The sequence below is a fragment of the Faecalibacterium sp. Marseille-Q4164 genome (assembly GCF_017377545.1).
GTDB lineage: Bacteria > Bacillota > Clostridia > Oscillospirales > Ruminococcaceae > Faecalibacterium > Faecalibacterium duncaniae.
Genome location: NZ_JAFREJ010000004.1, coordinates 112,817 through 169,683, shown reverse-complemented (window position 1 = coordinate 169,683; position 56,867 = coordinate 112,817). Strand labels below are relative to the sequence as shown.

Sequence of the window (56,867 nt, the reverse complement as noted above, 5' to 3'; positions counted from 1 at the left end):
AACAGGAGGACAAAAAACTATGACACAGAAAACAGGAGCTTTGGTATTTAACGAACATACCGACCGTTACGACATTCGTTTTGATGTAGCCGACTATTACGGCGGCCTGCATTGTGGGGAGTGCTTGGAGGTATTCACAGGCGGCAAATGGAAACCGACCCGCATTGAGTACGGGGATAATTGGTATCTTGTGGGTATTCGCGCCGAGGACTTGAACGGCTTGCGCGTTCGTATTTGACGGGTGCTGCCCCAAACAACACTACCGGGAAAGGAGGACGGTAAACAATGCAGGACGAAATCAACGAAAAAGTGGTTGCGCTCTCTATCAAGGGCGGCAAGCTGACCGCCGCCACGCTTCAAAAAGCTGTCAAGGCTATGCTTGCACAGATGAAGAAACAGCACGAAAAACAGCCACAGGGCAAGCAGACCCTAAAACAGCTTGCGAAACAGAACGCCGGATTATCCAACATTGAGATTACCGAGGGCAATATCAAGGCTTTTGAACATACGGCGAAAAAATACGGCATTGACTTTGCCTTAAAAAAGGACGCCACCGAGCAGCCGCCCCGTTACCTTGTCTTTTTCAAAGGGCGGGACGCCGACGCGCTGACCGCAGCTTTCAGGGAATTTTCCGCAAAGAAGCTGACACAGGAACAAAAGCCCTCTATCCGCAAAGTTTTAGTTGCGTTCAAAGAAAAAGCAAAGGAACTTAACGCTAACCGTCAACAGACAAAACACAAAGGCAGGGGGATTGACAGATGAAGCCCGAAATCAAAAAAATGCTTATCCTGAACGCCCCGTATCTTATCTTTGTGTATGCCTTTGATAAAATCGGGCAGGCGTTCAGACTTGCGCCGGGGGCTGACCTCACGGGCAAGCTCTTATCTATCGGGGACGGATTTTCAGCCGCCTTTTCAAATGCACTGCCGAGCTTTGACCCTATGGACTTGTTGATTGGTATTGCAGGCGCGGCAATCATAAGACTTGCGGTGTATATGAAAGGCAAGAACGCAAAGAAATACCGCAAGGGCATTGAGTACGGCTCTGCCCGTTGGGGAAATGCCGAGGACATAAAGCCGTATATCGACCCCGTATTTGAAAACAACGTGCTTTTGACCCAGACCGAAAGGCTGATGATGTCAAGCCGCCCGAAGCACCCGAAATATGCACGAAATAAAAATGTGCTTGTAATCGGAGGAAGCGGAAGCGGCAAGACAAGGTTTTTCGTCAAGCCTAACCTTATGCAAATGCACTCAAGCTATGTTGTAACCGACCCGAAAGGCACCGTCTTAATCGAGTGCGGGAAACTCTTGCAGCGCGGCGGGTACAAAATCAAAGTGCTAAACACAATCAATTTCAAAAAGTCAATGCGGTACAATCCCTTTGCCTATATCCGCAGCGAAAAGGACATTTTGAAACTTGTAAATACCATAATCGCAAACACCAAAGGCGACGGAGAAAAAAGCGGCGAGGATTTTTGGGTAAAGTCCGAACGGCTTTTTTACTGCGCCCTTATCGGCTATATCCATTACGAAGCCCCGGAGAATGAAAAGAACTTTACGACCCTGCTTGAAATGATAAACGCAAGCGAAGCCCGCGAGGACGACCCGGAATTTCAATCCCCCGTTGACCTTATGTTTGAACGGCTGGAGGAAAAAGACCCGGAACATTTTGCGGTGCGTCAATACAAAAAGTTTTTGCTATCGGCAGGAAAAACAAGAAGCTCTATCCTCATTTCCTGCGGCGCCCGTCTTGCCCCTTTTGACATTCGGGAACTGCGGGAGCTTATGGAAACAGACGAAATGGAGCTTGACACATTGGGCGACCGAAAGACCGCACTTTTCGTTATCATCTCCGATACGGACGACACCTTTAACTTTGTTGTGAGTATTCTTTACACACAGCTTTTCAATCTGCTTTGCGACAAGGCAGATGATGTGTACGGCGGCAGGCTGCCCGTTCACGTTCGCTGCCTGCTTGATGAATTTGCGAATATCGGGCAGATACCGAAATTTGAAAAACTGATTGCCACCATACGAAGCCGTGAAATATCGGCTTCTATTATTTTGCAATCACAATCACAGCTTAAAGCCATTTACAAGGATAACGCCGATACGATTGTCGGCAACTGCGACACGACCTTGTTTTTGGGCGGCAAGGAAAAAACCACCCTCAAAGAAATATCGGAAATCTTGGGAAAGGAAACCATAGACAGCTTCAACACTTCCGAGAACAGAGGGCGGGAGCTTTCCCACGGGCTGAACTATCAGAAGTTAGGCAAGGAGCTTATGAGCCAAGATGAAATTGCCGTTATGGACGGCGGCAAATGTATCTTGCAGTTACGAGGGGTACGCCCCTTTTTCTCCGAGAAATACGATATTACCAAACACCCCAACTACAAATACCTGTCGGACTATGACAAAAAGAATACGTTTGATATGGAAAAGCATTTAAGACGCCGCCCCGCAATCGTCAAGCCCGACGAAGTATTTGACTATTACGAAGTAGACGCCGCCGAACTTGAATAGGCGGCGCGGAAAGGAGGCTTTTATCAGGAACAGAAAACCCCGCTTTTATTGGGTGCGCGCCCCTACTGATGAAGCGCATAACCCCGAACAATCCACACCGACGGGACACGGTGCGGAGGCTGCCGCCGTATTTCTACGGCGGTTTTTTTGTACCCAAAACCAAACAACAATTATTTTGACAGCCGCAAAGCGGCAGAAAGTGAGGAAAATATATGGCATTTTTTAATTCAGCAGTAGGCGTATTACAGACACTCGTTATCGCTCTTGGTGCAGGCTTGGGCATCTGGGGAGTAATCAATCTTATGGAGGGTTACGGAAATGATAACCCCGGCGCAAAATCACAGGGTATGAAACAGCTTATGGCCGGCGGCGGTGTTGCCCTTATCGGTATGACCCTTGTACCTTTGCTTTCCGGGCTTTTCGGTTAAGCGCGGGTAACGGCTTATGCAGAGCATACTTGACGCGATTAACGAATGGATAAAGGAAATCCTTATCGGAGCCATAAACGGTAATCTGTCAACTATGTTCGGGGACGTAAACGAAAAAGTCGGAACTATCGCCGCAGAGGTAGGCAAGACCCCGCAGGGGTGGAACGCAAGCATATTTTCTATGATACAGACCCTATCGGAAAATGTGATTGTACCCATTGCGGGGCTTGTCATTACCTATGTTCTATGCGTGGAGCTTATTTCAATGATAACCGAAAAGAACAATATGCACGACATAGACACATTTATGTTTTTCAAGTGGTTTTTCAAGGCGTGGGTAGCGGTATATCTCGTTACCCATACCTTTAATATCACAATGGCGGTATTCGATTTAGCGCAGTACGTCGTATCCGGCGCAGCCGGGGTAATCGGCGGCAACACAAATATAGATGTGGACGCCGCCCTATCCTCTATGCAATCAGGACTTGACGCTATGGAAATCCCCGAACTGCTTCTGCTTGTAATGGAAACAAGCCTTGTAAGCCTGTGTATGAAAATTATGTCGGTGCTTATTACGGTTATCCTTTACGGCAGAATGATAGAAATATACCTTTACTGTTCGGTATCGCCTATCCCGTTTGCAACAATGACTAACCGCGAGTGGGGACAGATAGGAAACAACTACCTAAAATCCCTGTTCGCCCTCGGTTTTCAAGGCTTCCTCATTATGATATGTGTCGGCATTTATGCGGTTTTGGTAAACAGTATGATTATAGCGGATAATCTGCACAGCGCGATATTCTCCCTTGCGGCATACACCGTTATCCTCTGCTTCTCCCTGTTCAAATCCGGCGCACTTGCGAAGTCGATTTTTAACGCACATTAAGCGGGTACACCCCGCAGAAAGGAGGTTTTGGCGTGGCTTATGTACCCGTACCCAAAGACTTATCCAAAGTCAAAACAAAAGTCGCTTTCAACTTGACGAAGCGGCAAATCATTTGCTTTGCGGCAGCCCTTGCGATAGGACTACCGCTTTTCTTTTTGCTCAAAGGAAGCATAGGAACGAGCGTTGCGGCGTTCGTGATGATTGTTGTAATGCTCCCTTGCTTCCTCTTGGCTATGTATGAAAAACACGGGCAGCCCCTTGAAACCGTGATAAAGAATGTCATTCAGACAAAGTTTATCCGACCAAAGGAGCGCCCCTACCAGACCGACAATTTCTATGCACTCATAGAAAAACAAAGAAAACTTGAAAAGGAGGTATCGGCTATTGTCAAAGGAAACCACAAGACAGAAAAGCCCCGCAGGGGCTAAACGGAAACTGACCCGCGCCGAAAAAAAGGAAATCGCCGCCATTATCCAAAGGGCAAAGGGCGACGGGAAACCCCATACGGCACAGCAGACAATCCCCTATGTGCAGATGTACCCGGACGGAATTTGCAAGGTATCGGAAAAGAAATACAGCAAAAGCATTGTGTTTGAGGACATCAACTACCAGCTTGCACAGGCTGACGACAAGACCGCCATTTTTGAGAATTGGTGCGACTTCTTAAACTATTTTGACGCTTCCGTATCGGTGCAGCTTTCTTTCATCAATCAGGGCGCAAGGAAAGAAAAGGCGCAGGAGGCCATTCAAATCCCGCAGCAGGACGACGCTTTTAACTCTATCCGTGCCGAGTATGCGGATATGCTGAAAAACCAGCTTGAAAAAGGCAACAACGGACTTGAAAAGGCAAAGTACATTACCTTTTCCGTTGAAGCGGATAATCTGACCGCAGCGAAGGCAAGGCTTTCCCGCATTGAAACCGACGTACTCAATAATTTTAAGGTGCTGGGAGTATCAGCCCACCCTATGACGGGTTATGAACGTTTGCAGACCCTACACGGGATTTTCCACCCGGAGGGCGAGCCGTTCCGTTTCTCCTTTGATTGGCTTGCCCCGTCGGGGCTTTCCACAAAGGACTTTATCGCCCCGTCCTCTTTCCGTTTTGGCGAGGGGCGAATGTTCCGTATGGGGAAAAAGTTAGGTGCGGTTAGCTTCCTTGAAATCCTTGCGCCGGAACTGAATGACCGTATTTTATCGGAAATCCTTGACCTTGAAAACGGTATTATCGTCAATCTCCACATTAAGAGTATCGACCAGACCGAAGCTATCAAGACCATTAAGCGCAAGATTACAGACCTTGACAAGATGAAGATTGAGGAACAGAAAAAGGCGGTGCGAAGCGGTTACGATATGGATATTATCCCGTCCGACCTTGCCACATTCGGCAGCGAAGCGAAAAATCTTTTGCAGGATTTACAGAGCCGCAACGAGCGTATGTTCCTGCTTACTTTCCTTGTCGTGAATATGGCAGACACAAGGCGGAAACTTGAAAATGATGTGTTTGCTACGGCGGGTATCGCACAGAAAAACAACTGCGCCCTGACCCGTCTTGACTACTTACAGGAAGCGGGCTTTATGTCCTCAATTCCTCTTGGGGATAACCTTATCCCTATCCAAAGGGGGCTGACGACTTCCAGCACCGCTATTTTTATCCCGTTCATCACACAGGAGCTTTTTCAGAGGGGCACAGCCCTTTACTACGGCTTAAATGCCCTGTCTAACAATATGATTTTGTGCGACAGGAAGAAGCTCAAAAACCCAAACGGGCTTATCTTGGGAACTCCGGGAAGCGGTAAATCCTTTGCGGCAAAAAGGGAAATCACAAACATTTTCCTCATTACCGACGACGATATTATCATCTGCGACCCCGAAGCCGAGGTGCGACACGAAGTCGCGTAACAAATTGCCTAAAAAAGCTGCCCTATCCATTTGGGGTAATCCTACCACAGCCTGCGCCGCTGGTAACGGCGGGGTGGGGAGCCTGTGGGACAACGTGGGAAATCTGAGAGCCTAACTCAGCCGTACTGCAAGGATAAGTGCGTCATGGAGAACGTAAAGTGAATCATCGTAAGGGTCGTTACAGGGAATAGGCGAAATCAGGCTGACACGCCTACACCAAAAGGTGCGGAGGCGGCTGTGGGAACTTTCGCAATCCCCCAGCAAATGGACACAAATCCTCCCGGCTCAAAGATGGCTCCTAAAACGCACACAATTATTTGTTGCGCGGAACGTGGTAAGCCCTATGCGTTCCTTTGCAGAAATGCAGAGGTATCGACCCCGCAAGGGGAAGAAATGGCGCAGAGGGTAGAGGAACGGGATAAAAAGCGAACGCCCGCCCTGTAATGGGGTGGGATAGGGGTTCAGACTTTGCCCCGGCCCGAAAGGGCGCTGACTTATCCCACGGTATTTCATAGCAAGAAAAGGAGGTAAACCTATGAACGGTAATTGTTCAACGACGGGGTGTAAAAACCCTGAGAGATTGCCGGACGCGGCGGCGCTGGAACGACAGTGGAAATCCATCGACTGGAAGAAAGCAGAAGCCGAGGTTAATAGGCTGCAAGCCAGGATTGCTAAGGCGACCCAAGAGAATAAATGGAACACAGTGAAACGATTGCAGTATCTTTTAACTCATTCGTACTATGCAAAAGTGTTGGCGGTGCGGAAAGTGACCACCAACAAAGGGAAAAAGACACCGGGCGTGGATGGTGTGCTGTGGTCTACCCCAGCCGCTAAAATGCGCGGTGTTCTGACCCTGACAGACAAGGGCTACAAGGCAAAGCCACTGCGTCGGGTATTCATTGAGAAAAAGGGCAAAAAGACGAAACGCCCGCTGGGCATCCCCTGTATGTATGACAGGGCCTTGCAGGCGCTCTACGCACTGGCCCTCGACCCGGTGTCAGAGACAACAGCGGATACGAAATCCTTTGGCTTCCGCAAGGGGCGCTGCGCGCAGGATGCCTGTGAATATATCTTCACGGCGCTCAGCCGAAGCTACTCCCCGGAATGGGTGCTGGAGGGCGACATCAAAGGGTGTTATGACCATATCAGCCACGACTGGCTCATTAAGCATATTCCCATGGACAAATCTGTATTGAAACAGTTTCTGAAAGCGGGATTTGTGTTCCGCGATGAGCTGTTCCCCACCGATGCGGGCACACCCCAGGGCGGCATCATCTCCCCCATACTTGCAAACTTGACGCTGGACGGAATGCAAAAAGTCCTGAGTGACCACTTTGATTTGAGTGCCAAGGGTGAGGTCAGTGCATTTGTCCACAACAAGAGCAGGGTCAATCTGGTGCGCTATGCCGACGATTTCATTGTCACAGCGGCCACAAAAGAGATTGCGGAAGAAGCCAAAGACATCCTCCGCGATTTTCTGCAAGCCAGAGGGCTGGAACTGTCCGAGGAAAAGACGGTCATCACCCACATCGACGACGGTTTTGATATGCTGGGCTGGACATTCCGAAAATTCAAAGGAAAGCTCATCGTCAAGCCATCCAAGAAAGCCTTAAAAGCCCTGAAAGCCTCTCTGTCCGAGACGATCCTCGGACGCGGTAAGGCGTGGAAGCAGGAAGTCCTGATTGGAGTGTTGAACCGGCTGATCCGTGGTTGGGCAAATTATCACCAGTCGGTCTGCGCCAGTGAAGCATTTTCCCATATCGACTACACTCTCTATGAATTACTATGGCGGTGGGCGAAACGCCGCCATCCTCACAAGGGACAGTGGTGGGTCTCCACCAACTATTGGCACCGTAGAGGTGACCGGAATTGGGTGTTCTCCACCGAGGACAAAGTGCTTCAGCGAACAGACAGTATCCCGATTATCCGCCATACCAAGGTACGAATGGATGCAAACCCCTACTTTGACACCCAATACTTCACAAATCGGAAATTCAGACATGGAATGGAGCGCCTGTCCGGACGTTTTAAGCAGGTCTGGAAGAACCAAAAAGGGTGTTGCTATCACTGTGGACTCCCCATGGACATCGGTGACGAGAGGGAGATTTTCTTCAAAGTCCCGAAATCCATGGGCGGCAAGGACGAGGTGCGCAATATGGCTTACGTCCATAAGCATTGCCAGCAAATTCTCTTGGAGCGCCGCGCGAAAGCGTGATGAAATGCTTGAGCCGTATGAGTGGAAACGCTCACGTACGGTTCTTAGACGAGAAAGCGGGAGTAATCCCGCCGACTTAGTCGACTATTACCCCCTTGTAGAACGTCTGCACGGGCAGGTAATCCGCCTTTCCCCGACAAGCCCCCACTATGTAAACCCTATGGATATTAACCTCAATTACAGCGAGGACGACAACCCGCTTGCGTTGAAATCCGACTTTATCCTTTCCCTCTGCGAGCTTGTTATCGGCGGCAAAGAGGGCTTGCAGCCCGTTGAAAAAACAGTTATCGACAGGGCGGTTAGGAATGTGTACCGACCTTTCCTTGCAGACCCCGACCCTGCGAATATGCCTATCTTGGGCGACCTTTACAACGAGCTTTTGAAGCAGCCGGAGCCGGAGGCCGCGCGTGTCGCTGCCGCATTGGAGCTTTACGTTTCGGGAAGCCTGAACGTCTTTAACCACAGGACGAATGTAGAACTTTCAAACCGCCTTATCTGCTTTGATATTAAGCAGCTTGGAAAGCAGCTTAAAAAGTTAGGTATGCTCATTGTGCAAGACCAAGTATGGAACAGGGTTACGGTAAACAGGGCGGAAAAAAAGGCTACCCGTTACTATATGGACGAATTTCATTTGCTGCTCAAAGAGGAACAGACCGCAGCCTATTCCGTTGAGATTTGGAAGCGATTTAGAAAATGGGGCGGCATACCGACCGCTATCACGCAGAACGTCAAAGACCTTTTGGCAAGCCGTGAGGTTGAGAACATTTTTGAGAACAGCGATTTTGTCCTTATGCTCAATCAGGCCGCAGGCGACAGGGCTATCCTTGCAAAGCAGCTTAACATTTCCCCACAGCAGATGAAGTATGTAACCCACACCGACGCAGGCGAGGGGCTTATCTTTTACGGGAATGTGGTGCTGCCTTTTGTTGACCGCTTCCCGGCAGATACCGAGCTTTACAGGGTAATGACGACGAAGCCGGAGGAAGTCGGAGGTGCCGCCCATTGAAAGAACTGACCCATTTAAGCCTGTTTTCGGGGATAGGCGGTATTGACATAGCCGCAGAAGCGGCGGGGTTTACTACCGTCTGTCAATGTGAATGGGCTGACTATCAAAACGAAGTCCTGAAAAAGCATTGGCCGCAGGTGCCGCGCTTTCAGGATATTACTACACTCACAAAGGAGGCTTTTATTGAAAAAACAGGAAAAGAAACCGTTACCCTCATATCGGGAGGCTTCCCCTGCCAGCCCTTTTCAAGTGCCGGAAAACGGAAAGGCTTTGAGGACACCCGCTACCTGTGGCCCGAAATGTGCAGGGTTATCACAGAACTGCGACCCGCTTATGTGCTTGGAGAAAATGTTGCTGGCTTCATCAATATGGGGCTCGACAAAACGATTTTTGACTTGGCAAAGGCGGGTTACGCCGTTAGGGTTTTCGTACTGCCTGCTGTCGCCGTCGGCGCGTGGCATGAGCGCAAACGAACTTTTATCGTGGGGTTTAATGTTTCCCACACCCCTTGCCTGCGACACGAAGCCGCAGGCGGAAACAAAAAATGTACGGCTTTCGGACACCGGCTCGGTGCGGGTAGTCAAGAAGAACGGGACGGAATGGTCGGCAAAGTTATCAACAGCGGTTTACTTTTTAACCCCTATGGCGTCGGACAGCTACCGTTCGACGCTGAAACCCGAAGCCGTGAAAAAGGGCAAGCCGACGGGCAGCCTTGCGGCACAGATGATATTTGCGGAAAATCCGAAGTCGGAGAAATCGGCACTCAACCCGGATTGGGTGGAATGGCTGATGGGCTTCCCCCACAAGTGGACGGACGTTCAATCTGGAGAAAAGAGCCTGACGAAATCCCGCGCCTGACCGAGATAACCGAAAACCGTGCGGAACGCTTAAAATGTCTTGGAAACGCCGTTGTGCCTGCACAGGTATATCCTATCCTCAAATACATTGCGGATATTGAAACCGGCAGGTGCTACCGGCCATAAGGAGGTGAAACTGCTTGAAAGAATACAAACCCCGTGACAAAATCACGCAGAAAATGACCCGTGACGGGGCTGTCGAAGTCAACGAAACCAAACAGACCGCCGAGCGTATCAGCAAACGGGAACAGGAAACGGATTTACAGAAAACCCCCGAACAGCAGGCGGCACAGGACGCGGCGCAGCTGACAACCCCCATTCCCGAAGCCGCCCCTTTCCCGTCTGCCCCGTTTACGGCTTCCAAAGCCGACACAGGCACAGCCGAGCGCATTATGGGACACCTTGACGCCGCCCATACCCGCAAGGCTTCCAAAAAGGCGGTGCAAAAGGCACAGGCGGAAATGGCGGCAGAAACAAAATCCTCACGGCTGAAATTCACGGAAGAAGAACTATCCGCACCGGAGCTTGAAAAGTATATCCGAAAATCCGACAAAGCCGCAGACCGTCTGGACGCGGCAAGGGCAGCTATCCCAAAGGAAAAGAAACTTGTAAAAACAAGGACTTTTGACGAAGCCACAGGCAAAGGGAAAAACCGCCTGCACTTTGAGGAAAAGGACAAGCCGCCCGGATTTAAGGAAAAGGCCAACCCGCTATCCCGCCCCACACAGGAAGCGGGCGTTTTTATCCACAACAAGATACATTCGGTTGAAAAGGACAATTCGGGTGTTGAGGGGGCGCACAAATCGGAAGAACTTGCCGAGCGCGGCGCAAAGTACGGGGCAAGGAAACTCAAACAGGGCTACCGCAGCCATAAGCTGAAACCCTACCGGGAGGCGGCAAAGGCAGAAAAAGCAGCGTTCAAGGCAAATGTGGATTTTCAATACCACAAGGCTTTGCACGATAACCCGCAGCTAAAAAGTAATCCCGTTTCCCGCTTCTGGCAGAAACGGCAGATTAAAAAGCAGTATGCAAAGGAAGCAAGGAACACCGCAAAAGGTATCAAGAGCGCAGCCGAGAAAACGGGCAAGGCGGCAAAAAAGGCAGCCGAGCAGACAAGGAAAGCGGCGGCGTTTGTGGCAAGACACCCGGCAGGCGTGGGGGTAGCTGTCGGTGCATTGCTTCTGTTTATCCTGATTATGTCCGGGCTGTCCTCTTGCGGGGCAATGTTTTCCGGCGTGATGAACGGCGTTCTGGGAACTTCCTACACTTCCGAGGACAGCGACCTTGTAGCAACGGAAAATAACTATGCCGCAAAGGAAAGCGAACTGCAAAGAAAGATTGACAATATCGAAAGCGAATATCCCGGCTATGATGAATACCGCTATGACCTTGCAAATATCGGGCATAACCCCCACGAGCTTGCGTCATATCTGACCGCACTTTTGCAGACCTACACCCCGCAGAGCGCACAGAGCGAAATTAACCGCGTCTTTGATATGCAGTACACTTTGACGCTGACCCCCGAAACCGAGATACGCTATCGAACGGAAACGAGGACAGGCAGCTATACCGTTACTGACCCGGAAACAGGCGAAACAAGTACGGAAACTTACGAATACGAAGTTGAAGTACCCTATGAGTATTACATACTCAACGTGTCGCTGACGAACAAGACCATTTCCTCTATTGCACAGGAGCAGCTGACCCCGGAACAATTTGAAATGTACGGCGTGTATATTTCCACAAGCGGAAACAAGCCGCTTTTGTTTGGCGGCGGCTCTCCCGATACGGGAGCGTCGGAGGATTTAAGCGGCGTACAGTTTGTAAACGGCACCCGTTCCGGCAATACCGCCCTTGTGGAGCTTGCGAAAACGCAGGCGGGAAATGTGGGCGGTTATCCTTATTGGAGCTGGTACGGCTTTAACAGCCGTGTGGAATGGTGCGCCTGCTTTGTATCTTGGTGCTATGGGCAGGCAGGGCTATCCGAGCCGAGATTTGCGGCTTGTCAATCACAGGGGGTTGCTTGGTTTACCTCTCACGGACAATGGGGAGCGCGGGGCTATGAGAATATCGCACCCGGCGACGCCATTTTCTTTGATTGGGATTTAGACGGAAGCGCCGACCACGTCGGACTTGTGATAGGCACAGACGGAAGCCGCGTTTACACCGTTGAGGGCAATTCGGGCGACGCCTGCAAGATAAAGAGCTATGCCCTTGACTATGCCTGTATCAAAGGGTACGGGCTGATGAATTGGAACTAACAAACACATATTTTTTTGAAATCTGAAAGGAGAATTTTATTATGGCTATGAACAAAATTGAGCGTATCGACAAGGAAATCCAAAAGACCCGTGAGAAAATCACGGAGTATCAGAACAAGCTGAAAACCCTTGAAGTACAGAGGACGGAAGCGGAAAATCTGCAAATCGTCCAGCTTGTGCGCGCTATGAACATGACCCCCGCCGAGCTTACCGCCCTGCTTTCCGGCGGCGGTATTCCCGGTATGACCCCTATCCCCGCAGACCACTACAACGAACAGGAGGACAGCGAAAATGAGGAATAAAGGATTTATCCGTATTATGAGCGTGCTTTGTATCGCGCTTGTGTGCTTGGGCGGTTTTTCCGTTACCGCCTTTGCACAGACACCCGCAGAGGAAACCGAAACCGACGACAGCGGGGTTATCTATGACCCGCAGCCCTTAACGCCGGAGGGCAATATGAGCCTTGTGGACGACATAGAGGGCGAAGCCGCCGAGGATAAGCAGTTTATCGTTGTGCAGAGCAGAAACGGAAACTATTTCTATATCGTTATCGACCACGCCGCCGAGGGAGAAAACAAGGTGCATTTCTTAAATCAGGTGGACGAAGCCGACCTGTTGGCGATTATCGAAAGCGAGGAAACCGAAGCCCCGCCTGCCGTATGCAACTGTACCGACAAATGCGGAACGGGCAAAATCAATACGGCCTGCCCCGTTTGCAGCGTTGCTATGAATAACTGTACGGGCAAGGAAGCCGAGCCGGAGCCTGCCGAGCCGCAGGAGGAACAAAACAATATGGGCGGGCTTGTGATTTTCCTTGTCGTTGCCCTGCTTGGCGGCGGCGGTGCTTTGTACTATTTCAAAGTGATGAAACCAAAGCAGGCAGCAAAGGGCAATACCGACCTTGAGGACTTTGACTTTGAGGAATACGACGAGGACGAGCCGGAGGACGAAACCGAAAGCGCAGACAACGGACAGGAGGACGAGGACGAATGAAACTTGTAATTGCAGAGAAACCGAGCGTCGGGGCGGCGATTGCCGCCGCCCTTGGCGTTACGGGTAAAAAAGACGGATATATTGAAAATAACGGCTATATCATTTCTTGGTGTGTCGGGCATTTGGTAGGGCTTGCGGAAGCTGCCGCCTACGGCGAACAATACAAAAAGTGGGACTATGACAGCTTACCTATTCTGCCGCAGGATTGGAAATATACGATTGCCGCAGACAAGGGAAAACAATTCAAAATCCTTAAAGGGCTTATGCACAGGGCAGATGTTACGGAGGTTATCAATGCTTGCGACGCAGGACGCGAGGGCGAGCTGATTTTCCGTTTTGTCTATGAAACGGCGAACTGCAAAAAGCCTATGCGCCGCCTTTGGATTTCCTCAATGGAAACCGAAGCTATTAGGCAGGGCTTTGAAAGCCTAAAAGACGGGCGGGACTATGCCCCCCTTTTCGCTTCTGCTTTGTGCAGAGCAAAAGCCGATTGGATTATCGGTATCAATGCGACCCGCCTTTTTTCCTGCCTTTATAGCAAGACCTTGAATGTGGGGCGCGTTCAGACCCCGACCCTTAAAATGCTTGTTGACCGTGATGTTTCTATTACGAACTTCAAGAAAGAAAAATACTATGTTGTATGCCTTGATTTACCCGGCGCGGAAGCGGCAAGCGCGAAGATCCGCGCAGCTACGGAAGCTGCCGAACTGAAAGCGGCCTGCGAAGCGTCGGCGGCGGTATGTCTTTCTATCACGAAAGAGAAAAAGACGGTTGCACCCCCAAAGCTCTTTGACCTTACGAGCCTGCAAAGAGAAGCTAACCGCATTTACGGCTACACGGCAAAACAGACCCTTGACCTTGCACAATCTCTGTATGAAAAGAAGCTGCTTACCTATCCGAGAACGGACAGCAGCTTTTTAACTGATGATATGGAAGCTACGGCGGCGGGGATTGCCGCCCTGCTTCTGAACAAGCTGCCGTTTATGCAGGGTGCAAATTACACGGCAAATATCGCCCGTGTGCTTGACAGTAAAAAAGTATCAGACCACCACGCCATTATTCCCACAATGGAGCTTGCGAAAAGCGACCTTGCAGCACTTCCCGAAAGTGAGCGAAATATCCTTACGCTTGCAGGGGTACGGCTTTTGACCGCTACCGCCGAGCCGCATATCTTTGAAGCGGTTACGGCGGTATTCTCCTGTGCAGACCGAGAATTTACGGCAAAGGGTAAAACGGTGCTTTGCGGCGGGTGGAAAGAGCTTGAAGCACGATACCGCGCTTCTCTTAAAAAGAAACCCGACAGCGACGACGAGGAAAACGCCCTTGTGCTTGATGTGCCGCCCTTTACCGAGGGACAGCGATTTGAAAAGCCTGCCGCAAGGGTAACAGAACACGAAACCACGCCCCCGAAGCCGCACAATGAAGCAAGTTTGCTTTCGGCTATGGAACACGCAGGAAGCGAGGAAACCGACGAGGACGCAGAGCGTCGCGGGCTTGGTACTCCCGCCACCCGCGCAGCCGTCATTGAAAAGCTCATTAAAGGCGGCTTTATCGAGCGCAAAGGCAAGCAGCTACTTCCTACCAAAGACGGAATTAACCTTGTCTGTGTGCTGCCGGATAGCCTTACCTCTCCGAGCCTTACGGCTGAATGGGAAAACACCTTGACGCAGATTGCAAAGGGCAAGTCTGACCCTGCCGTTTTTATGTGCGGTATTGAGGATATGGCGCGTGAGCTTGTGAAAACCTATCCTTTCCTTTCCGATAAAGACAAGGCGCGTTTTCAGAGCGAAAAGACCGTAATCGGCAAATGCCCGCGCTGCGGCTGTGATGTATTCGAGGGCAAGAAAAATTACTACTGTTCGAGCAAGGAATGTTCCTTTGCTATGTGGAAAAATGACCGTTTCTTTGAGGAACGCAAAACCGCTTTTACTCCGAAAATTGCCGCCGAACTCCTAAAAAGCGGCAAAGCAAAAGTAAAAAAGCTGTATTCTCAAAAGACGGGCAAAACCTACGACGGAACGGTACTTTTAGCCGACACGGGCGGCAAATATGTAAATTACAGGGTATCTGTTCAGAGGGACAAAGAACTTGAATAGCAAGCATAGGAAACGGGTACCCATTTCCGTAAAATCTCCGCTTTTCTCTACCAAGAACGGCGGGGATTTTGCTTGTTGGGATAATCCCAAACCCTTATACCAAAACAACGAAAGGAGCGATTATTTATGTCCTATACTTCATACGACCACGACAGATTAGAAGCCGCCGAAAAGCTGAAAATCGAGCGCACTATCTATTTTCAAAGTGAGAAATCGGATATAGCCGAGCTTACCGCCCTACCTCTTGCAGAGCTTATCAGACAGAAAGAAGAAAGCGCGGCGGCAGAAGAAAATATTTACAGCAGCCTACGGGAGCAGGCGACAGCTTGGGAGGAACAGGCGGGCAAGACCTTATCCCTTGAAAAAGCCATTGAATACGCGAGGACGCCCGCCGTACAGCATACCTCTAACAAATGGCAGGAGCGCGACCACGACCGCCGCGAAATCAGTAACGCGGTATATCGAATGAATTACTATGTTTATGAAAATACCCGCTATGACCGCGAGAAAAAGGAAAGCGTACCATATTCCTATTCTCTCACTTGGAACGTCTACACCAACGGACCCGAAAGAAACAGGCAGATGAAAATTGCGGGACAGGACAGAAAGGTTTTTGCAGACAGGGCGGCTATGGAAAAATACCTTGCAGGGCGACAAAAAGCCTATGCAAATCTCTTTACCGAAGTTTCCCCGCAAATCCCGAAACAGTATGCAGAGTGCTTTAAGGTAAACGGCGTTTTGCTTCCCGGCTACACGATTGAGGGCGAGGAAAGGGGCAAGCCCGAACAGGCACCCGCCGAGCAAAGAACAACGACGGAAAGCAAAGACGAACAATTTGCTATCTTGCTTGACAGCCGCAGCCGTTTTGAAACGGGCGAAGCAGGCGGCTATTGGTTATCAATGCCCGCAACAAAGGAGCAGCTTCAAGAGGCATTGGCGGGTATCGGACTTACCGCCGACAAGCCGCAGGATTTATTTATTCGCGGCTTTTCCGACACCGAAGAAAAGCCGCTTGCCCTGCCATACGATATGGTATGTTCCGCAAATATTGACGAGCTTAATTTTCTTGCCGCACGTCTTGAAAATCTTGACGCTTCCGGGGTTGCCGCATTAAACGCGGCGGCACAGAGAAAACAGGGCTTTGAAAATGTCGGGCAGATAATTGACTTTACCTATAACGAGGACTTTTTCGTACATATCCCCGAAGTGCGAACACCCGCCGAGCTTGGTAATTATTACTTGAACAAATCGGGTATGGTACAAATGCCTGATGAATGGAAAGCAGGCGTTGACCTTGCCGCTTTTGGACAGAACGCAGCCGAAAAAGAAAAAGGCAGCTTTACCGACTACGGTTATATCTTGGAAAGTGGCGACGATTGGGTAAAGCATTATGAGGGGCGCGAAGTGCCGGAGGAATACCGCATTATGAGCAGCGCACAAGCTCCGCAGATAGACCCGGCAAAGGTGGATATGGATATATCCGCAGTACAGACCGCCGAGCAGATAAACGTACAGACCAAAGAGCCGCAGCCTGTTATCCCGATAATTCTGACTTCCGAAAATCCCGCAGGCAAGCTAAAAGAAATTACAGACCGCTTGGAACAGGGCATTACCGAACTGTTTAACAGCGAGCGTTTCAAAGAATACCTGCAGGTGATGTCAAAGTTTCATAATTACAGCTTCAATAACACGCTGCTTATCGCTATGCAAAAGCCCGACGCTTCCCATATCGTAGGCTTTTCCGCTTGGAAAAACACCTTTAAGCGCAACGTAATGAAAGGACAAAAGGGTATCAAAATCCTTGCCCCGTCTCCGTACACGGTTAAAAAGGAAATAGAGAAAATCGACCCCCTGACACAAAAACCCGTTATCGGCAAGGACGGGAAACCCGTTACCGAGGAAAAGGAAATCACGATACCCGCCTTTAAGGTGGTATCTGTCTTTGACGTATCACAGACCGAGGGCAAGGAACTCCCGAATATCGCCGTTGATACCCTGACGGGAAATGTGGAACTGTACGAGGACTTTTTTAAGGCGTTAAAGGAAACTTCCCCCGTACCGATTGCCTTTGAGAAAATCGAGGGCGGCGCACACGGATATTATCACTTGGAGGACAAGCGGATTGCCATTGACGAAGGAATGAGCGAATTACAGACCATTAAAACCGCCATTCACGAAATCGCCCACGCAAAACTGCACGATATTGACCTTACCTCTCCTATGGACGGGCAAAACCGTGTTGACCGCCGTACCCGTGAAGTGGAAGCGGAAAGCGTTGCCTACACCGTATGCCAGCATTATGGGCTTGATACCTCTGATTATTCTTTCGGCTATGTTGCGGGTTGGAGCAGCGGCCGCGAGCTTGCGGAATTAAAAAGCTCTCTTGAAACAATCCGCAGCGCAGCCGCCGAGATTATAAACAGCATTGACGGGAAATTAGCTGAAATCCAAAAGGCACAGGACAAAGAACAAGCTCCCAAAGAGCAGACCGCCGAGCCGGACAGAGATACCTATTCTATCTATCAGCTAAAAAGGGACGAAGCAACACAGGACTTGCGCTTTGAGCCTTACGACCGCTTGATTGCTACGGGGCACGAAGTAGACAGGGCAAATTATGACCTTGTTTATACCGCGCCCCTTACGGAAGATATGACCCTGAACACCATTTGGGAAAAGTTTAATATCGACCACCCGAAAGACTTTAAGGGACACAGCCTTTCCGTTTCGGATATTGTCGTGCTTCATCAGAACGGCGGGGACACCGCCCACTATGTAGACAGTATCGGCTATCAGCAGGTGCCGGAGTTTTTGAAAAAACATACGCCCCTTATTCCCGACGAGCATTTGACAGGCGAGAAAATCAGGACGCCGCGCGGCAGTTTCAGCCTTACGGATATGACCGCCGAGCAGATGAAAGAAGCCGGCTATGGGCTTCATCACACATCAGACGACGGAAAATATCACATTATGGGGAACGGCACAAGGGCTTTTGCCATTGCCGCAGAGCCGCCGGAGAAAACAAACCCGTTGAAACATATTGAGGACACCGTAGAGCAGAACGACAACAATTTTGACGGTATTATCAATAACACGCCGCAGACGCCTACTGTCGGGGAGTTGGAGCAGAAAGTTAAGGCAGGCGAGCCTATTTCCCTTGTTGACCTTGCAAACGCTATGAAAGCGGAAAAGGCACAGGGCAAGGAAAAATCCAAAACACCCGCAAGGCGTGAGGAAAAACCGTCTATCCGTGAACAGCTTAAAAAAGCAAAAGAAACGGCCGCCCCGAAAAAGGCGGCAAAACAGAAAAATCACGATTTGGAGGTATGATGATGAACAGATTGACCGTTGAGGAAACAAACCTTTTGAGCATTTATATCGGCGAGGACAGACAGGAGCTTACCGACAATCTGACCGCCGCCTTGCCTTATATGGACGGGGATATGAAAGAGATAGCAAAACGCGCCCTTTCCAAAGTGGCGGCTATGACCGAAGCGGAATATGGGGAACTTGCCCTATATGCCGCAGATGAAGTATGAGCGAACTTAAAAGGCTGTCGCCGCAGCAGAGCCGGCGGGTAAATGCCCTTATCAGGAAAGAGTGCTGCAACTGCTTTGACGGTAACTGCATTTTGCTTGACGACGGGGAAAGCTGTGTATGCCCGCAGCTTATTTCTTACTCCCTGCTTTGTAAATGGTTTCGCGCCGCCGTTCTCCCATTAGACAAGCTGCTTTTTGCGGAGCTTTACCAGAGCGAGGACAAACGGCGTTGTTCCGTATGCGGCGCCGCCTTTGCTTCCACATCAAACAATGTCAAATACTGCCCCGATTGCAGAAAGTACATTACCCGCAGGCAAGCCGCCGAGCGTATGAGGAAAAAGCGCGCCCTTGTTACGAAGTAGGGGCTTTCAGAGGCTTTATTTTCAAGGGCTTTCAGACACGAAAAAGCAAGGGGCAAGGGATTTATACCTTTCACCCTGAAAACGCCGTTCTACTCCGTAACAAAAGCATTTACCGATACCCATAAAAAGCGGGTGCGGTGGCCGTAATGTCCGGCTGCCGTACCCGTTCTTTTTTTGTGCCTTTTATTCTAATTGCGTGTTCCGTTCCCGTTCCGGCTGACGTTCCACCCTTAAAATGCTGTCAACGTTGCGCTTGATAACATCATATTCCCTGACCTGTTTTTTCAGTTTTCCATAATCGGCATACAAGGCTTCTTTCTGTTCTTGCAGCTTTGTATATTCGGATTGCAGGGCGGGGACGCTTGGGAGCTTGGATATTCCCGCCGCCTTGATTGCCCTTGCCGCTGTTTCAAAGAGGATAATATCGCTTTCGTGAGCTGCCTTGTACTTGCCTTTGTCCTTTGCCTTTTTGTAGGCTTCATAGACGGGCTTTGTCTTTTGGTAGGTGGTAACATTCTTTATCAGCACCGCCATATCCGATAGGCGCTTTTCAACCTCTTTCAAACTGTCGGCTGCCTGTTCGGAAGCGGCGGTAACTTCTGCGATTTTTGCCGTTAAATCGGCGTACTGTTCAATCTTATGTTCCGAAAGGAAATTCATAGTCTTTGCGGCTTGTTTCAGATTATGGATTTTCGCCCATTGTTCGTAACCTCTGCTTTCCTGTGCCTTGATACTGTTTTCAATATCAATCAAGAGAGATACGCCCCTTTGTTCTGCCTGTTTTGGAATTTTAGCGGCACGGGTGCGCTTGCCCTCTATCCGTTCCCTGATAGTTTCCTCTGTGTAGTCTGCGCCGAGGGTTTTAAGTCTTGTAAACCGTTCCTGTCCGGGAGCACGGCAGGAGATATATTTACCTGTCTTTATCTCATAGCCGGCCGCCTGCAGGCGTGACAGCAATTCCTCAAAACTTGATACTTGGGGTATCAGCGTATCAACGGCAATCTTTAACTTGCCCTTGTAGCTTGTGCCTGTTTTCTCCGCTTGGTACTCTGCATAGTGCTTTCCCTTACTGCCTTTGTTCGGGACAACAACGGACAATCCATTTTCCCGACACAGCTTGTCGCTCATATTCCGTATGCCGTAATAGCTTCTCTTATTGGAATTATATTTATGGTGGTCTACGAAGTTTACGGCACAAAAAATGATGTGGTTATGGATATGCCCCTTGTCAATATGGGTAGTCAAAACATATTCGTGCTGTCCTTTTGTTACTGCGTCGGCAAGTTGCCGCCCGATTTCGTGCGCCTTTTCATAGTCCACTTCCCCCGGCTCAAAGGCTTGTATCAGATGATGTGCGAGGTTGTTTCCTTTTTCAAGTGCCTGCGACAAGGTAAATCCAAACTCAATATCTGCCGTTTCATAGGAGCAGCCGAAAGAGGAAACAAGGACTTTTTCATCTGTCTTGTCGGGGTTTTGGATATAGTCAAGGGCTTTGCTCAACGTGCTTTTAATAGGCTTAATCTTTGTAACCGCCATATCTCCGCAAGCACCCCCTTTATTTCCTCTATGTCCTCTTGGTAGACGTTTCCCGTGGCGTTCGCCCGCTTTGCTATCTGATTGACATTGACACCGATTTTTTGTATCTCTGCTGTCATAGCCTTTATGTCGGTATGGTCTACTTGAATGATATATCCGTCAATGGCAATCTTACGCAGATAGGCAGCCATATTGTCTGTTGGTATCAGCTTCATTTTTTCAAGTATCAAATCCCGTTCCGCTTCCGTTACTCTGAATTTAATCTGCACCGTTCTTTTTCTGCCGTTCATACTTTGACGCTCCTTTTCCGTTTTTCAAGAGGGTTTGGGAAACTTCCCAACAAGCAAAATGCAAGGGCATTTTACGGAAACGGGTACCCGTTTCCTATGCTTGCTACGAAACTTTATCCCCCTTACTTCCTACACCACCGAAAAATGAAAATTGCCAAAGTAAAAAGAAAAAACGCAACAAACATCATTCGTCTGCTGCGTTTCAACCCTTGTTAAATTGTCCTGACCTCATTTTTGCTTCTCCGTATCAATAACCGCCTTTGCCGTTTCCGTTACGATATGCAAACCGCCCTCGCTCAAATCGTCAAGCAGGGTATCAAGCTGACGGCGGCGGGTAGTCTTGTCTGCTGTTTCATTCGGGAAAAAGAATTGGTCTACGGATATATGATAACGGGTTACAAGCTCATAGAAAATCTGCAAGCTCGGCTGTTGCCCTTTGTTCTCGATATTCGCAAGGTATCGGGGCGATATGTTCATATCGTCGCTTACATTCTTGCGGGACTCGCCCTTTGCCATTCTTGCCGCCTTTATCGCCTGTCCGAAAGCATTGAAGTCATACGGTATAACTGCTCTTTTCATACTTAATCATAGTCCTTTGTGCTTTTATAATTCATACCCTTATATTTTATAGTTCCTATTGCTTTTTGGATATGTCTACACAATTCCTATGATTAGCCAAAATAGAGCATATTATTCACAGAAAATACATTGACTTTATTCGTCTGACCGTATATAATATATAGTGATATGTTTTGTAATTTCGGAGGTGGACTATGTTTGACTATATGACAGTACAGGAAGCGGCAACAAAATGGGGAATTTCAGAACGTCGCATACAAAAGCTATGCGAGGAAAACCGCATACTCGGTGTTGTACGATTGAGCCGGGTGTGGCTGATACCAAAGGACGCGGAAAAGCCCGCTGACGGAAGATGTAAGCAAAACAGAAAAACAAGGTGATACTTAATTGATAAGAAAAAGATATTAAGCAAGGAGAAAGCATTATGAGCACACTATTGTTGGTAGAAGATGACCAAAGTATCGTATCTTCATTATCGGACTACTTAGGAAATGAAGGATTCAAAATTGAAAGTGCCTCCGGGCAGAAAGAAGCAATAGAAAAATTGAATAGTGACCAGTATGATTTAGCCTTGGTGGACATTCAATTGTCAAATGGAAATGGCTTTTCTGTTTGTTCTGCAATAAAAGAAAGAGGAACAATGCCGGTTATTTTCTTAACTGCTTCTGATGATGAATATAGTGTTGTGGCTGGGCTCGATATGGGAGCTGACGATTATATCAGTAAACCATTCAGACCGAGGGAGCTTCTTTCAAGGATTAACAGCGTATTAAGAAGAACTAAGAACACGCAAAACATTATCGGCTACCATGACTTAGTTGTGGACACTAATCAAGCAACCGTAGCAAAGAATGGGAAAGAGATTTTGTTGTCTGCTATGGAATATAAGTTGCTGTTAGTCTTTCTGCGTAACAAAGGTATTGTTCTTTCACGCAGAAGATTGTTAGAGATTTTATGGGACACTACCGGAGAGTTTATCAATGATAATACGCTGACTGTCTATATGAAAAGGCTGCGTGACAAAATTGAAACCAATCCACAGGAGCCGGAAATCATAATTACCGTTCGTGGACTTGGCTATAAGGTGGGTTGATATGGAATTTATCAGAAATAGCGAAGTTAAAAGGCAAATTGTTGTCAGCAGTATTCTTACTCTATTTTGGTGTGGCATTAGCATTATCGTTGATAGCAAAGCTGTGTGGATTGTTCTGTCGGCTATCATTTCATCCAGTGCGGTTTCCCTCTTTTTCACCTATCAAAGATACAAGAAAATCGCTGACCTTAGTTTGTATATTGATAGGCTACTGCATGGAGATGAAACGATTTCTTTTGAACAGTTTCAAGAGGGCGAGTTGTCTGTTTTACATGATGAAATATCAAAAATGACAAGACGACTAATTGAGCAGGCAGAAGCTCTGAAAATAGAAAAAGGTAATTTAGCAGACGCCTTAGCCGATATTTCACATCAATTAAAAACACCTTTGACATCATTAAATATCCTAAACGCCTCTCTTTGCAATGAGGAACTGACAGAAGAGGAAAGATATGAGTTAATCCGCAAGCAGGCTATGCTTTTATCAAAAATGGAATGGTTGATTGCCACACTCTTGAAAATATCCAAATTGGATGCCGGAACGATTACCCTAAAGCTACAAGAGGTATATCTAAAAGATGTAGTGGAAAAAGCAATTCGCCCTCTGGAGATTGCGGCAGAATTAAAAATGCAGACAATCAAAAAAGAGGTTCCTGCAGAGCTGAAACTTACTCTGGATGTTGAATGGACTGCTGAAGCATTGGGAAATGTGATTAAAAACTGTATTGAACATTCGCCGGAAGGTGGTAGTATTGAAATCAAGGCAATAGAAAGACCTCTTTTGACACAAGTCATTATAGAGGATAATGGAGCAGGCTTTCAGGAAAAAGATATACCCCATCTATTTGACCGATTTTATCAAGGAAATGGTTCAACGATTGGCAATGCCGGTTTGGGGTTGGCTCTGGCAAAAACAATCATCAATAATCAGGGCGGCATCATCCGGGCGAAAAATCAGGAGTTAGGCGGTGCAGAATTTGAAATCTGCTTTTATCGGGGGCTACTTTAAGTAGCCCCTTTTTTAAGTGACGTTTTTGTAATGAAATAGTAATGAAGCAGTCACTTTGCCCTGCTATACTAAATTGCAAAAATATATGGAGGAACTTTTTATGGAAATATTAAGAGTAGAGAACATCTGTAAAACCTATGAGATGGATAATGCCCCTGTCTATGCTTTGTCAGATGTTTCTTTTACCGTCGATAAAGGAGAGTTTGTTGCAATCATTGGAGCATCCGGGTCAGGCAAGTCTACTCTGTTGCACATATTAGGTGGTGTTGACAGACCGACTTCGGGGAAAGTATTTGTGGATGGACAGGATGTTTATGAGCAAAACGAAGATGAATTAGCTGTATTCAGAAGAAGGCAGGTTGGGCTTGTCTATCAGTTTTATAATCTGATTCCAGTTTTGACTGTCGAGGAAAATATCACGCTGCCGATTCGATTAGATGGGCGTAAAATCAATAAGGAGCGTTTGAAGGAACTGTTATCCACGCTCAAGCTGGTAAAGCGTAGAAAGCACCTACCAAGTCAGTTATCCGGCGGTCAACAGCAAAGAGTGGCAATCGGCAGAGCATTGATTAACGCACCTGCGATTATCCTTGCGGATGAGCCTACGGGAAATCTGGACACGGAGAACACAAGGGATATTATGAAACTTATGCGTGAGTCCAATCAAGCATATCGACAGACAATAATCCTGATTACCCATGACCGTGAAATCGCAATGCAGGCAGACCGTATTCTGGAAATTCAAGATGGCAGACTTGTGAGGGATGAGGTGATACGCTGATGAATATGATTTTTACGCTTACACTCAGAAATCTGTTGTCGAACAAAAAGCGTACCCTGCTCACACTTTTAACCATTCTTTTGTCAATCAGTATGATAACCTCTATTCTCTGCGGGGGATGGTCATTGGTTGATTTTCTGAAAGAGAAAGAAAAAGTGTATGGTGGCGATTATGACTACTACATGGAGAATCTGACTTGGCAGCAAACCCAAAAGCTTATCAGTCAAAACAATGTGGATGAGGTTTCGCTTCTCCGTTTTGCCGGAAACAGTTTTTACGGGGAGAAAACCAACAGTACAATGCTTTCCATTGGCGAGATTGACGAAAACTTTATTGAAAGATTTTCGTTAAATCAGTATTTGCTTGCAGGGCGTTTCCCGCAAGATGAAAATGAGATTGTTATTTCAGAATCTTTTTTGAAGAAAAACAATATGAACATAGAGATTGGAGATACGCTTTCTTTAACTCTTGGTTCAAGAATATGGGATGAATATAATGCCCAGCTTTCCGGGCTGACAAATTATAGGGGCGAAGAAGAAAGTTTCGTTCCAACGAAAGAGAAAGCGTATGTGGTTGTTGGTATTCTTTCGGATGTGAATGACTCCAAAATCGCAGCAAACTATAATGCCTTTGCAGGTGTTGACAAAACAGCATCCGATTTTGCGGCGTATGTTAAGGCAAAGAATTTATCCAATTCAATCTATGCAGAAGCTGAAGAAGTGGCTGCCGCAGTAGACAGTCATGTAGCAAAGTTTCATTCTGAACTGTTAGTCTATCATGGAATTACCGGCGGCAAAGGAGCTGCCAAAGTGATTGCTTTGGTGGTCATGGTTATGTGCCTTTTGATGGCTGCATCCGCTTCGATGATTAGCAATGCCCTCTCCATTTCTTTGCAGGAACGAATTAAGCAGATGGGAATGTTGTCCAGCATTGGAGCCACAAAAGGGCAAAAACGCCTTAGTGTATATTTAGAAGCCTTCCTTTTGGGTGTGGTGAGCATACCTTTGGGATTGGTTGTCGGCATACTGCTGTCTGCTCTTTTGTTAAGTGTGGTCAGGGCAGCTTTTGGAGAAACATTCACTTTTGGCATTGTAGAACTGTCCTTAAAGGTAAATGGACTTATCCTGCTCGTCAGCGGCTTATCTGGTATTGCTTCTTTGTGTTTTGGCAGCAGAAAGCCTGTGAAGCAAGCTGCTAAAATTACAGTCATTGAAGCCATCCGCCAGTCTAACAATGAGGTATCAAAAAAGAAATTTCGTGACGGAAAAATCGTTTCTTTGGTTTTTGGCATTTATGGTTCGCTGGCAGCTAAAAATATTAAGCGTAATCCAAAACGCTTCCGAGCGATTACTGGCTCTATTTTCTTGTCGGTGGTTGTTGCTCTTTCCTTATATAGTTTGTCTGATTTTATGCTTTATCAGACCTCCTTGGATATGAAGGAGGACGGTTCCTGTTATACTGATGTGATTTCGACGATTCAATACAAAGATATTCCTGCCGCAATCGGGGCATTATCGGATGAAAATATCACTGCGGATGTTTCCTATTCTTTTCAGCGATATATGACCGCTGAATTTTCGCAGGAACAAATCAATCCTGATATGCAAGGATATTTTATCAATGGTACGAAAGCAGAGGTATATGTCGTAGGATTGGACGAAGAACATTTTACTTCCTTTTGTGAGGAAAATGGCTTTCATATTATGGCTGGCAGCTCCAATCGTGGAATCCTGCTCAATCAGACAATGGGATATTATAATGCGGGTCAAAATCGAGTGATTGCAGGCTCCCCGTTTCTTATTGAACCGGGAACAGAAATCGTGCCATTGGGCGAGGGCAGTACGCCAATCGTTGTAGACGAAATCATCTCGGAAGAAAATGCAAATGTCCAATCCATGTTTGTCAGAGATCGAGCTGTCCTTATTGTGCCTTTAAGTTATTTTAACTGGCTGATAGATGATAACGCCTATGTGGAAATGAGAATACAGACAGCACAGCATAAAGAAGCAATGGAATGTTTGGCTGACAGAGGATTTCCGCAAACTGTAGACATTGCAGCCGCAACTAATAATTCCAGACAGGTATATACGATTGCAAAACTGGCAATCTGCCTGTTCTCAATCCTGATGACGGTTATTATCAGTTTGAATGTTTGCAACACTATCTCAAATACAATTCATTTGAGAAGAAGCGAATTTGCTGTTCTGCGTTCTGTTGGTATGACTGCCAAAGGATTGAAATGTACGCTATTGCTTGAAGCTGTTTTATATGGCGTAAAAGCATTGGTTCTTGCGTTGCCTGTGAGCTTTCTGATTCATTGTGCTATCTACTACTTCATATCGTCGGGTATGACACCATTTGCTTTTTATATCAACGGTGGTATCTATGTGCTTGCCGTCCTTGCTGTAAGTGTAATGGTATGTGTCGCAATGCTGTTTGCATTCAAAAGCGTGTCACGGGTAGAGATTGTAAAAGAGCTAAAATTGAGTAATATGTAATGAAATCATCAAGGAATGGAGGTGCACATTGGAAAAAGAAAAATGGGTGTTATGCCCAATCTGCAATAACAAGACCCGTATTAAGGTGCGCCCCGATACGGTACTTGAAAACTTCCCGCTATTCTGCCCCAAATGTAAACAGGAAACGATTATCAGCGTAACCGGGCAGAATGTGGTTGCGGTTAAGAAATCAGAAAATGCAATTTAATATATTAGTTATTACAGAGCCAGACGCATAGATGCAGAGCCGATGAACTTGTGAGAAATCGCAGTTTGTCGGCTCTGTTTTTTATTAAAGTCGCCGTCTGTGACGAATAAAGCTTAACGCAGCGGTATCAAGGAGGTATTGCTGTGTTATCTTTCATTCTCGCTAATTCGCTTAATCACTTATGGTCAAAAAAAGCCCTTGTCCACCGTCGGGATATTTCGGCTATGAGTATGAACTGACAATTCAATTTAATACTGTTTATAATTCCTTTTGCGCCTGTTTGCGTCTTGCGAACAGGCGCATTTTGTGTTTTATAAAAATTTTTTTGGAAAATTCTCCGCTTTGCGTTGGCAGTTTTGAAAACGCGGTGCTGAGGGTTACGAAAGGGGAAATCAAACAATCACCCGCTTTCGCGGTTGCGAAAGGAGGTGAACACCTTGAACGAACCATATCGTACCCAGTTTGAAGTGCGCTGCGCTTTCAACGGTTTTTGTAAAAAAGCCTTGAAATATGAAGCGAGCAGTGCGCACCGAGATGTGAAACGCTATCAGAAACACTTTGTAAGTTTTTCCGATTTATCGCCCGAAGAAGAAAGCCAGCTTTACACGGTTGACAAACCTTTTGAAAGCGAAAAGGACGACAATTCATTTAGTGTTGGCGGTAAGAGAATTACCCCCGAACTGTTAGCTGAAGCTCTCCGCACATTGCCCGAAGTAAAGCGTAATGCTGTGATACTGTACTACTTCCACGATATGAGCGACGCAGATATTGCAAAGCTCTACAACATTCCGAGAAGTACCGTACAGCACAGACGGACAAGCTCTTTCAGCAGCCTAAAAAAATTTTTGGAGGAACGCGCAGATGATGAAACAGAATGGTAATACGAGCGAGCAAAGCGAACGCGGTTTATTGCCTTATGTGGTAATCGTTGCCGCAACCAAAGGCGACCCGGAAGCTATGAAAATGGTGGTACAGCACTATGAGGGCTATATCTCCTACCTCTCTACAAGGACGCTCAAAGACGAGCGCGGTAATACATATTACGGCATAGATGAGGACATACGCGACCGCCTGCGTTCAAAACTTATGCGAGCTGTCCTTGACTTTGAGGTTTAAGTAAATCCCTGTGCCTACGTTTCCCCTTTCCGCAGGCACACATTGAAAATACCTCTTTTCGTTCCTTGACAAAGAAAGCGGCGCAAGATAACGGCGGCGCAGTATAGGGCAAATCAGATACTTTCCTCTTGTGCCGAGCCGTGCGGCGGGTGCGCCAAGACGCTATCTGGCGGGATTTTCCACCGGGTAGCCGAGCGATAAACACCGACGCCGTAAAGCAGCTTTAGCAAGCTGCGGGCGATAACACACAAGATATATAATGATACTCCCTTATAGCCACAGTCCGAGCGTTAAAAGCGTCGCAGGCAATGGGTAGGGCTCCGGCAGACCGCCGGAGGGGTGGAACTCCCGTGAGGTTATGCTGATAACCGTCTGATTAAAGCCCCTTTTTGGAAATTTATGTTGTGATAGTGGACTTGCCACTATTCATAGACTGTACTATAAATTTGCGAATGAAAGGGGGAACTTTTAATGTCGCAAAATCAAGTACCCGTTACAAAAACGGAACACAAAATAGGAAAAGTTACCTACCTTGTTTGTTCGTCTGCAAGTGAACGAGCGACGGACACATTAGATAAAAAGATAAAGAAACTTATCCGCAAGGATATTGAGCAGAAACCCGTAAAAAGCCCGTAAATCGGGCGTTGTTCACATTTTAGGCGTTGAATTTGGCGGCGGTAGACGGTATAATATTAGTAGTATAAATACCAGCTTGTCTGTCGTCGGAAAGGAGGACAAATGTTACAGACAGACAAGATTACCGCTTTATATTGCAGATTGAGCCAAGAGGATATGCAGGCAGGCGAAAGCGAAAGCATACAAAATCAAAAACTGATTTTACAGAGATATGCAGATGAACACCATTTTTTCAATACCCGCTTTTTTGTTGACGACGGTTTTTCAGGCGTGAGCTTTGAGCGTCAGGGACTTCAAGCTATGTTGCGGGAAGTGGAAGCCGGAAAGGTGGCAACCGTTATTACAAAAGACCTCTCCCGTTTAGGCAGAAACTATCTGAAAACAGGCGAACTGATAGAGATAGTATTTCCCGAATATGAGGTACGCTATATTGCCATTAACGACGGTGTAGATACTGCAAGAGAGGATAACGAGTTTACCCCTCTGCGAAATTGGTTTAACGAGTTTTACGCCCGTGATACTTCTAAAAAGATACGAGCCGTAAAACAGGCAAAGGCACAGAAAGGCGAGCGAGTAAACGGCGAAGTGCCGTATGGCTACATAGCCGACCCCAACGACCGCAATCATCTGTTGCCTGACCCCGAAACCGCAAATGTTGTGAAACAGATATTTGCTATGTATGTACGCGGCGACCGTATGTGTGAAATCCAAAATTGGCTGCGGGAACACGAAATACTGACCGTTTCCGAACTGCGTTACCGCCGTACCGGCAGTTGCCGACACCCACGCCCACACCCGACTTGTATTTATAATTGGCCTGACAAAACCTTATATGATATTCTCACACGCAAAGAGTATTTAGGACATACCATTACGGGCAAGAGTTACAAGGTATCTTACAAATCAAAAAAGACAAAGAAAAACCCGGAGGAAAAACAATACTTTTTCCCAAATACACACGAAGCCCTGATTGATGAAGAAACCTTTGACCTTGCACAAAAGCGTATCGCAACACGCCACAGGCCGACAAAGGTTGAAACCATAGATATTTTTTCGGGACTTCTCTTTTGTGGGGAGTGCGGATATAAAATGTATCTCCAACAGGGCGCCGGAACATTGGAACGCAAACACGCTTATACTTGCGGAAAATACAGAAACCGTATCAGAACAGGCGAAGTCTGCACAACACATTATATCCGAAAAAGCGTACTTCAAGAACTTGTCCTTGCCGACCTGCAAAGGGTATTATCTTATGTGAGAAACAACGAGCAGGATTTTATAGAAACTGCTAACGAGTATAACGCAAAGGCAACCCAAAAGGCATTGACACAGCAGCGCAAGGAGCTTGAAAAGGCACAGGCACGAATGGGAGAATTAAATCTCTTGTTCCGAAAACTCTATGAGGATAACGCATTGGGAAAACTCTCTGATGAACAGTTTGCTTTTCTCACTTCGGGCTATGATGATGAAAAAAAGATGCTGACGCACAAAATAGCGGAACTGTCAACCGTGATTGACACCGCCACCGAGCGCAGCACAGATGTAAAAAGGTTTGTCGCCCTTGTACGCAAGTACACGGAAATTAACGAACTGACCTATGAGAACGTACACGAATTGATTGACCGTATCTTAATTCACGAATTGGATAAAGAAACGAATACAAGGAAAATCGAAATCCTGTATAGCTTTGTAGGCAGAGTTGAAAGCGGCGACGAGCCGACAGAAAGTATTTCCTATTTCAGACAGATAGGAGCAGACGTCAAAAGTTTTGCTATTTAATATAAATCAAAAATGAGGTAAGACAACAGACTACCAAAAAGGTATCGTTATCTTACCTCATCAAAGGTTGTTCCTGAAATGCCGTCGTCAATGTAAAAGCGGAAGTTGGTGTACCCGTGTTCAAGAGCGTACTTCTGTAAAATTTTCTTTTGGTTGATGATACTGTTGCTGTCGCCCTGCAATTCATCGTCACGCGATAAACGGCAGTACAAAGCGGTAACAGCTTCGACGCTCATAGCGTTGTAAGGAAATTGAAGCGCGGCAGCGGTGTTTGACTGATGAAACATAATAACCTCCAATCTGGCAGTCAAACACGGTATGAAGTTCTATCTTCATTCTACCGCGCTTTGTTGGTTTTGTCTGCCTCTGGAGGTCAAATTGTAGCGGTTTTTTTTCGGACATCATCCTTGATAAGCCGCTCTATTTTAGAAACCACACCGTCTTTTGTTTGTTCAAGGAAGAACGAATTGACGGTGAAGGTTGTATTTCCAATTTTCTTTTCGCTCCGTACTGGCGGGGCGAATTTGTTTTCAAAGGTTCTATCTTCTTGCATAGATTGACCCCTTTCATTGTTTGCAAGTTGATAAGCAATAAAAGAGGCAAAACGGACGGCTGCTGGCACAGCTCCACGGGAGTCTCACCCCGGCCCATGCTGATGGGTGCGGCGCACAATGCTTTGTGGGCGTTCAATGCGCGAGTATCTTTGACCCTGCCCGTGTGTCATCGCCCGCAAGCCGCCACGCTTGCTTTGCGGCCTGGTGCTGTTCGCTCGCCCGTTACAGTGGTCCCGTCCTGCGGACTTGAAACGAGGTCATGGCGCACCGACCGTATGGCTCGGCACAAACAGGAATGTATCCGTTTGCCTTATACTGCGGCGCTGGCCTCCCAACGGGCTTTCTTTGTCAAGGTGCTGCCTCCGGTCACGAAAGAGAGAAACAGGGAAAGGGTAAGCTGTTTCCGCTTTCAGACCGGGCTTGTCAGCTCATGCTGACAATGGAATGAATGAGCTTGATCTCCAATCGGCGCTTCATGTACTCGTCCACCCGAACATGGGGCTGACCGTCAGGATCGTAAAGCGTCCGCGTGCAGAGCTTATTGATATAGCCCTCATAATACCGGAGTACCTGATCCACAGCCTGAGAGTCCCCGTCACGGGCGGCGTCAATCACCGAAAGAGGAAGAAGCTCCTTGCCCTTGTAAGTGGGTTTCTTCATACCTTCAACCTCCCTTCGGCATGAGTGCGGCCAACTTGATCCGCAGCTCGGTCAATGATTTTGCCCTTCGCCGCTGAACGGCGCTGCGAGACATTCCAACAAGGCGGCCAACCTCCTGATCCGGCAGGTCCAGAACAAAATGCAGGATCAAAATACTCTGCTCCTGAACAGGCAAACCGGCGAAGGCATCAGCCACAAGCTCGTTTTCAATATGTAGGTCATACCCGTGGGACGAGAATGTAAATCTGTCACTGGGGTAATGATCTACAACGCAGAGCTTGTCCATCTCCATCTGCGGAAGGTCGCTGAATGACAGTTCCCTGTCACGGCGCCTCTGCATTTCCCGGAGGTAGTCGATTGCCTCATGGTACAGTACCAGCTTGCAGTAAGCATCGAACTGGCACCGCTCGCCATAGTCATTGCGGGGGATCATATCCATCTTTTCACCCCCTTTCCTGGGGGAATGAGGTGGGTTTCTCCCTTTCCGCTAACAAGGCGAACGCAAAGCCGCTCGCTACCCGCTAAAAGCCTCCTTTTTGAAAATTTCTTAAAAAATTTTTTCGAGGCGGGTTTGTCCTCGGAAAACAGCAAAAAGCGCCCAGCAAGTCGCAACGGACCTGCTGGGCGCAGAAGTGTTTTATAAAGAAGAGTGCTTACATGGTATAGTTCATACTCAGAGCCAGACGACTCCGACGGAGGGGCTACGCTTTTTTTAACTGGTGCAGATCATGGATACTGCGAAATAAAAAGAAGGACACGGCAAATTAACCTCCCATCGGCTACCGTGTCCCTGCAAGTCGTCATAGGATTGTGTAAACGCAAAGAAACGGCGGCTCTGAAAATCAAAGCCGCCGTTTCAAATGGGCGTGTCAAATTGTCTGCTCTACGACGGCTTTTTTTCTTTTGCCGTCGTCCGGCAGATCATTAGATATATTGCATTTATTTAGTCTTGCGGTTCAATCCTTTCAAAATTAACAATGACAAAATCACACAAACCATCAGAATTACAACGCCGATTAAAACCTGAAACATATTTGCATTATAATAACCAGAGATATTGAAAACGGCTGTCATGGGATATACCGTCTTTAACTGCTGGGACATGCTCGCAAATAATCCAGCAAACGAATAAATTTCTGCAAATACCAGAGCCAGCCAATACCCCTTTTTCATCCGCGCTACCAGAGCGATAATAGGCGAAATTGCAAAGAATATGCCTACCCCATCCAGAAAATATATTTTCAGATTTTCTAACACAAGGCCAACGGAAAGTGCTTCTAAATGCAAAACTGCCTCGACAAGAAAGGTAATTGCAAAAAGTAAAAGGTAAATCAGAACGCTGAACGCAAAGGCAAGTATCATTTTGGCAAGTGTCAGTTTCACTTCATCTACGGGAATGAGCCGCAGAGATTTTAAGGTATCTTCCTGTTCCTCCCGACAAATCATATAACTTCCCAATAGGGCAATTACAGCAGGCAGAACATAAAAGGTAGCAAGGGATTGGGCCGCTGTCATAAACCATCCAGCACCGTCAATATATCGGCGGTCATAGAATGTAAACTGTCCCTGTGCAAAGACGATCAACCCTACCATGACTGTTGCAAACCCAGCAATCCAGAGTATTTTGGAACGGTGGAGTTTCTGGCTCTCCGCCCAAAGCAAATCTTTCATCATTTTTTGCACCTCACTTTCTCCGAACCAATGCCACATTCGCCAATACAGCCGAAGCAGTAGCCCATACACCAATACACAGAAATGCGGCTGGAATATTTAATGGCTGATCGAATACAACACCCGGAATATCATACATAACAATAGCGGTCATACTGGACAGCGGATGTAGGTACATATTCACCATCAAGAGGATAAAGCCGAGGAATGTATAAATCAGCGTCAGGCAAACAGGGAGAATATAGCCCTTTTGCGCTGCGGCAACCGCCAGTACTGGTAACACCGCAAAGGCGGTCAACAGAGAAATTTCCATACACTTCCGCAAAAGATAAAGGACACTTTCACTGTCAAAGGGAATATAACCGGATAGTACGCCGGTCAGAATGGACGCCGTTGCGGTGACTAGCATAAAGCAAATGGAATACACCAGCACCACAGCAAACTTGCTGAAAAAGTATGCCATTTTATTGACCGGTACAATCCAAAGCTGTTTGAGCATATCATACTGGTTTTCGTTATACATCAGCATGGTACACAACATCCCCAGCACTACCGGTAGGATGATCCACGGGGTATAGCTGAACGCTGTCCATTTGTAAAACATAATGGGGTCCACACCGGTTCCTTTGACACTTGAAAAGTAAAATACGGCAGCCAGTGGCATAAAGAGCGCCGCCAGCAGCATGAGCCAGATAAACTTTCTCCGGCGCAGTTTTAGAAATTCAACTTGTATCAGTTTAAGCAATTCCCGCTCCCCCTGTGATCTGTTTGAAATAATCCTCAAGGGTATCATTGCAGATTTGGGAGCTGATAACAGCTACATCCTGCACCACAAGAGCCTTGTTGATTGCCGCCATATCCAGTGCGGTGTCATAAAGCCGCAGGTTGTGTTCGTCCTGCACCGCATAATCGGTCACATGGAATTGCCTTTCCAAAATTAAAGAGGCTTTTGGAATATCCGACACTTGAAGCTGGATGTATTTCCGATTTTTCTTTTCTAATTCATCCATGCTGCTTTCTTCCAGCAGAACCCCGTGGTCGATAATGCCTATATCATCTGCCAACAGTGAAATTTCGGAAAGTATATGGCTGGAAATTAGGATGGTTTTGCCACGCTCCACACTTAAATTCTTAATAAAGTTCCTCACTTCGGCTATACCGATAGGGTCAAGTCCATTGGTCGGCTCGTCCAAAATCAAAAGCTCCGGGTCATGCAGAATAGCGTTGGCAATACCGAGGCGCTGCTTCATGCCGAGGGAATACTTACTGAACAGCTTTTTGTCCTTGTAGGGCAATCCCACAACTTCCAGCGCGTTCTTGACGGCATTGGGCTGGGGTGTCCCTCGCAACTTCGCAAAAATTTCAAGGTTTTCTGTGCCGGTCAGATTCGGATAAAAACCGGGAGTTTCGATGATGGCCCCAATACGGGGATAAATGCGTTTCTCATGGCCTTTGATGTTCTGTCCGAACACATCCACTTCGCCGGAAGTGATTGGTGTAAGGCCCAAAATCATTTTCATAATTGTGGTTTTACCGGCTCCGTTGCGTCCTAAAAGTCCATAAATCCGGCCCGGTTTTACATGAAGATTCACAGAATTAACGGCAGTTTGTTCCCCGTAAATCTTTGTCAGCTTTTTGGTTTCAATCACAAGATCACTCATAAAAATGCCTCGCTTTCTCATTTTGTTTCGTTCTTCCAGATAACATAGTTGTAAAGGCTGCCATCCGGGAAATAGTTGATGAATACTTTGAAATTGCCTTTGTCACAAGGAATGACAAATTCAACACGGATTTGGTCAGAGTGTTCCGGCACATAGCAGGACACATCCGGGGAAGTGTTCTCCGGCAGCCCGCCCAGCTTATCGACTTCTTCCCATGTTTCCTGTATCGTCTCCGCAGAAATATTGTCCTGTATGCCCTGCGGCAACGCATTGAAGAAAGTTTCAAAATCTCCATCCATCATTTGGTTAAAGTATTCGGTTGCTTCTTCCGTAATGGCCTGTTGGTCGGGAGCCTCGCCGGAAGATGGAGCGGCCTGCTGGCAGGCACAAAGAGAAAAAACAAGCAGAATACCGAGTAATAAACAACTCAATCGTTTCATAGGTCTTTCCTTTCAGTAAGATTGCTTTTTTAGAGCCACTACGGATGCGGCGGCAAATGTAGCACCGATCAAGAGCAGCGAACCGACACAAACAAGCGGCGAAGTATTGAATAAAACGCCTTGCATCAGGCTTTCTACCATAGCTGCGGCCGCTTCGGAAATATGGGGATAAATCCCCATCACGCTTGCTAGAGGGTGTATTCCCGTAAGATAAGCCGGGGCAATGACTACGGGAATCAGATAAAGCAGCGTTGCGCCAATGGGCAGGATATACCCCTTTGACAGCGTGGAAAGAAACACAATAGGAAGCATGGCTATGGGAATCAGAATACCACCTGCCAGATACAAAAGACCAGCGTCCATCAGTGTTTGGGCGTTCAGATCGGGAAAGCCTCCGGCAATCAGCCCACCGACAACACACAAAAGGAAAGTAATCAGGCACAGTCCTACGGACATCAGAATAACCACAGCGACTTTTGAAAAGTATAGCTGTGCTTTTGTAATAGGAATGATAAGCAGTTCTTTCATCGTGTCATTTTTGTGTTCATCGAAAAACAGTGTCGTTGCAAACATTCCCAGCACAATCGGCAGAAACAGGCTGGACAGATTCTTAAAGGCCAGTGTGTAAAGGTCGCCAAAACTATCCATAAAGGGACTGCTCCTTGAAATGCTGCAAGCCCTCTCAATCGCAAACGCTCCAAGCAGAAGTGTCAGAGCCAAAATACACCAGACAATTTTATTCCGTTTCCATTTCTGGATTTCAGTTGTAATAATCGTCATACGGTTTCCTCCTTTCATGGTTCCCATTATAAGGGGCGAACCTTGCCATAACCTTGCCGAAATCTTGTTTTAACCTTGTTTAGATAGCAAGAAAGCCCTGCGCTATCACAGGGCTTTCGGAAGCATGATTGTAAATGTTGTTCCGGCTCCGGGAATGCTGGCCGCTGTAATAGTTCCTTTATGGACGCTCACCAATTCCTTTGCAATAGAGAGTCCCAACCCGTTCCCCTTGGCAGCCCGGGAATGGTCGCATTGATACATCCGTTCAAAGATATGGGGAAGATCAGAGACGGAAATCCCTTTCCCATTATCGGCAACAACAATTTTTGCCTGTTGCTCCGTTTCGGTCACAGTGAGGGACACTTGGCTTGCAACGCTGTGCGTCAGGATATTTTGCAGCAGGTTATTGAGAATACGGGTGTAGGCGGTGGAATCAACTCTTGTCATGTATTCTGTTTCAGGTATCTCTATCTCATAGGTAAGATCGTGACTTTCCAGCAGCGGCACCCAGTCAGCCATAATATTGCGTGAAAGCTCGTTCAAATCGCAAAGCTCAAAATGAAAAATCTGTTCCCCGGCGTCCAGCTTCACCCATTCAAACAGGACAGTCACAAACTCTTTCAGATGGTGTGCTTTTTCCGCAGCCACCCGAATGTATTCTTCTTGCTCGGCCCCAGTCACCATCTTGCTTTCCACGGCCTCCAAATAGCCCACCAGAGAGGCAAGAGGGGTTTTCACATCATGGGAAAGGCTTGTCATAAGCCGCTTATAAGCCTGCTCGGATTGCTTCTGTTGGATAAGCCGGGATTGGCTGCTCATGGCAATCTCATTGATGTCATAGCAGATTTGCTTTGTCATGTCGCTTTCCCGTACAAGTACACGGCGGTTGAGGTTGCCGCTCTTTATGTCCATCAGGGCATCTTTGATAAGGGAAAGCTGGCCCCGGACACGGTGGAGCCTTGTCAGAAGATAGGCGATCACCAGCAGGGTGGCCAACAGCGCCAGCAGCAGATACAGGTTGACATCCATGCCTATACCTCCTTATTGAACCGATACCCTACACCCCGGACAGTTTGAATGTAAAACGGTTGTTCAGGATTTGGCTCAATCTTCTTTCTTAATTTGCTGATAAAGGACATGATGTTGCTGTCGTCAAAAGCGTATTCTTCCGCCCATACTTGCGTATAAATCTGTTTTTTCGTAAAGACACGCCCTTTGTTGGACGCCAGAAATACAAGCAGATCAAATTCCTTGCCGGTCAGCTCCACCGGGAGATTTTGAAGCGTCACGGTTCGATTGACTTTATCAATCACCATATCTTTCAGCAACATTGTTGCCGCTTCGCTTCCTGCCACGGGATTTAGGGTGGTATAGCGCCGGATCAGCGAATTGACACGGGCCATCAGTTCGTTAATTCCAAACGGTTTTGTCAGATAATCGTCTGCCCCCAACCGCAGGCCCGAAACCTTATCTTCCTCGTCGCTTTTGGCAGTCAGCATCAGAACCGGCACATTGTTCTTCTTACGGATTTCCTGCAATACCTGAAAACCGTTCATATCCGGCATCATCACATCCAGAATAATCAAAGAACAGGTATCCTTGTTTTCTTCCAGCAGCCGCAGGCCCTCTAAACCGCCATGTGCTACTACCGCAGATAAGTTTTCCTGTTCAACACATTTTTTCATCAAGGTACAAAGTTCCTTGTCATCGTCTATAATCAAAACACTATTCATGTTTTAGCAACCTCCCTTGTTTTGTCCGGCAGTCAAGCGGCTTCTCCGCAGTTTTAGGGAGTAGCCAAACACCGGCCATCTTCACAGCGCCGGGGATACGCCCTCCGGAACACAAATAATTTACCTGGCGAGGCGTAACATTCCACTTCTGGCCTGCCTCTTTCAATGTCATGTAATCCATTTTGCACCTCCCCCAATATTATATTTCGTCTGCACGAAGAATACAAGGACGTAAATATGAATTATAAAATGTATATAGAATGGATATCACATCATTCCATGTGCAGACTATGAAATATAGAATGTATGTGGGTGATGTTGAATGGCAAAAGTGAAAGACTGCCCTGGCTTTGAAACCTTCGGTGCGGATGTAAAAGAAGCACGGAAGGCGAAGAACCTTGCACGAAAAGATTTAGCCGAAAAGGTGAATATTGATACCAGGTATCTTGCCAACATTGAAAACGAGGGCACGATCCCCAGCCTGCCGGTCATCATACAGCTTGTAAAAATCTGCGGCCTGCCGATGGAGAGATATTTCAATCCAGAGGTCATGCGAGAGGAAAGCGAGCTGCGCCAGCGGGTCGGACAGAAGTTGAAACTCTGCCCGGAACAGTATTTGCCTATCGTGGAAGGTGCCATTGACGGGGCCTTAAAAATTGAAAAGCCGAATGAAGAAACGGAGGGTGTCTGAACATCCTCTGTTTTTCTTATTTTGCGGGCATTTTGAGGTTTCCGCAACGCTTTATAAGTAGGGATAAGATACGGTAGCAAGCACAGCAAGCGAGTACCCGCTTGCGAATTTTGAGATTTTCAGGTCCCTTGCCCGAAAATCCAAAATTGCTTGTTGGGATAATCCCAAACCCTTATGAAGAACGGAGGCGGCGCATGGCAAACCGAAAGCGGAATATCCAAATGAAATTCTATGTCACAGAGGACGAAAAACGGCTCATAGATGAGAAAATGAGCCAGCTCCCCACACGCAGATATGGTGCCTACCTCCGCAAGATGGCGATTGACGGATATATCATCTATACGGACACCGCAGATATCAAGGCGTTCACCAAAGAGCTTTCCGCCATCGGGCGGAACATCAACCAGATCGCCAAGCGGATCAACGCCGGAGGTCCTGCGTATCAGGCCGACATGGACGAGATACGGGAAAGGCTGGACGAGATATGGCAGTTACAAAGACACATCCTATCAAGTCAACGCTGAAAGCAGCCATTGACTATATCTGCAACCCGGAAAAGACGGACGGAAAACTGCTTGTATCCTCCTATGGCTGCGCCGCCGAAACTGCGGATATCGAATTTGCCTGGACCCGCCGCCATGCTATTGACAAGGGAACGAACCTGGGGCGCCACCTGATCCAAGCCTTTCAACCTGGGGAGGTCACGCCGGAGCAAGCCCATAAAATCGGCATGGAGCTTGCAAAAGAAATTCTGGGCGGCAAGTATGAATTTGTACTTACCACCCACATAGACAAAGATCATGTTCATAACCACCTGATTTTCAATGCGGTCAGTTTTGCGGATCATAAGCACTATCATTCCAACAAGCGGAGTTATCACTATATCCGCCGCACTTCGGACCGGCTTTGCAAAGAACACGGTCTGTCCGTCATAATCCCCGGACAGGACAAGGGCAAGAGCTATATTGAACATCAGGCCACGCAGAACGGCACCAGCTATAAGGCGAAGCTGAAAGCGGCCATCGACCGACTCCTGCCAGCCTGTTCCGATTTAGAAGAACTGCTTCGCCGCCTGCAGAGAGAAGGTTATGAGATCAAGCGCGGCAAGTATATCTCCGCCAGAGCGCCGGATCAGGAACGGTTCACCCGTCTGAAAACTCTGGGTGTGGACTACACCGAAGAAGCCCTTGTTGCCCGGATTGCCGGACGTTCCAGACCTTCCCACCAGCCGAAACCGCAGAACGGAAAGATCAGCCTGCTCATTGATATCCAGAATAACATCAAGGCACAGCAGAGCGCAGGCTTCACCCATTGGGCGAAGCTGAACAATCTGAAACAGGCCGCCAAGACCATGAATTTCCTGACGGAACACGGGATAAGCAGTTATGGAGAACTGGAAAGCAAATTGAACGCAGTATCCGCACGCAGGGATACCGCTCATGCGGAGATCAAGCGGATAGAAAGCAGAAGTGCCGAACTTGCCATTGTGATGAAGCACGCCGGCACTTACCGTCAGCTAAAGCCGCTTTATGACCGATACCGTAAATCGAATGATAAAGAAAAGTTTCTGCGGGGGCATGAGAGCGAGATCATCCTTTTTGAAGCGGCCGCCAGAGAATTAAAACGGCTGGGGACTGTGCCGCTGCCGACAACGGAAAGCATGAAAACGGAGCTTGCCAATCTCAACGCAGAAAAGGAACGGCTCCTTGCTGAATATAAAGCTGCAAGAGCCGAAGCACAGGAATACGAAACAGTCAAACAGAATGTGGATGCGCTTCTGGCCGTTCCAAAGGAACAGGAACAACAGCGGCGGCATGAACTGGAATAAATTTCTTTGAAAGACGCTGGGCGCAGCTCCCGGCATCCTGTATAATGGAACTGCGGAAGGAGGTTTTACCGATGACAAGAAGCGAAGCAATCAAAGCATTTTTCTTCAAAAGCGTATTGCCCGTGATCGTGGCACTGATTCTGTATTGTATCTTCAAATCCGCCTGCATGAAGAACGGAGAGCTTGACTATGCGTGGCTCTGGATACTCTGCGGGCTGCCATTTGGCCTGCATCGGATGTGCCTCTGGATCGTGCCTGGCGGCGGCTCCCTGGGTGGAGGGATCGCCCTGTTTGCGCTGAACTTCATTATCGGCGGCGTGATCGGTGGTTTCATTCTGGCATGGCGTCTGATCGTGGCAGTGTGGTATGTGCCGCTGACGGTGTACCGGCTGATTATTGGATGATTTTCTTGCGTTATGGAAATATGGAAAACTGCCGCTCGTGCCGATGGAAAAACCATTCACAACCTGATGGAAAAAGATAAGCCTTTTCCCACAGGTCTGCAAACAGCTTTCCCACAGCCTCACAATCCTGGCAGTTTACACACATTCCCACAACGCCTACTGCGGCGGCTATCCATCCTTTCCTATCCAATCCTAATGAGAAAATACTATGGAAATTCCTTTTCAACGGAGGTACAATTTGTACCCCTGTTCAAACAACAGAACCGTGTTAAAGTAATTTGATGATAGCAAAAAGAAAAAGCGGGAGTACAGCCGATCGGACGAACCGAAAAGTTGTACTCCCGTTTTGCGTGACAGAAAGTGTTTGAAATCAAGCCTTTTTCTTCATGTGCCAGCAAGCAGACCGACACATGAGAAATCATAAAGGCTCCCTTTGAAAATATGGATACAGGGAATTATTCTGCGTTTTTCGCCCCCTTATCCTCACAGATTTTAGACCGTTTGGAACTGTAATGCGGACAAGCGACCAGACATACCCGGAAACTCTGCTTGCAACCGTGAACACATTTTTTGCAGATATGGTTATACTGCCGTCTGCCGTTCTCGCCCAGGAAGAACGCCCATTCCAGCCGCCACTTCTTGCTTCGGCTCATAGGCAGTCATGCTCCGGCACATCACGGCCGGGCGTCTTTCCTTCTGGGGGCTTGTGCTCGGCACATTCCCGTTTGGCGTCCTCCAACCGCTCACGGATGGAAGGCTTCTCCGGCGTTGTCCGCTCTGCGTACTCCTGGGCTTTTTCCGATTCTTCGCCGCGTCTGCCGTTGTTGATAACGCCGTCGATCATGCCGTAGTCATCCTCCAACGTCATTTCCGCTGTGCGGAGGGGATTATCCTTTTCCGGCTGTTCCGTTGCCACGGCAAAGGCCCGTGTGCCGTTTCCCATGATAAGATACTTTCCATCATCGGAAATATGGTGGACACCGTAACCGGCCGCCTCCATCTGTTCCCGGCTCATAGACGTCACCTGAAAGCTGCCCCTGGGTGTCTGCACACGTTCGCCAGTTTCAAAACGGTCTGGCAGATAAGCGAGGTCTTGCTTCTCTGCCGGGACAGGGAGAACAACGATATTGCCATTGATCTGCATAAATCGTTCCGGCGTTTTGAACTGTTCCGTGTATTTCTTAATCAGTTCCGGGGACAGGGACGCAAAATCTTCCTCACCAAGTCCAACCACCAAAAAAGTCCCTGCTACGATATCATAAATTTCTCCATTTTCATCCCGCAGCCCACGGTTCAGATCAAGCCCTATGAGCTTTCCTTCATCATTACAAACCAGCGCCACCGGGTCAGAATAGGGATAAGTTGCGCCAATGTCTCCGCCGACCTCCGCCTGCAGGGAATGAAGATCGGGGTCGATCTCCTTCACATAGGGTTCCTTCATAGGCTCCACTACAAGCACAGTCATCTTTTCCGAGGCAACCTTCTCCGCAGCGGACAGCATTTCATCCGCATGGGACTTCTCCGGGTCCTCCAAAGCGGCCTTGACCTCCGCCGGATCAAAATCAAGAAATTCCTCATAGCCCGTGGCATCCTTGAACTTTTCAATCTCCGAAGAAAGATAGTCCTCCTGCGTCTGCCCCAGCGCCGCCAGCTTTTCATCCAGCGCAGAAATGCGTCCCGCCATCAGGTTTTCGTAAAGTTCTTCTTTTGCGGCGTGTGCCTCCGGGTGCTCCGCCGCATACTGCGGATCGTTCTGACGGAAAAACTCGTCCATGTCAAAGGCGATATCCATGGCCCACTCGGATTTTTCTTCTTCGGGAAGATCATCCTGGAAAGTCATCACCCGGTACTCGTCGGGGATACTGCCGCGCTCACCGTCGTAATACTCATGGAAACTGTCACCCGTATCACGCACATAGCCCTGATCCGTGAAGGTGCCGTTTTCCTCCAACGCAACGTCCCGGCCGTAGGCCTCATAGTCGATGTAATTCTGCAAATGCTCTGGCACCTGCATAACGTCCAGTTCTTCGATGTAATAGCGGCCCAGATCGTCATAGTCATGGATATCGGGGTAAACCTCATAGCAATCCAGATTCTCGGTGAGGTTGATGATCTCCTGCAGGCTGCCGCAATGGTCGCCCATTTCCATACCGGTCTGAAACTGTGCGTATTCGCTTTCGCTCATTTCATCCAGCTTCGATGCCAGATAATTCAGCTCGTCCAGATTTTCATATTCACCCAGCTTACTGTAAAGACCGTCCACATAGCAGTCATAGTCCGTGATGAACCATTCTTCATAGGGCTGGCCGAAGTCATCCTTCTGGCCGATTCCGATCCGCTTAAACACTTCCTTCAATTCCTCGGCGGTGGTGGGAAACTTCACCCACTCGCCCACAAGCTCGCCCTCGTTATATTTCCCAAGATTGGTGATAAAGGCGGCAAAGGGATAATCCTTGTTGTGATCGTAATATGGCATATCAGCACCTCCTTACAGCTCCGGCGCAGATTTTTCCTTATGGGGCTGCGCCTTGTTTTTCTCCGCACATTCCTTCTTGCCCTGTTCCAGCCGTTCCCGGATGGAGGGCTTTTTCTCCGGCTCCGCAGGGCGTTCATGATTCCACTCGTCGCCGGAAAGAGAAATATATCCGTGTTCCGTAAAATGGCCCTGTTCCTCCTGCATGGCGTACTTGCCAAACGGAACAGGGTCGATCGCTTTCAGAAGTTCCGGGGGCAGCAGCATATCCATGTGCTGTGCCAGATACCGCCACCCCAGATCGTTCAGATCGTGGATATTGGGCTCAAATACGAAATAGTCGATGTTGGCCGCAAACTCCTTGAACTGCTCCGGCGCTGTCAGCTTGAAGGGTGAGGCCTGCACTGCCGCCAGCAGTTTTCGGTTCTCCGGGGAGAGGACAGCCACCGCCGCCCTCACTTCGGGTAAATGTTCCAAAGTCTTATTTTCTGCCATCAGCACCAACCTTTCTTTTTGAAAATTCCAACTTGAAATTGATGTACTTGCCGCCCGTGTCGTTCAGGATCACCGCAGCGTCATAAGCAGCCTGTTTCTTTTCAGACCACATTCCCTTGACATTGGTACGTCCCTTTTTCAGAAGGTCCGCTGCCATTTTCTTTGTCAGCTCCTTCTTGCGGCTCGTCCAGAAGCGGTCATTTTTCCAGAGAACGAAACCGCAGGACCGATCCGAACACGCAAAGTTCTTCTTGCCCTCATAAACCGGCTGGCCGCAGCGAGGGCAGGTACCGATTACTTCCTTCTCCGGGGCAAACAGCTTTTTGCCATCCTCGGAAATGCAGGAATAGGTGGACACGATCTCCTGGACCATCGTGCAGATACCGTCCATGAAGGTATCCGGGTCAGCGCCGCCTTTTGCGATCTCCGTCAATTTCTGTTCCCATTCCGCTGTCAGTATGGGAGAGGTCAGCGGCTCCGGCAGGACCGTGACAAGGTTGATACCTGCTTTCGTGGGGATCAGGTTTTTGCCCTTGCGCTCCACAAATCCGGCTGTCACCAGCTTTTCGATGATGGCCGCCCTGGTCGCAGGTGTGCCAAGACCTTTTCGTTCCGCCTCGTCTGGAATACCATCCTTGCCTGCGTTCTCCATAGCGGACAGGAGGGTATCTTCCGTGTAGGGCTTCGGAGGCTGGGTGAAATGCTCGGTAACAGCAACCTCCGCACCGTCAAAAGTCTGCCCTTCGGTGAAGTCCGGGAGCGTGCCGCCGTCCCCATCCGCAGGCTTTTCCTTCAAGAAGGCACGGAAAATGCGGTCGATTTCCCGCCAGCCTTCGGCAAGGACGCGCTTGCCCTTTGCGGTGAAGGAATGGCCGCAGCAGTTGAAAGTTGCCGTGACCGCCTCATACACATACGGCTCTGCCGATGCACACAGCAGCTTGCAGCAGACCAGCAGAAACAAATTGCGTTCGCCCAGAGGCAGAGCCTTGATATCCGCTTTTTCAATCTCCATCGTGGGGATAATGGCGTGGTGATCGGATACATCTTTATCGGAGATCATGGCCTTCACCAGCGGAAAGAAGTTGCCGCAGCCATCAAAAGGCGGCAGCTTTACCGCCAGGTGGATCACACAGGAGACCGTTTCCGCCATGTCGGAGGTCAGATAGCGGCTGTCCGTGCGGGGATAGGTCAGCAGCTTCTTTTCGTAGAGGCTCTGGGCGTAGTCTAAGGTCTGCTTCGCCGTGTATCCGAACAGGCGGTTCGCTTCACGCTGCAAGGTGGTAAGATCATAGAGCTTCGGCGGCTGTTCCTTCTTCTGCTCCTTCGTGACAGAGGTACAGGTGACGGTCGCACCCTTGCACATGGCCGCTGCCTGTTCCGCCTTCGCAGGATCGGTGAATTTCTCCGACACTGCTTCGGCTCCATCCAGCACCAAGTGCAGCAAATGATATTTTTCCTTGTGAAACAGCGTGATCTTCGCGTCACGCTCCGCCAGCATTGCCAGCGTGGGTGTTTGCACACGGCCTACATTCAGGGTGCGGTGATAGAGGACGGAGAAAAGGCGCGTGGCATTGATCCCCACCAGCCAATCCGCTTTCTGGCGGCACAGGGCTGATTGATACAATGCTTCATAATCGGTGCCGGGGCGCAGATCAGAAAAGCCCTCCCTGATAGCGCTGTCCTCCATCGAAGAAATCCAGAGACGGAGGACCGGCTTGCGGCAGCCGGCCATTTCATACACCAGACGGAAGATCAGCTCACCTTCACGCCCAGCGTCACAGGCATTGACAATGGTATCCACGTCGGGGCGGTCCATCAGAGCGCTGAGATTTTCAAAAGCGTCCTCCTTGCCCAGTGCCAGCACATAGCGGAACGGCTCCGGCAGAATGGGGAGATCGTCATAGCGCCATTTCTTGAAATGCTCGTCATAGCCGCCAGCATCCATCGGGGATACCAGGTGTCCCACGCACCAGGATACAAGAAGGCCATTGCCCTCATAAAAGCCGTCGGCCCTGGATGAAGCACCCAGGGCCGACGCGATAGATTTTGCTACGCTCGGTTTTTCTGCGATAATCAGTTTACTCATTCTTTTCCTCCGTTTCCTCGTCCTCGGTCAGATATACTTCTTCATCCTCCAGGTCGAAATCATCCAGATCAGCGGGAACTTTCTTTCCCTGCTTCGGTTTCAGCACCAGGAAATAGACCGCCGCGCCGCCTCCGGCTGCAAGGATCAGCAGCACCGCCAGGAGCGCCCCAGCATTGCTTTTCTTTTCGGGTTCCGGATTCTCCGGCTCGGTGGTCTCCGCAGCTTTCTGTTCTGTGCCAACACATTCACTGAGGTTCTTTACGCAGACCGGGCAAGCGGTATTGACCGCACCGGCCTGGCACTTCTCCGTACAGGTGCAGACAATAGGTGTTTCCGCCTTTTCTCCATCCTCCGTGAGTGCCATGAGGTCGGCTTCATCCACCTGGTTCAGAAAATGCACGGTTTCCTCGCCCTCGTCGTCACGGTCGATAATGAGATAGAACACATTGCCGTTCTTCGTTTCCACTGTAATAAACTGCTTGCCGCTGGCGGTCGGGCTGCCAATATCGTCAATCAGCGAAAGGTTCCCGTCCGGCGTCAGGGCGGCACCGCCATTCAGACCGCCGCCCAGCATACCCAGCAGATTTTCCAGTGTTTCCGTGTCCAGAGAGAAAGAACCTTCCCCGGAACCAGCCTCGCCGCCACTTACCGTCATGTAGCCGGAATAGACATAGCCGACTTTCTCCGGCAGGATGACCTTCAGCCAGTCGCCGTCCGTGCCGATCACCTTCACGGTCGTTCCGTTGGGAAGCTGAGTGAAGGCGGTATAATCCATTCCAGCGCCCGTGCGGACATTCAGGTTGCCGCCGCCCGTGGTGACGGTGCCGGTCTGCCCGGAGTCATTTTCGCCGGAACGGAACTGGATACCGTCCTCGGTGACGGATACCGTGACCTGGCTGCCTGCCAAAGCGGAAAGCAGATCAGAGACATCCCCAGTCGTTTCCTGTTCAGCCACGGGCTCCGTGGTTTCCTCACCGCCGCTGGCAAAGGCGGTGACAGAAAAAGCGGCAGTGCTGAGCACCACCGCCAAAAGAGCCGATACCATTTTTGTCATAAAGTTATGCTTCATCCTCGTATCCCTCCGTTTCCTCATTCTCGGTGTTGCCCTCCTGCAGCATACCTTCCGGCAGGGAGATCATACCGCTGGCATAGGCTTTCAGGAAGGCGGTCAGCTCCTTGTTGTCCATCTTCACGGCTTTCACCATGCGGACGATTTCCAGATTTTCTTCCTCCGCAAGCTGGGTCTCCAGCGCACGAAGGCGTTTCTGCTGCTCCGCGATCTTTTCTTTGGTTTTCGCAATGTCATTGCGGATCTTCTGTGTCGTTGCCATAAATCAAATTACCTCCATATCGTTTTTTAGTTGTAGGGTGGTCGCCCGAAAGCGTAAAAGTGGGATTGCCAGTAGCTTGTGTTGATATCTGCATACTGGATGGGGTCGCCGCAGTGCAGCATTCTTCCACCGCCCACATAGATACCCACATGGGAAACACCTGGCGTATCGTAAGTACCGACGAAAAAAATCAGGTCGCCGGGCCTTGCGTTGGCAGAGGATACCGGGGTGGAAATGTTGTAGAGCCCCTGGGCTCCCAGCCTGCCCGTATTGCAGACACCGCTTTGCGTCAGCACCCAGGACACGAAGCCGGAGCAATCAAAAGAAGTGTTTGGATTGCTGCCGCCCCAGACATAAGGATAGCCGATGTACTTCTCCGCCTCGGTAATGAGCGCCGCAAAGGTTTCATCTTCCAGTGCGGAAGGCGGGATATCATAGGTGGTTGGCGGTTTGGTGTACTTGTCTACATAGCCGGAGCCTGGGAACAAATCTTCCCGGTTTCCCAGCGTTGCCATATAGACCGCATACAGGGAAAGTGTTTCTTCGTCCATGATGTAGACCGGCACATGAGAAAGGTCGAAGTTTTCCAGCTTCACATTGCAGATATAGTAGTTATACGGTACTTTCACGTCATAGTCATTTCCCTCGCTGTCTGTCCGCGTCTCCGTCCGATAGCGCACCTCCATTTCCACGGTCTGCGTCAGGATATACTGTTTTTCAAAGAGCATTTGCAGCTCCGCCTGAACCTGGTCGATGGTAAACACCCCTTCATGGAACGCCGTGAGAATGGAGATCAACACATAAGGGTCATGCTCGATCTCGTCCAGATCAAAACGGTATTCGTCATATCCGGGGTGCAGAGCCTCATAGTGTTCCAGCTCATATTGAAGTTCCTGTTCCAGTTCGCAGTAGGCCGCCTCCGCAGCCAGCATATCCGCATCCTCGGAGAGATAAGAGGAAGTAAATACACCGCCCACGCCGGAGCCTGCCATCATGGAACAGGAAGATACCCCGCCAAACAGCAGGGCAACACAGGCGCCAATGCCGATCACCAACAGCACCGCCCGGCTATGGTGCTTGATGTAGAGGAAAGTTTCCTTGAAGGCGTCCTTTGCTTTCTGCGCCGCACTTTTCGCCGTGGCCGCTGTGTTCTTTGCGGTTTTCTCTGCCTGCCGCAGCTCCTTTGCATAGTTCCGTTTGATCCGCTGTTTCTGCAGAAAGCGGGATACCGGGTTAGAAGCTGCCAATGCAGGATCATCATGCAGTGCCTTTTGATAAAGGTACTCGGCGTTTGCCTTGACCGAAGCCTGCTCTGCCTTCGCCGCGTCACGCCAGGGCTTTGTGCGGTGATGGTGGACGGCGGCACGAACTTTGCCCTTTCCATAGGCAAACCCGCGTTCCGTCAACACCTCGCCTTTGTGTCCGACCTCTACACCCACATTTTCCTGCTCTACCTCATGCACCTTCGCGTGGGCAGCGTGGACAATCTCATGGACAGGCCGAGAAAGCGGATTGTGCCGCAGGCGTCCGTTGGGGCGTTTCTCCACTTCTTCAAAGTGAAGCTGCGTTTTGCCTTTTCCGGCTGTCTCGTCAAAAACACGCTCGGTACGGAGAACTTTCTTTGTGGGGATAGCGGCTTTTGCCGCGTCCAGCCTGTCCGCCGCACGGTCGGAACGGTCGATGTACTTTCCAAGTACGGGATCGGCACGTTCTTCCTCGGTAAATTGCAGGCGGGAGGACGGGCGCTGCCTTGCAGCAGAACCATCCCGCACCGCCTGGGTGTCAGCCTTTTCCGCCTTTCGTGCGCTTTTCTTCTCATGGTGTTCCGCCGCACGCAGGGCAAGGTCAGCCGCAGCGCCAGCGGATTCTTCCGAAGAAGCGGACAGTTCCGTTTCCGGCTCCCGGCTGCTGATATGTTCCACCTCTCCCGTGGCAAGGTTTTCCGATACCGCACCGTCACGGGTCATTTTCTGCGTGATCTTATCGGTCGCTTTCAGTTCCCTCATAGGCAGTCACCTTCCTTTCCATAGGGGCAGAAGTCACCGCAGGTGCCATTCTCGATCATGGCGATATAGCGGAAAATGGGATAGGCCTGGGGCGGGCAGACCGCATTTCCCAAAGTTTTCAGCCGCAGCGCCCGGTTGTCCATGCGCTCGGTCATGCGGGGGATTCCTTCCGGTTCGGCGGTCCAGAGGATACGTCCGTCCATCCTTTCGGAAAGCCCATGAGCCATTCCACCCAATCCGGGTTCAGCGCCGCCGTTTCGGACACCGGCTGTTCCTGGGAGATGATCTGCGCCGACAGGTTCCCGTCCTTCTTCGCCGGATCGAAGGCCGACGGCTTCAAGGTTGAGCGGAAACCGTCCGACGCCACCGGGGTCAGATAGAATACCGCCGCCGACAGGCTGAGGCTCCAGATCGCCCCGTTTCGGTTCCTCTTGCGAAATATCCCATTGTCCGACAGGAACACATCCAGGCTTGCCGCGTCCCTGGCGGTGTTGTTGTCGGAGGCAAGGGGTGTGGGAAACATCAGCCGCGACGATAAAAGTTCGCTGGCGCTCATGCCATGCGCCGACACCGCAAGCCGGAAATACGAATGGGAGAACAGCGTATCCCGCTTTTGCCAGGTCAAAGATCGTTTTGTCGAGCCCCATATTGATGAAGCCAGCAACATTTTCCCCAAGCACCCAACGGGGCCGCAGCTCGGTAATAACGCGGCACATTTCCGGCCACAGGTAGCGTTCATCCGAAAAGCCCTTCCGTTTTCCGGCGGTGGAGAAGGGCTGACAGGGAAAGCCGCCTGAGATAACGGTAACTGTTTCAAGTCCTGTTTTTTCAAAAAACGCCTCCTTCGTAAAAGTAGTAATATCCCGGAACCTGGGAACGTCCGGCCATCGTGCGGAGAGGACGGAGTGCGGAAAATCCGCCCACTCACACTGGCAGACGGTTTCAAACCCGGCAGCCTCCGCCGCCAGGTCCAGACCGCCAATGCCGGAAAACAGGCTCACATGGGTCAGTTTATTCATGGTTCTTCGGCGCACGGAACGGTTCAATCTCACTTTCCAGCTCCGCAAGGACCGCCTCCATATCCGCCGTGACCGCCTTGTTTCTGGCGATCAGCCGGTTCATCACATCAAAGAAGGTTTCACCTTCCTGTTTTTCTTCTGTATGCAAATAGCGGGGATCATTCATGTTCGTTTTCTCCTTTCCCGGTTTCACCAAGTTTTGTCGTCATAATGCTGTAAAGCTCGTTGTCCTTCGGGAAGTCATCCACAAAAGGCAGGATCACATTGCCGAAGAAGATCAGCCCCTCGCCGGGGCCTGCGTTGCTGATATGTGCCGCCTGCTGGTTGGAGATATTCAGGCGCTCGCAGAGGATTTTCCTGTCTCCGCTGGCCTGGTTCAGAAGGTACACAAAATCGCTGTTTTCAAAGATGTTCTCGATCTCCGGGGAGGAAAGCAGGTCCTTGATGTTCTGCGTGATCCCCGTGGGGATACCGCCCCATTTGCGAAAGCGTTTCCAAATCTCCACGCTCCAGGTACCAACCTCGCCGCGCAGCAGAAGGTGGAACTCGTCCACGAAGTACCAGGTAGATTTACCCTGATCCCGGTTTTGGGAAACACGGTTCCACACCTGATCCTGGATCACCAGCATACCCAGGCTTTTGAGCTGCTTTCCCAGCTCCTTGATATCGAAGCAGACAATGCGGTTGTTGATATCCACATTGGTACGGTGATTAAAAACATTCAGGCTGCCATGCACATACAGTTCCAGCGCCGCCGCGATCCGCTGTGCCTCCGGCTCCGGCTGCCGTTTGATCTCGTCATACAAATCTTCCAGCAGCGGCATATTCTCCGGGCGGGGGTCTGCGATATAGGGGCGGTACACGATCCGCACGGCACGGTCAATGACTGTTTTTTCCACTGGCTCCAGACCGTTCCGGCCGCCTGCCGCCAGTTCACAGAACGACAAGATAAAGTCAGATTTCAACGCCAGCGGGTTATCATCCTCGCTGTAATTGAGGTTGATATCCATAGGGTTCACATACTGCGTGCTGGTAGGTGAGATTTTGATGACCTGGCCTTCCAGCCGATTCACCAGCGGAAAATATTCCGCCTCCGGGTCGCAGATCAGGATATCGTCCTTTGTGTTCAGGAACACACCCACAATGGAACGCTTTGCGGAAAAGCTCTTGCCGCTGCCGGGCGTACCTAAGATCATGCCGTTGGGCGTTTTCAGCTTTTTGCGGTCGGCAAGGATCATATTGCCGGAAGTGGCATTAAGCCCGTAGTAGAGAGCTTCGCCGCCGTGGAAAATCTCCTGCGTGGTGAAGGGAACGAACACCGCCACCGCCGAAGTGGTAAGCCCGCGCTGTATCTTAATGCGGTTGACACCCAGGGGCAGAGCCGACACGAAACCGTCCTCCTGCTGAAAGTCCAGCCGCACCAGGGAGCAGTTATATTTCTGCGCCACACTTGCCGCACGGAGAAGGTCATTCTCCAGCTTTTGCTTGCTGTCCGCAAAATTCACCACCAGGAAGGTCATCAGGAACATTCGCTCATTTCTGCTTTGCAGATCACGGAGGATATTCTTTGCCTCGCCTGCGTAGGTGGCAAGGTCAGTTGGGATGATATCCATATCGAAACCTTCCCGCACTGCCTTTTTCTGTGCGTCGATCTTCATACTGTCAATGTCGGTGATCTTCCGCTTGACCGTTTTGATTGCCTCGTTCTGATCCATGCTGCGGATATGGAGGCTGACAAGCAGCCCGCTGTCCGTATCCAGCAGTTCAGTGAGCATACGGTCATCCATTTCCGGTGCGCTGATCTGCAGAAAGGATACGGCACAGAATTTATCCGCCATCGTGAACTTCCGTGCTTCACCGAAGCGGAAGGAAGATGGTGCGATAAAATCCTGAACCGACAGGCCGGAAGGGGCAAGCCAGCTCCATTCAAAGGCAAACCGTTCCCCGTCCGGGTGCAGGATGCCGTGGAGCATTTCCAGCCACTCCTTGCCGCCAAGCTCTTTTGCCAGAGCGCCCATGACCTTGAAATGGTTGAGGGCGTCCATGATGATCCGGGAAAATCGTGCCCGTGCGGTTTTACTGTCCCGTGCCTCGATGGTGAGGGTCAGATACTTTGTTTTGATAAGACCGTTGTTGCCCCGTTCAAGCTGCTTGCGGAGCATTTGTGTGTAAAGCTCACGGATATGGTCGAAATGATCTCCCTGCGCCGCGATCTCGATGCGCTTTACAAAATCCTCCCGGTTCATGCGGCGGCTCACAAGGGAAAGCTGCATCCCGATAGAAGCGTCATGGGCGTTATACATATCGCAGAGGGCTTCAAAGATCGCCGTCTGGTCGTCAGGCTTTGCAAGCTGATAATTCACATCCTCGAACTCGATACACTTCGACCAGGTGTGGTCGTCCAGCTTGCACAGACCGTCCGGGTACATCTGGCGGAACGGTAAGGTGTCCTGTGCGGAATGTACCTTGCCGTCGCCTCTGGCGGTTTCCAGGATACGGCTGATCTCACGCTTTTCTGCGGCGGTCAGTTTTACCGCGGCTTTTGCCGCCTGCCGTGCCTGCGGCTCTGGCTTTCGCTTTCTGAACAATGGCTTTCACCTCCTTTTCCGCCTGGGCCTGCCGCTCCAGGGCTACATAGAAATTGTTTGTCTGGTAAGGCCGTTCCTTCGTCCGCAGGAACATACAGCGGATGACCTGTCCGGCCACCACCTCCAGGGGTTGACCATGCCGCTCATACATGGCGAGCAGAAAGAACGGGAGCATGACGATAATCATGCAGAACGCGGCGGCGCTGTTGCTGGCCGTGCGTCTGAGCAAAAAGAAAAGCGGTACTCCGATGAGTGCCGCCGCTCCGAAACATATAAGCTGCCGTTTGGTAAGCCCAAACAGCACTTTGGATTTTACTTTCGTCAAATCCTTTGGAATGGTTACATACGCCAATTTACCAAGCCTCCTTAATGCGCTCCGAACAGGCTCTTAGAGAGGCTGCCGGTCTTGAACAGGGCGAAGCACAGCAGGACCGTGTAGCCCATGCAGGCCCATATCGCGCCTGAGATATTTCCGTCCGTGGCGATACTCTGTACCAAAACAGAGTAGATTCCCACGCACACCATGATTAGAAATGCCTGGAACGCCAATGCAAACAGGGATTTCAAGTAGTTCTGTCCTGTATGGCTCCAATCCCGGTTTGTCATAGTGGCAAGCGGAATCGGTCCAACGGAAGTTGTCAAATACACCTCGATCATGCGGCCGTAGATGACAAGCATGATACAGATGGAAAGGGCGTTCATGGTAAGTCCCACGAAAAGGGACTGGAACCACAGCCCGAACAGTTCTCCCGTGCCCAGGGCTTCAAGCTGCGCCTCCATATCCGTGATGACGCTGCTGATATCAATGGAGGTATTTCCGATGATGACACCTGCGCTGCTGTTTACAACGCTTTGCCCCACATCGAAGATACCCATGACGATATTCCATGTGTTCGTCACAATGAGAACGGCACAGAAGGTCTTGAAAATCCACTTGAAGAACATCCAGGTATCTACATCGTGCAGATTGTTTTTCTCTGTCACAAGCTGGATCAGCTCATAACACATTACGAATGTCAGGATAACCCCGGCGATTGGAACGATCACCGTTTCAGAGAGGTTTCGGATCATAGAAAAGACGCCGCTGTTCCATGCCAGCGGCGTCTGTCCCACTTCACCGGCGATCTCGCCTACTTTGGTATTGACCGTATCGAACATGCCCGACAGGTTTCCCGTGATCCCCTCGATGAGCAGCCCTCGGAGCCATTCATCGAGTTTGTCGAGTATGCCGCCCATAAGCGATCACCGCCGGACGATCAACCGAACAGGCCGGAGAGCAGAGGTACAAGGGTGATGCCGATGAGGGCGACACCGCCGCCGGCCATCAACTGTTTCATACCCTGGCTTTTGGAAGCAGGGTTGTCCTGGCCATAACCTTCCAGAAGGTTGATAACGCCCCAGATACCAAGACCTGCGCCCAGAGCCACCACGAGAGTCTGCAAAACACCAACTGCGCTGTTGAAAAATTCCATAAAATAATCCTCCTAAAAAATGTTTTTGATTTTGGGTTAAGTTGTTGCGTCAATCTCGTACACATCGAAGGTGTCCGTGGGCTTTACCACGGCACGCTGCTTCTTCATGTACCGTTCCATGTCAAAGACATTTTTAGGGTCGGCGTCGGCTGTGTATCTGTAATTCGGGTGCCGGGTGAGGTCGTACTTGTCCGAAAGGAACGGGCGCACGCCCCGCAGCATGAAGATACACTTGCCGCCGTCCATCACTGCCAATTCGTCCTGGGTCATCAACTCCTTTCCTAATTTCTGATAACTGAGGCCGTGGGAAACCTGGCTGCCCCGGTTTTCGGACTGATTATAGAGATCAATGGTCTCTTTCCCCAGCAGCTCCGAAATTTCCTTGAGGGTGGATTTCTCCTTGCCTCCCAAAAACAAGGTGCTGTCACAGTTACCGACGATGGTATCTGCCGCGTCCTTGTAGATGGTCTTTAACTGGCTCTGTGACTGTAAAATAATAGAAGCCGATATCTCACGGCTTCGGATGGTGGCGATCAGCTTATCGAAGTTCGGTATCTGGCCGATGTTGGCAAACTCGTCCAGGATCAGACGGACATGGACAGGTAGCCGCCCGCCGTAGAAGTCATCCGCCTTGTCGCAGAGCAGATTGAAAAGCTGACTGTACATAAGGGCGGCCACGAAATTGAAAGTGCTGTCCGTATCTGACAGGATCACAAACAGCGCCGTCTTTTGATCGCCCAGGGTATCCAGTTCCAGTTCGTCATATTCCATCAGGTCCCGCAGCTCCTTGATGTCGAAGGGAGCAAGCCTGGCACCGCAGGAAATGAGGATGGATTTTAAGGTTTTGCCCGCCGCCATCTTGAATTTGCGGTACTGCTTGACGGCGAAATGGTCCGGCTCCCGTTCTTCCAACTGAGAAAAAAGCAGGTCCACCGGGCTTTGATAGGTTTCGTCGTCCTCTCTGGCTTCACTGGCATTGATAAGGTCCAGAAGCGTGATGAAGTTCTTTTCTTCCTCCGTGGCCTCGTACCAGATGTAGCCGATCAGTGCGGAATAATAGAGGCGTTCTGCTTTGACCCAGAAATCTTCCGAAGATTTTTCTCCTTCGCCCTTCGTGTTCATAATCAGGGCGTTCACCAGCTTTAAGATATCTTTCTCTGACCGAATGTAAGCCAGTGGATTGTATTTCATGGATTTTCGGAAGTTTATCAGGTTGAGGCATTTGATACGGTATTTCTTCCGTTCCAGGAAAGCGCCGATCTCCGGCAGCAAGGTTCCTTTCGGATCAGTGCAGACATAGGACGAATGAGCTTGCAGCAGCGACGGCTTACAGAAGAACCGCGTCTTGCCGCTACCGGAACCGCCGATCACCAGAATGTTTTTATTTCTGGCATACTTCGGCTGCTTTGGACGGCTCGCCATCGTGATCCGTTCCGTCTGCGTCATGGGGATGTTTTGGAAAAAGTCCTTGTCCATGTAGGGAGCAATATCCGCCGCCGTACCCCACCGGGCAGAGCCATACTCGATCCCGTGGCGGTATTTCTTGGCGTTCTTGCCTTTCAGGTAGACTGCCATGCGGAGAATCACCGCACCGGCTATGCCGATCAGCAGGTCCGTGGGATGAAAACTGAGCCACAGGGAGGAAAGTGCTGCCGTGAAGCCGTCCCCGATAGAAAGCAGCTTGCCGGAGAGGTCAGAACCGGGCGCAAGCCGAAAAGCCTGTGCCAGCTTATCGAAGGGATACACAAACAGAAGATACGGAAGGTTCAGCAAAAACAGTTTTTTCATGTTCATCTCTGCACGCTCCGATCTTTGACCTTTACTTTCTCCCGGTCAATGGTGCGGTGTTCCGGTTTCTCCGCCGCCTGTTCCTTCGCCTGGGTCAGCCGCTCCCGGATGGAGGGCTTTTCCTCACGGCTCATTTTGCGGCTGGCAAACTCCTGAAATGCCGCTGTGATGGCATCCGCGTCCCGGCTTTTGAAAAAGACCAGGTAACGGGGCTGCTCTGCGGCGGTGTCTTTCTTCAAGGCAAAATCTACATGGTATTTCTTCGCTACATGGGAGAAAGCCTTGATATTCTTGTCGCTGATCTCAATATTGGCAAGACCTGCGTTCTGGCTGGCAAGCTGTTTAAGGCTCTGCCTGCCGCGGTAGATTTTGGGCTTCTGGCTTTTCTGGATTTCCTCCAGGAACTTTTTGACGGCCTTTTCAAAGACCTGCTCACTTAGCTTGGCTCCGTCAACAATGAGCGTCACGGCACCTCGCGTTACTTCCTCCTGCATTTAGCCTCGCCCCCTTTGCCCGTCCCCGTACATATCGTGCTGCACCAGGGAAGAATAGTAGCTGTTGATGGTGGTCGGGGCGTTATACAGCGCCGCCAGAA

At 49.4% G+C, this 56,867-nt stretch carries 58 protein-coding genes and 3 pseudogenes (1 of these 61 cut by a window edge); 31 read left to right on the top strand and 30 right to left on the bottom strand.

What is annotated here, in order from left to right; translation table 11 throughout:
* Positions 1–19 precede the first annotated feature (19 nt).
* The 17 genes and pseudogenes from J3352_RS06870 (at position 20) to J3352_RS06790 (ending at position 19,067) form a co-directional block, all read left to right on the top strand.
* Positions 20–238 (top strand): DUF5348 domain-containing protein, encoded by a 219-nt coding sequence (locus tag J3352_RS06870; RefSeq protein WP_156066441.1) that lies wholly within the window; start codon positions 20–22, stop codon positions 236–238.
* 47 nt (positions 239–285) lie between these two features.
* On the top strand, positions 286–762 hold the full coding sequence (locus J3352_RS06865; protein ID WP_156066439.1) for a PcfB family protein: 477 nt from the start codon (positions 286–288) through the stop codon (positions 760–762).
* Entirely contained in the window at positions 759–2,528 is a 1,770-nt protein-coding gene (locus J3352_RS06860; RefSeq protein WP_156066437.1) for a VirD4-like conjugal transfer protein, CD1115 family, read from the top strand. Before J3352_RS06865 ends, J3352_RS06860 begins: the two co-directional genes overlap by 4 nt.
* Before the next feature lie 212 nt (positions 2,529–2,740).
* Positions 2,741–2,956, top strand: coding sequence for a Maff2 family mobile element protein (locus tag J3352_RS06855; protein ID WP_045147112.1), 216 nt, complete (start codon positions 2,741–2,743; stop codon positions 2,954–2,956).
* A 16-nt stretch (positions 2,957–2,972) separates the two neighbouring features.
* Positions 2,973–3,842 carry a VirB6/TrbL-like conjugal transfer protein, CD1112 family gene (locus J3352_RS06850; protein WP_156066435.1) on the top strand — a complete coding sequence of 290 codons (870 nt, stop codon included), beginning with the start codon at positions 2,973–2,975 and terminating at the stop codon, positions 3,840–3,842.
* 32 nt (positions 3,843–3,874) lie between these two features.
* On the top strand, positions 3,875–4,270 hold the full coding sequence (locus J3352_RS06845) for a PrgI family protein (protein ID WP_156066433.1): 396 nt from the start codon (positions 3,875–3,877) through the stop codon (positions 4,268–4,270).
* Positions 4,227–5,720: pseudogene (locus J3352_RS06840) on the top strand (VirB4-like conjugal transfer ATPase, CD1110 family); the annotation flags it as partial. The gene J3352_RS06845 and the pseudogene J3352_RS06840, both read left to right, overlap by 44 nt.
* Before the next feature lie 556 nt (positions 5,721–6,276).
* The gene (ltrA, locus tag J3352_RS06835; protein ID WP_156066431.1) at positions 6,277–7,956 is read left to right on the top strand and encodes a group II intron reverse transcriptase/maturase; all 1,680 of its coding nucleotides are present in this window, start codon (positions 6,277–6,279) and stop codon (positions 7,954–7,956) included.
* Between the two features lie 82 nt (positions 7,957–8,038).
* Positions 8,039–8,962, top strand: a pseudogene (locus tag J3352_RS06830) (VirB4-like conjugal transfer ATPase, CD1110 family); the annotation flags it as partial.
* Entirely contained in the window at positions 8,959–9,945 is a 987-nt protein-coding gene (locus J3352_RS06825; RefSeq protein WP_156066427.1) for a DNA cytosine methyltransferase, read from the top strand. The pseudogene J3352_RS06830 and the gene J3352_RS06825, both read left to right, overlap by 4 nt.
* A gap of 53 nt (positions 9,946–9,998) precedes the next feature.
* Positions 9,999–12,080: a CHAP domain-containing protein gene (locus tag J3352_RS06820; protein ID WP_156066473.1), complete on the top strand. Its 2,082-nt coding sequence runs from the start codon at positions 9,999–10,001 to the stop codon at positions 12,078–12,080.
* 41 nt (positions 12,081–12,121) lie between these two features.
* Complete coding sequence (locus J3352_RS06815) at positions 12,122–12,382, top strand: DUF4315 family protein (RefSeq protein ID WP_156066425.1); 261 nt, start codon at positions 12,122–12,124, stop codon at positions 12,380–12,382.
* Positions 12,372–13,073, top strand: a complete 702-nt coding sequence (locus J3352_RS06810) for a DUF4366 domain-containing protein (protein ID WP_156066423.1) — start codon at positions 12,372–12,374, stop codon at positions 13,071–13,073. The genes J3352_RS06815 and J3352_RS06810 overlap by 11 nt, the downstream gene beginning before the upstream one ends.
* Positions 13,070–15,169 (top strand): DNA topoisomerase 3, encoded by a 2,100-nt coding sequence (locus tag J3352_RS06805; protein ID WP_156066421.1) that lies wholly within the window; start codon positions 13,070–13,072, stop codon positions 15,167–15,169. The genes J3352_RS06810 and J3352_RS06805 overlap by 4 nt, the downstream gene beginning before the upstream one ends.
* A gap of 126 nt (positions 15,170–15,295) precedes the next feature.
* Complete coding sequence (locus tag J3352_RS06800) at positions 15,296–18,496, top strand: YodL domain-containing protein (protein WP_156066419.1); 3,201 nt, start codon at positions 15,296–15,298, stop codon at positions 18,494–18,496.
* 2 nt (positions 18,497–18,498) lie between these two features.
* Positions 18,499–18,705: a transposon-transfer assisting family protein gene (locus J3352_RS06795; RefSeq protein WP_156066417.1), complete on the top strand. Its 207-nt coding sequence runs from the start codon at positions 18,499–18,501 to the stop codon at positions 18,703–18,705.
* A complete protein-coding gene (locus J3352_RS06790) occupies positions 18,702–19,067 on the top strand; it encodes a cysteine-rich VLP domain-containing protein (protein ID WP_156066415.1) in 366 nt (121 codons plus the stop codon). The genes J3352_RS06795 and J3352_RS06790 overlap by 4 nt, the downstream gene beginning before the upstream one ends.
* A gap of 183 nt (positions 19,068–19,250) precedes the next feature.
* Here the strand turns inward: J3352_RS06790 and J3352_RS06785 are convergent, their stop codons facing one another.
* The 3 genes from J3352_RS06785 to J3352_RS06775 form a co-directional block, all read right to left on the bottom strand.
* The gene (locus J3352_RS06785) at positions 19,251–20,603 is read right to left on the bottom strand and encodes a relaxase/mobilization nuclease domain-containing protein (protein ID WP_156066413.1); all 1,353 of its coding nucleotides are present in this window, start codon (positions 20,601–20,603) and stop codon (positions 19,251–19,253) included.
* Positions 20,564–20,893, bottom strand: coding sequence for a plasmid mobilization relaxosome protein MobC (gene mobC, locus J3352_RS06780; protein ID WP_156066411.1), 330 nt, complete (start codon positions 20,891–20,893; stop codon positions 20,564–20,566). Before mobC ends, J3352_RS06785 begins: the two co-directional genes overlap by 40 nt.
* Before the next feature lie 228 nt (positions 20,894–21,121).
* Positions 21,122–21,472, bottom strand: a complete 351-nt coding sequence (locus J3352_RS06775; RefSeq protein WP_055157525.1) for a helix-turn-helix transcriptional regulator — start codon at positions 21,470–21,472, stop codon at positions 21,122–21,124.
* A 194-nt stretch (positions 21,473–21,666) separates the two neighbouring features.
* Here J3352_RS06775 and J3352_RS06770 point away from each other — a divergent pair, with 194 nt between their 5' ends.
* From J3352_RS06770 to J3352_RS06725, 10 genes are all read left to right on the top strand, one after another.
* The gene (locus tag J3352_RS06770; protein WP_055157527.1) at positions 21,667–21,852 is read left to right on the top strand and encodes a helix-turn-helix domain-containing protein; all 186 of its coding nucleotides are present in this window, start codon (positions 21,667–21,669) and stop codon (positions 21,850–21,852) included.
* Between the two features lie 44 nt (positions 21,853–21,896).
* Entirely contained in the window at positions 21,897–22,565 is a 669-nt protein-coding gene (locus J3352_RS06765; RefSeq protein WP_055157529.1) for a response regulator transcription factor, read from the top strand.
* Between the two features lies 1 nt (position 22,566).
* Entirely contained in the window at positions 22,567–23,574 is a 1,008-nt protein-coding gene (locus J3352_RS06760; protein WP_055157531.1) for a sensor histidine kinase KdpD, read from the top strand.
* A gap of 100 nt (positions 23,575–23,674) precedes the next feature.
* Positions 23,675–24,355, top strand: coding sequence for an ABC transporter ATP-binding protein (locus J3352_RS06755; RefSeq protein ID WP_055157533.1), 681 nt, complete (start codon positions 23,675–23,677; stop codon positions 24,353–24,355).
* Positions 24,355–26,853 (top strand): ABC transporter permease, encoded by a 2,499-nt coding sequence (locus J3352_RS06750; RefSeq protein WP_055157535.1) that lies wholly within the window; start codon positions 24,355–24,357, stop codon positions 26,851–26,853. Before J3352_RS06755 ends, J3352_RS06750 begins: the two co-directional genes overlap by 1 nt.
* A gap of 28 nt (positions 26,854–26,881) precedes the next feature.
* On the top strand, positions 26,882–27,061 hold the full coding sequence (locus J3352_RS06745) for a cysteine-rich KTR domain-containing protein (RefSeq protein WP_055157537.1): 180 nt from the start codon (positions 26,882–26,884) through the stop codon (positions 27,059–27,061).
* Positions 27,062–27,498: 437 nt separating this feature from the next.
* Positions 27,499–27,942, top strand: coding sequence for an RNA polymerase sigma factor (locus J3352_RS06740; protein ID WP_055157539.1), 444 nt, complete (start codon positions 27,499–27,501; stop codon positions 27,940–27,942).
* The gene (locus J3352_RS06735; RefSeq protein ID WP_055157542.1) at positions 27,923–28,177 is read left to right on the top strand and encodes a helix-turn-helix domain-containing protein; all 255 of its coding nucleotides are present in this window, start codon (positions 27,923–27,925) and stop codon (positions 28,175–28,177) included. The genes J3352_RS06740 and J3352_RS06735 overlap by 20 nt, the downstream gene beginning before the upstream one ends.
* A 471-nt stretch (positions 28,178–28,648) precedes the next feature.
* Positions 28,649–28,813, top strand: coding sequence for a transposon-encoded TnpW family protein (locus tag J3352_RS14485; RefSeq protein WP_055157544.1), 165 nt, complete (start codon positions 28,649–28,651; stop codon positions 28,811–28,813).
* A gap of 102 nt (positions 28,814–28,915) precedes the next feature.
* Complete coding sequence (locus tag J3352_RS06725) at positions 28,916–30,592, top strand: recombinase family protein (protein ID WP_055157546.1); 1,677 nt, start codon at positions 28,916–28,918, stop codon at positions 30,590–30,592.
* Positions 30,593–30,651: 59 nt separating this feature from the next.
* Here the strand turns inward: J3352_RS06725 and J3352_RS06720 are convergent.
* The 12 genes and pseudogenes from J3352_RS06720 to J3352_RS06665 all read right to left on the bottom strand — a co-directional run.
* Positions 30,652–30,828, bottom strand: a pseudogene (locus tag J3352_RS06720) (recombinase family protein); the annotation flags it as partial.
* Between the two features lie 137 nt (positions 30,829–30,965).
* Positions 30,966–31,145 (bottom strand): transposon-encoded TnpW family protein, encoded by a 180-nt coding sequence (locus J3352_RS06715; RefSeq protein ID WP_156066409.1) that lies wholly within the window; start codon positions 31,143–31,145, stop codon positions 30,966–30,968.
* 424 nt (positions 31,146–31,569) lie between these two features.
* A complete protein-coding gene (locus J3352_RS06710; protein WP_007705888.1) occupies positions 31,570–31,806 on the bottom strand; it encodes a helix-turn-helix domain-containing protein in 237 nt (78 codons plus the stop codon).
* Between the two features lie 4 nt (positions 31,807–31,810).
* Positions 31,811–32,245 (bottom strand): sigma-70 family RNA polymerase sigma factor, encoded by a 435-nt coding sequence (locus J3352_RS06705; RefSeq protein WP_156066407.1) that lies wholly within the window; start codon positions 32,243–32,245, stop codon positions 31,811–31,813.
* A 500-nt stretch (positions 32,246–32,745) separates the two neighbouring features.
* The gene (locus tag J3352_RS06700) at positions 32,746–33,477 is read right to left on the bottom strand and encodes an ABC transporter permease (RefSeq protein ID WP_197036533.1); all 732 of its coding nucleotides are present in this window, start codon (positions 33,475–33,477) and stop codon (positions 32,746–32,748) included.
* Positions 33,478–33,490: 13 nt separating this feature from the next.
* Positions 33,491–34,222, bottom strand: a complete 732-nt coding sequence (locus J3352_RS06695; protein WP_156066403.1) for an ABC transporter permease — start codon at positions 34,220–34,222, stop codon at positions 33,491–33,493.
* A complete protein-coding gene (locus J3352_RS06690; RefSeq protein WP_156066401.1) occupies positions 34,215–35,138 on the bottom strand; it encodes an ABC transporter ATP-binding protein in 924 nt (307 codons plus the stop codon). Before J3352_RS06690 ends, J3352_RS06695 begins: the two co-directional genes overlap by 8 nt.
* Positions 35,139–35,155: 17 nt before the next feature.
* Positions 35,156–35,578, bottom strand: a complete 423-nt coding sequence (locus J3352_RS06685) for a DUF3887 domain-containing protein (RefSeq protein WP_156066399.1) — start codon at positions 35,576–35,578, stop codon at positions 35,156–35,158.
* 12 nt (positions 35,579–35,590) lie between these two features.
* The gene (locus J3352_RS06680) at positions 35,591–36,358 is read right to left on the bottom strand and encodes an ABC transporter permease (RefSeq protein ID WP_005945168.1); all 768 of its coding nucleotides are present in this window, start codon (positions 36,356–36,358) and stop codon (positions 35,591–35,593) included.
* Positions 36,359–36,463: 105 nt separating this feature from the next.
* On the bottom strand, positions 36,464–37,387 hold the full coding sequence (locus tag J3352_RS06675; protein ID WP_156066397.1) for a sensor histidine kinase KdpD: 924 nt from the start codon (positions 37,385–37,387) through the stop codon (positions 36,464–36,466).
* A gap of 2 nt (positions 37,388–37,389) precedes the next feature.
* Positions 37,390–38,091: a response regulator transcription factor gene (locus J3352_RS06670; RefSeq protein ID WP_015524238.1), complete on the bottom strand. Its 702-nt coding sequence runs from the start codon at positions 38,089–38,091 to the stop codon at positions 37,390–37,392.
* A complete protein-coding gene (locus J3352_RS06665) occupies positions 38,084–38,272 on the bottom strand; it encodes a DNA-binding protein (RefSeq protein ID WP_156066395.1) in 189 nt (62 codons plus the stop codon). Before J3352_RS06665 ends, J3352_RS06670 begins: the two co-directional genes overlap by 8 nt.
* Positions 38,273–38,413: 141 nt before the next feature.
* Between J3352_RS06665 and J3352_RS06660 the strand changes: the two genes are divergently transcribed.
* From J3352_RS06660 to J3352_RS06645, 4 genes are all read left to right on the top strand, one after another.
* Entirely contained in the window at positions 38,414–38,782 is a 369-nt protein-coding gene (locus J3352_RS06660) for a helix-turn-helix transcriptional regulator (RefSeq protein ID WP_021738115.1), read from the top strand.
* Positions 38,783–38,976: 194 nt separating this feature from the next.
* The gene (locus tag J3352_RS06655; protein ID WP_071143469.1) at positions 38,977–39,306 is read left to right on the top strand and encodes a MobC family plasmid mobilization relaxosome protein; all 330 of its coding nucleotides are present in this window, start codon (positions 38,977–38,979) and stop codon (positions 39,304–39,306) included.
* Positions 39,267–40,610 carry a relaxase/mobilization nuclease domain-containing protein gene (locus J3352_RS06650; protein WP_156066393.1) on the top strand — a complete coding sequence of 448 codons (1,344 nt, stop codon included), beginning with the start codon at positions 39,267–39,269 and terminating at the stop codon, positions 40,608–40,610. Before J3352_RS06655 ends, J3352_RS06650 begins: the two co-directional genes overlap by 40 nt.
* A gap of 71 nt (positions 40,611–40,681) precedes the next feature.
* Complete coding sequence (locus tag J3352_RS06645; protein WP_156066391.1) at positions 40,682–41,014, top strand: DUF6050 family protein; 333 nt, start codon at positions 40,682–40,684, stop codon at positions 41,012–41,014.
* A gap of 649 nt (positions 41,015–41,663) precedes the next feature.
* Here J3352_RS06645 and J3352_RS06640 read toward each other — a convergent pair.
* The 15 genes in view from J3352_RS06640 to J3352_RS06570 are tightly spaced (at most 36 nt apart) and all read right to left on the bottom strand, a layout consistent with a single transcriptional unit that may run on beyond the window.
* Positions 41,664–43,490, bottom strand: a complete 1,827-nt coding sequence (locus J3352_RS06640; protein ID WP_156066389.1) for an antirestriction protein ArdA — start codon at positions 43,488–43,490, stop codon at positions 41,664–41,666.
* A gap of 12 nt (positions 43,491–43,502) precedes the next feature.
* Positions 43,503–43,982: a hypothetical protein gene (locus J3352_RS06635; RefSeq protein WP_156066387.1), complete on the bottom strand. Its 480-nt coding sequence runs from the start codon at positions 43,980–43,982 to the stop codon at positions 43,503–43,505.
* On the bottom strand, positions 43,969–46,068 hold the full coding sequence (locus J3352_RS06630) for a type IA DNA topoisomerase (RefSeq protein ID WP_156066385.1): 2,100 nt from the start codon (positions 46,066–46,068) through the stop codon (positions 43,969–43,971). Before J3352_RS06630 ends, J3352_RS06635 begins: the two co-directional genes overlap by 14 nt.
* On the bottom strand, positions 46,061–47,137 hold the full coding sequence (locus J3352_RS06625) for a CD1107 family mobile element protein (RefSeq protein ID WP_156066383.1): 1,077 nt from the start codon (positions 47,135–47,137) through the stop codon (positions 46,061–46,063). Before J3352_RS06625 ends, J3352_RS06630 begins: the two co-directional genes overlap by 8 nt.
* Entirely contained in the window at positions 47,127–47,399 is a 273-nt protein-coding gene (locus J3352_RS06620; RefSeq protein WP_021738126.1) for a DUF4315 family protein, read from the bottom strand. The genes J3352_RS06625 and J3352_RS06620 overlap by 11 nt, the downstream gene beginning before the upstream one ends.
* Before the next feature lie 26 nt (positions 47,400–47,425).
* Positions 47,426–49,405, bottom strand: coding sequence for a C40 family peptidase (locus tag J3352_RS06615; protein WP_156066381.1), 1,980 nt, complete (start codon positions 49,403–49,405; stop codon positions 47,426–47,428).
* Positions 49,402–50,424 carry a DNA cytosine methyltransferase gene (locus J3352_RS06610; protein WP_156066379.1) on the bottom strand — a complete coding sequence of 341 codons (1,023 nt, stop codon included), beginning with the start codon at positions 50,422–50,424 and terminating at the stop codon, positions 49,402–49,404. Before J3352_RS06610 ends, J3352_RS06615 begins: the two co-directional genes overlap by 4 nt.
* Entirely contained in the window at positions 50,417–50,590 is a 174-nt protein-coding gene (locus J3352_RS06605; RefSeq protein WP_173011349.1) for a hypothetical protein, read from the bottom strand. The genes J3352_RS06610 and J3352_RS06605 overlap by 8 nt, the downstream gene beginning before the upstream one ends.
* The gene (locus tag J3352_RS06600; protein ID WP_197036529.1) at positions 50,583–53,012 is read right to left on the bottom strand and encodes a VirB4-like conjugal transfer ATPase, CD1110 family; all 2,430 of its coding nucleotides are present in this window, start codon (positions 53,010–53,012) and stop codon (positions 50,583–50,585) included. The genes J3352_RS06605 and J3352_RS06600 overlap by 8 nt, the downstream gene beginning before the upstream one ends.
* The gene (locus tag J3352_RS06595; protein ID WP_007705950.1) at positions 52,930–53,364 is read right to left on the bottom strand and encodes a PrgI family protein; all 435 of its coding nucleotides are present in this window, start codon (positions 53,362–53,364) and stop codon (positions 52,930–52,932) included. Before J3352_RS06595 ends, J3352_RS06600 begins: the two co-directional genes overlap by 83 nt.
* 14 nt (positions 53,365–53,378) lie before the next feature.
* Positions 53,379–54,248 (bottom strand): VirB6/TrbL-like conjugal transfer protein, CD1112 family, encoded by an 870-nt coding sequence (locus J3352_RS06590; protein ID WP_021739912.1) that lies wholly within the window; start codon positions 54,246–54,248, stop codon positions 53,379–53,381.
* A gap of 20 nt (positions 54,249–54,268) precedes the next feature.
* The gene (locus J3352_RS06585; RefSeq protein WP_005541840.1) at positions 54,269–54,484 is read right to left on the bottom strand and encodes a Maff2 family mobile element protein; all 216 of its coding nucleotides are present in this window, start codon (positions 54,482–54,484) and stop codon (positions 54,269–54,271) included.
* A gap of 36 nt (positions 54,485–54,520) precedes the next feature.
* Positions 54,521–56,278 carry a VirD4-like conjugal transfer protein, CD1115 family gene (locus tag J3352_RS06580; protein WP_156066377.1) on the bottom strand — a complete coding sequence of 586 codons (1,758 nt, stop codon included), beginning with the start codon at positions 56,276–56,278 and terminating at the stop codon, positions 54,521–54,523.
* Positions 56,275–56,766, bottom strand: a complete 492-nt coding sequence (locus J3352_RS06575; protein ID WP_156066375.1) for a PcfB family protein — start codon at positions 56,764–56,766, stop codon at positions 56,275–56,277. Before J3352_RS06575 ends, J3352_RS06580 begins: the two co-directional genes overlap by 4 nt.
* On the bottom strand, positions 56,767–56,867 hold the final stretch of the coding sequence (locus J3352_RS06570) for a DUF6017 domain-containing protein (RefSeq protein WP_156066373.1). Its footprint extends 796 nt past the window's final position; the window shows 101 of its 897 coding nt (coding positions 797–897); its start codon lies beyond the right edge, outside the window — the gene reads right to left on this strand; its stop codon occupies positions 56,767–56,769.

What these genes read in the sequence shown, in the direction of transcription:
- J3352_RS06870 (WP_156066441.1), top strand. Translation starts at nt 20, where the DNA reads ATGACACAGAAAACAGGAGCTTTGGTATTTAACGAACATACCGACCGT.
- J3352_RS06865 (WP_156066439.1), top strand. Translation starts at nt 286, where the DNA reads ATGCAGGACGAAATCAACGAAAAAGTGGTTGCGCTCTCTATCAAGGGC.
- J3352_RS06860 (WP_156066437.1), top strand. Translation starts at nt 759, where the DNA reads ATGAAGCCCGAAATCAAAAAAATGCTTATCCTGAACGCCCCGTATCTT.
- J3352_RS06855 (WP_045147112.1), top strand. Translation starts at nt 2,741, where the DNA reads ATGGCATTTTTTAATTCAGCAGTAGGCGTATTACAGACACTCGTTATC.
- J3352_RS06850 (WP_156066435.1), top strand. Translation starts at nt 2,973, where the DNA reads ATGCAGAGCATACTTGACGCGATTAACGAATGGATAAAGGAAATCCTT.
- ltrA (WP_156066431.1), top strand. Translation starts at nt 6,277, where the DNA reads ATGAACGGTAATTGTTCAACGACGGGGTGTAAAAACCCTGAGAGATTG.
- J3352_RS06820 (WP_156066473.1), top strand. Translation starts at nt 9,999, where the DNA reads ATGACCCGTGACGGGGCTGTCGAAGTCAACGAAACCAAACAGACCGCC.
- J3352_RS06815 (WP_156066425.1), top strand. Translation starts at nt 12,122, where the DNA reads ATGGCTATGAACAAAATTGAGCGTATCGACAAGGAAATCCAAAAGACC.
- J3352_RS06810 (WP_156066423.1), top strand. Translation starts at nt 12,372, where the DNA reads ATGAGGAATAAAGGATTTATCCGTATTATGAGCGTGCTTTGTATCGCG.
- J3352_RS06805 (WP_156066421.1), top strand. Translation starts at nt 13,070, where the DNA reads ATGAAACTTGTAATTGCAGAGAAACCGAGCGTCGGGGCGGCGATTGCC.
- J3352_RS06800 (WP_156066419.1), top strand. Translation starts at nt 15,296, where the DNA reads ATGTCCTATACTTCATACGACCACGACAGATTAGAAGCCGCCGAAAAG.
- J3352_RS06795 (WP_156066417.1), top strand. Translation starts at nt 18,499, where the DNA reads ATGAACAGATTGACCGTTGAGGAAACAAACCTTTTGAGCATTTATATC.
- J3352_RS06790 (WP_156066415.1), top strand. Translation starts at nt 18,702, where the DNA reads ATGAGCGAACTTAAAAGGCTGTCGCCGCAGCAGAGCCGGCGGGTAAAT.
- J3352_RS06785 (WP_156066413.1), bottom strand. Translation starts at nt 20,603, where the DNA reads ATGGCGGTTACAAAGATTAAGCCTATTAAAAGCACGTTGAGCAAAGCC.
- mobC (WP_156066411.1), bottom strand. Translation starts at nt 20,893, where the DNA reads ATGAACGGCAGAAAAAGAACGGTGCAGATTAAATTCAGAGTAACGGAA.
- J3352_RS06775 (WP_055157525.1), bottom strand. Translation starts at nt 21,472, where the DNA reads ATGAAAAGAGCAGTTATACCGTATGACTTCAATGCTTTCGGACAGGCG.
- J3352_RS06770 (WP_055157527.1), top strand. Translation starts at nt 21,667, where the DNA reads ATGTTTGACTATATGACAGTACAGGAAGCGGCAACAAAATGGGGAATT.
- J3352_RS06765 (WP_055157529.1), top strand. Translation starts at nt 21,897, where the DNA reads ATGAGCACACTATTGTTGGTAGAAGATGACCAAAGTATCGTATCTTCA.
- J3352_RS06760 (WP_055157531.1), top strand. Translation starts at nt 22,567, where the DNA reads ATGGAATTTATCAGAAATAGCGAAGTTAAAAGGCAAATTGTTGTCAGC.
- J3352_RS06755 (WP_055157533.1), top strand. Translation starts at nt 23,675, where the DNA reads ATGGAAATATTAAGAGTAGAGAACATCTGTAAAACCTATGAGATGGAT.
- J3352_RS06750 (WP_055157535.1), top strand. Translation starts at nt 24,355, where the DNA reads ATGAATATGATTTTTACGCTTACACTCAGAAATCTGTTGTCGAACAAA.
- J3352_RS06735 (WP_055157542.1), top strand. Translation starts at nt 27,923, where the DNA reads ATGATGAAACAGAATGGTAATACGAGCGAGCAAAGCGAACGCGGTTTA.
- J3352_RS14485 (WP_055157544.1), top strand. Translation starts at nt 28,649, where the DNA reads ATGTCGCAAAATCAAGTACCCGTTACAAAAACGGAACACAAAATAGGA.
- J3352_RS06725 (WP_055157546.1), top strand. Translation starts at nt 28,916, where the DNA reads ATGTTACAGACAGACAAGATTACCGCTTTATATTGCAGATTGAGCCAA.
- J3352_RS06715 (WP_156066409.1), bottom strand. Translation starts at nt 31,145, where the DNA reads ATGCAAGAAGATAGAACCTTTGAAAACAAATTCGCCCCGCCAGTACGG.
- J3352_RS06710 (WP_007705888.1), bottom strand. Translation starts at nt 31,806, where the DNA reads ATGAAGAAACCCACTTACAAGGGCAAGGAGCTTCTTCCTCTTTCGGTG.
- J3352_RS06705 (WP_156066407.1), bottom strand. Translation starts at nt 32,245, where the DNA reads ATGGATATGATCCCCCGCAATGACTATGGCGAGCGGTGCCAGTTCGAT.
- J3352_RS06700 (WP_197036533.1), bottom strand. Translation starts at nt 33,477, where the DNA reads ATGAAAGATTTGCTTTGGGCGGAGAGCCAGAAACTCCACCGTTCCAAA.
- J3352_RS06690 (WP_156066401.1), bottom strand. Translation starts at nt 35,138, where the DNA reads ATGAGTGATCTTGTGATTGAAACCAAAAAGCTGACAAAGATTTACGGG.
- J3352_RS06685 (WP_156066399.1), bottom strand. Translation starts at nt 35,578, where the DNA reads ATGAAACGATTGAGTTGTTTATTACTCGGTATTCTGCTTGTTTTTTCT.
- J3352_RS06680 (WP_005945168.1), bottom strand. Translation starts at nt 36,358, where the DNA reads ATGACGATTATTACAACTGAAATCCAGAAATGGAAACGGAATAAAATT.
- J3352_RS06675 (WP_156066397.1), bottom strand. Translation starts at nt 37,387, where the DNA reads ATGGATGTCAACCTGTATCTGCTGCTGGCGCTGTTGGCCACCCTGCTG.
- J3352_RS06670 (WP_015524238.1), bottom strand. Translation starts at nt 38,091, where the DNA reads ATGAATAGTGTTTTGATTATAGACGATGACAAGGAACTTTGTACCTTG.
- J3352_RS06665 (WP_156066395.1), bottom strand. Translation starts at nt 38,272, where the DNA reads ATGGATTACATGACATTGAAAGAGGCAGGCCAGAAGTGGAATGTTACG.
- J3352_RS06660 (WP_021738115.1), top strand. Translation starts at nt 38,414, where the DNA reads ATGGCAAAAGTGAAAGACTGCCCTGGCTTTGAAACCTTCGGTGCGGAT.
- J3352_RS06655 (WP_071143469.1), top strand. Translation starts at nt 38,977, where the DNA reads ATGGCAAACCGAAAGCGGAATATCCAAATGAAATTCTATGTCACAGAG.
- J3352_RS06650 (WP_156066393.1), top strand. Translation starts at nt 39,267, where the DNA reads ATGGCAGTTACAAAGACACATCCTATCAAGTCAACGCTGAAAGCAGCC.
- J3352_RS06645 (WP_156066391.1), top strand. Translation starts at nt 40,682, where the DNA reads ATGACAAGAAGCGAAGCAATCAAAGCATTTTTCTTCAAAAGCGTATTG.
- J3352_RS06640 (WP_156066389.1), bottom strand. Translation starts at nt 43,490, where the DNA reads ATGCCATATTACGATCACAACAAGGATTATCCCTTTGCCGCCTTTATC.
- J3352_RS06635 (WP_156066387.1), bottom strand. Translation starts at nt 43,982, where the DNA reads ATGGCAGAAAATAAGACTTTGGAACATTTACCCGAAGTGAGGGCGGCG.
- J3352_RS06630 (WP_156066385.1), bottom strand. Translation starts at nt 46,068, where the DNA reads ATGAGTAAACTGATTATCGCAGAAAAACCGAGCGTAGCAAAATCTATC.
- J3352_RS06625 (WP_156066383.1), bottom strand. Translation starts at nt 47,137, where the DNA reads ATGAAGCATAACTTTATGACAAAAATGGTATCGGCTCTTTTGGCGGTG.
- J3352_RS06620 (WP_021738126.1), bottom strand. Translation starts at nt 47,399, where the DNA reads ATGGCAACGACACAGAAGATCCGCAATGACATTGCGAAAACCAAAGAA.
- J3352_RS06615 (WP_156066381.1), bottom strand. Translation starts at nt 49,405, where the DNA reads ATGAGGGAACTGAAAGCGACCGATAAGATCACGCAGAAAATGACCCGT.
- J3352_RS06610 (WP_156066379.1), bottom strand. Translation starts at nt 50,424, where the DNA reads ATGAATAAACTGACCCATGTGAGCCTGTTTTCCGGCATTGGCGGTCTG.
- J3352_RS06605 (WP_173011349.1), bottom strand. Translation starts at nt 50,590, where the DNA reads ATGAATGATCCCCGCTATTTGCATACAGAAGAAAAACAGGAAGGTGAA.
- J3352_RS06590 (WP_021739912.1), bottom strand. Translation starts at nt 54,248, where the DNA reads ATGGGCGGCATACTCGACAAACTCGATGAATGGCTCCGAGGGCTGCTC.
- J3352_RS06585 (WP_005541840.1), bottom strand. Translation starts at nt 54,484, where the DNA reads ATGGAATTTTTCAACAGCGCAGTTGGTGTTTTGCAGACTCTCGTGGTG.
- J3352_RS06580 (WP_156066377.1), bottom strand. Translation starts at nt 56,278, where the DNA reads ATGAACATGAAAAAACTGTTTTTGCTGAACCTTCCGTATCTTCTGTTT.
- J3352_RS06575 (WP_156066375.1), bottom strand. Translation starts at nt 56,766, where the DNA reads ATGCAGGAGGAAGTAACGCGAGGTGCCGTGACGCTCATTGTTGACGGA.